Below are 57,671 nucleotides of genomic sequence, written 5' to 3'. Positions count from 1 at the left end.
CTGCTTCCGCGACCAGCTCCTTCTGCTCAGAGAGCCGATCCTCCTTCTCCACGAAGGACGGCTCTCTGCTGTCCTGCAGCTCCAGGGCCACTGCCCCGCCATGTGTTCGCCGCAGCAGCTTCTCTCCCTCCAGATCGCGAAGATCACGGCGCACGGTGGACTCGGACACTTGGAAATGAGCGGCCAGCTCCGGGACAGAGGCCCGGCTGCGAGTCTGTACATATTCGGCAATTTTACGCTTGCGTTCTTCTTCAAATAGCATTTGCAGTGCCCCTTTCATTCACTCATGAAGCATTAAATCTACAAGGGAGTGGGGAGGCTTCCCCTATTCAAGAAAGTGCATGCTCATTTGCGACTATTAATGATCATTTATTATTGATTATGATTATATACGATCATAATTTCTTTGTAAAGCGATTCCATATTTATAAATGAGCATAAATGATCATGCATTATGGCTCATAATGAACTCGAGAAAGGGACGGGCACAATCTATAGTGAAGGATAGGGCATTTCAGGAATGATCATGATGCGGTATCTTAGGCGAGGAAGGGGAATCGTCACTGTGACGATGTGCGGTGTGGGTGAGTCCTGAGACGGTTTAGATTGCACCAGGCAGTGTATATTTATGCATGGACATGCTCGTTAACCCGCAGGGAGCTGATGGTCTGAAAGATTTTCGTCAGAGGGTGTGGCGATCCCTGGCGGGGAGACCAGCGATTCCCGTAAAACAACAGTCATAGCAGTGTACGTGAGTGACTACTGTAAATAGGAAAAGAACTCCCGTATGCGTCAGAAGCACGCTTGCGGGAGTTCAGTATGAGGACATGCTTGATACCGATTATTACACCCAGCCCAGCGCCCTTGCGGTCTGCGCTACGGCGAAGGTAACGAATATAGCAATGGAAGTCGGCAGAAGGAAGGCAACCAGCGTCCAGCGGTGGCTGCGCGTTTCCTTGAAGATGTTGATCAGGGTCGTGCCGCAAGGGTAGTGCAGCAGCGAGAATAGCATCATGTTCAGGGCAGTCAGCCACGTCCAGCCGTGATCCAGAAAGATGCTCTTCAGATTGGTCATGCCGTCGACATCGACCAGCGCCCCTGACGAGAGGTAGCCCATCAGCAGGATCGGCAGCACGATCTCATTGGCCGGAAGTCCGAGGATGAAGGCCATCAGAATGTAGCCATCCAGTCCGAGCAGCCTGGCGAACGGGTCGAACCAGGCGGCCGTGTGCTGCAGCACGCTGGCATCCCCGACATAGATATTGCCGAGCACCCAGGTCAGCACCCCTGCCGGGGCGGCGACCACGATCGCCCGTTTGAGTACGGACCAGGATTTGTCCCGCGAGGCGATGAGAACCGTCTTCACGAACTCCGGCTTGCGGTACGGAGGCAGCTCCAGCGTGTAATGACTGGGAACGCCGCGCAGCGCGGTGCGGGACAGTGCCCAGGATACGGTCAAGGTGACGACGATGCCCAGCAGGACGAATCCCATCAGCACCAGTGCCGTCGCTGCTGTATGCAGCCCGCCTGCAACCCCTGCAGTCATGAACAGGGACGAGAGCAGAATCAGCGTCGGCCACCGGCCATTGCAGGGGACGAAATTATTGGTTATGATCGCCAATATGCGCTCCCGCGGCGACTCGATGATGCGCGTCGACAGGATGGCCGCTGCGTTGCAGCCGAAGCCCATCGACATCGTCAGCGCCTGCTTGCCATGGCCGCCGCTGCGCTTGAACAGGCGATCCATATTGAACGCGACCCGCGGTAGATACCCGAAGTTCTCCAGCAGTGCGAATACCGGGAAGAAGATCGCCATCGGCGGAAGCATAACGCTTATGACCCATGCGGTGCCCCGGAACAGTCCGAGCACGAGCAGGCCATGCAGCCAGTCCGGCGCGTGGACGGCCTGGAAGAATGAGGTCAGGTACCCCTCGATCCAGCCGAAGAAGCTTGCCAGCATCGCAGAGGGGACATTGGCGCCGGCGATGGTCAGCCAGAATACGATGCCCAGCAGCGCCAGCATGATCGGATACCCCCATAGCTTGGAGGTCAGGATACGGTCCAGCTCGTAGGAGCGCCGCAGACGATCCCGATTCTGATAGGTAATGGCATCCGCGCAGATGTCCTGGGCGTTCACATAGAGATCAGTCACGAGCTGGTCGCGTATCGTCTCCCCGCCTAGCGCTGTCTGTGCCTGCTGTTTGAGCAGCGCGATCGCATCATGATAGGCCAAGTGCTGTCGGCTCATGGGCGCTCTCCTCCTTCTGCGCTGGTGTCTGCTGTACTCTGGTCTCCATGTGCTGCCAGATGCTGTCATCTCCATCGAGCAGACGCAGCGCGATCCACCGTGCAGGATAGTCGCCCCCGAGCAGCTTCACAACCTGCGGCTCCAGCTTGGCAATCTGCTGCTCGATGTCAGCGCTGTATTGGATGCGTCTGGGCGTGGGGCGCACACGGCCAGCAGCCACATCACGTATCGCGGCCTGCAGCTCCCCGATCCCCTCCTTCTTCCGAGCCGAGATCGGGATCACAGGTACGCCTAGCTTGCCAGCTAGCTTATGAGTATCGACTGTGATCCCGAGCTTGCGTGCTTCGTCGATCAGATTGATGCATACGACAACCTGATCGGTCATCTCCATCACCTGCAGCGCCAGATTCATATTGCGCTCCAGCGCGGTCGCATCGAGCACGACGACCGTCACATCCGGTCGTTCGAACAGGATATAATCCCGTGCAACTTCTTCATCGACGGAATTGGTAAATAGCGAATACGTACCGGGCAGGTCAATCATCTGATAGACGCCCCCACCGTATTCATAGATTCCCTCCGCGCGGGCCACCGTCTTGCCCGCCCAGTTGCCGGTATGCTGGCGCATACCCGTCAAGGCATTGAACAGTGTGCTCTTGCCTGTGTTCGGGTTGCCGGCGAGAGCGATGCGATAAGCGGTCATGGCTCCTCCTCTCCCTTCACGCAGCCGAATATCCGGCTAGCTTCCTCATGTCGTAATGCAATCGTTGTATGATGAACCTGATAGGCGACGGGATCGCCTAACGGACTCTTCTGCAGTACTTCGATAACCGCGCCGGGCACAAAGCCGAGGTCAAGCAGCCTGCGGCGCAGCACGCCTTGAACATCCGACCGCTTCATGATGAACTGTTGGCCGGTGTGGCATGCGGATAACGGAATCATCGGTAAAGAATTCATGGCTATTGCCTCCCGAATGTTTGTCTAAGGCCATTAAGTTGCACAAGGTCAACATCTGGCGAAAAAACAAATGAGCCTCACTAGCTCATAGTATGATTATACGTCTTCTATTTTGCATATACAACAAAAACTTTCTCTAAGGCAAAACTTATGGCTTCACGCCGCTTTCTGTGGAGTGAGCTCACCGCAGCTCACTGAATTTACCTGCTTTTAAATCGTATACAACTATCATATAATAGTAGATATATGAATCTGCTAGGTTTAGACACACGTTGTTTGTTGCTATCATTGCTAGTATGGGTCCTATAGAAGGTGTATGACGACATTCGTGCCCTGGCTTGTTGCGGTGCCTAGGCAGGAGCCTGCACCTTTTTGGCAAATTCAAGGGTTAAGGACGGTTAAAATGGGTAATCGAGAAAACACAACAGACGTAATACTGATTGGCGCAGGCATCATGAGCGCGACACTGGGAGCATTATTGAAGGAGCTTGCCCCAAGCTGGGAGATCAAGGTATTCGAGAAGCTGGCAAGCGCAGGAGAAGAGAGCTCGAATGAATGGAATAACGCCGGAACCGGCCACGCCTCGTTATGCGAGCTGAACTACACGGTGCAGAAGCCGGACGGCTCGGTGGACATCAGCAAGGCAATCAAGGTCAACGAGGAGTTTCAGGTGTCTCGCCAGTTCTGGTCGTATCTGGTCGACAGCAAGCTGATTCGCAATCCGCGTGATTTTATCGTCTCTGTGCCGCATATGAGCTTTGTGCTCGGCGACCAGGATGTGCAGTTCCTGAAGAAACGGCATGAGGCGATGTCAGCCAACCCGCTGTTCGAGGGGATGGAGTTCTCCAGTGATCCAGCCAAGCTGAAGGAATGGATTCCGCTTATGATGAAGGATCGGGATGCGAGCAAGCCGATTGCAGCGACCCGGATTGAATCTGGGACGGATGTCAACTTCGGCGCTTTGACACGCATGATGTTCTCTCACCTGCAGAAGAAGAAGGTAGAGATTAACTATAAACGCCAGATCGATGATATTACACGCACGAGTGACGGCATGTGGGAGCTGAAGGTGCGTAACGTGGACAGCGGGGCTGTCGAGCGCCACAGAGCCAAATTCGTCTTCATCGGCGGAGGTGGAGGAAGTCTGCATTTGCTGCAGAAGTCCGGCATTCCTGAGGGAAAAGGAATTGGCGGGTTTCCGGTGAGCGGGCTATTTATGGTGTGCCGCAATCCGGAGATCGCCGCCCAGCATCACGCCAAGGTGTATGGCAAGGCGGCTGTTGGTGCCCCGCCGATGTCGGTGCCGCATCTGGATACGCGGCTGATCGACAACAAGGAATCGCTGCTGTTCGGGCCGTTCGCAGGCTTCTCGCCGAAGTTCCTCAAGACCGGCTCGATGCTGGATCTGGTCACCTCCGTCAAGCCGCATAACCTGACGACGATGCTGGCCGCAGGCGCGAAGAACATGGCGCTGACGACGTATCTGATCAAGCAGGTGATGCTGTCTAAGGAACAGCGGATGGAGGAGCTGCGTCAGTTCATCCCGAACGCCAAGAGCGAGGACTGGGATCTGCTGGTCGCGGGTCAGCGTGTGCAGATTATTAAGGATACTGCTGCTGGTAAGGGCACGCTGCAGTTCGGCACAGAGGTCATCAGCGCCGCTGACGGGTCGATTGCTGCTCTGCTCGGCGCTTCCCCTGGCGCATCCACTGCGGTATCGGTCATGCTGGAGGTTATCCAGCGCTGCTTCCCGCAGCATCTGAAGTCCTGGGAGCCGAAGATTCGGGAGATGATCCCGTCCTACGGCGCCTCACTCGTAAGTAATCCGCAGCTTGTTCGCGAGCTGCACCACGCAACGTCGCGCTCTTTGGGCCTAACGACCCTGGAGCCGCAGCCGGTAGTGTAGGTATAGTGCGGCCATTGTCCTTGTTCTCAAGGAGAGTGGCCGTTTTTTTTTGATATTTTAGGTAGGTCTTCTATATCTATGCGGAGTGAAGCTGAGCCGTCAAGGACGGCGGCGGCCGTTTATGCTTGTGACCATTTCTTCATTTATTTAGGTGGATGAGATTAGGCCGTTTGATCGTAGCGAATAGGGTGTAAAAGATTGATAATAGAGAACATCATGATGAAGGAGGACAATTCATTGAACAAAAAAGGATGGTTCATCAGCGCTTCAATTTTAGGCATGGTTGTGGCAGGCTCCACAGGGGTATATGCAGGCAGCAATCTTCCAGCGATCAAGGCGTTCCTCAATAACAAGATTGGTATCGCTGTCAATCAGGTCGACTTCCAGCCTGTGGATGACAAGGGCAAGGAGCTCTATCCGATCACATACAACAATACCACCTATTTGCCTGTGCGGGCGGTATCCGATGCGCTCAATGTGCCGATTCGCTATGACCAGGCCAATAACAAGATCTGGATTGGCTCAGCCGGCAGCGGCGAGCCCTCCACCTCGACTCCGGCCTTCCAGCGGCCGAAGCATCTGCCAAGCGATTTCCCATTGCCTGCAGACACCAAGAAGATCGAGCTGGTCGAGTCTGCTTCGGGCAACACCAAGAGTGTCTATTTCACACTGCAGACCAAGGAGAGCTTGAAGCATTGGATTGAGACCTATACAGCCTATCTGCAGCAGCGGGGATATGATGCCATTGCAGATAGCTCCAGCGACACCGTTATTGAACTGGTCAGTTCGTCCGATACCGAGTCGGTGCTGATCGAAGGCAAGATTATAGATCAGAAGAATAACATTCTCCAGTACAGCATTACATGGTCGACAAGATAGATTTCTCCCCCCTTCATAGAGCGGGCTCTCTTGCGGTATAAGCTTATCGCCGGGGGTCTGCTCTATGTGTATGTTGTATGTGCCTGTCGATGATTGAAGTCTTATACAGAGGGTAGCGGGGTAGCCTGCTGCTGTTGCTTGATTTGTGCGAGAGCATCAAGTATGATAAATACATAACTTAATGGTTTAAATGTTTAAACATTTAACCATAATGCAAGGAGAGTACGTCATGGGTAAACAAGCGTTGGAGATATTTCGTGACTGCCTGCCGCTATTGCAGACATTGAGCGATCCACATCGTCAGGATATATTACTGCTCTTGTCCGACAATGGCAGGATGACGGTCAATCAATTGACTGAGCGACTGCCGCTGTCACGGCCTGCGGTGTCCCATCATCTGAAGCTGTTAAGACAGGCAGATGTAGTTACAGTCGAGCAGGTGGGAACACAGCGCTATTATGAGCTATCGATGCATCATTCGATCGGGCTGCTGCGCAGGCTGCTGGAGGCGTTGGAGCGGGACTGCTTGTAGCCTTATATGACTTATATTAGACGGCGACAGCCGTTACACTTCCAATGAAATGAAGGAGGCAGGACATGAAGCCATGGACAACCGAGCAGGTGCAGCAACTGCTGCAGGAGCACCGCGACCAATTCGATACGGGGTATACACGCAGCATCGACTTCAGGGCCACGCAGCTCGACAAGCTGGCAGAGGGTATAAGGCGGCATGAGCAAAAGATAATGGAGGCGTTGTACAAGGATCTGCGCAAGAGTGAGTTTGAAGCGTATGCGACAGAGATCGGCTACACGCTGCAGAGCATCCGCTACATGCGCAAGCATCTGGGCAAGTGGGCGCGGCCGAAGAAGGTTGCGACGCCGTTCTATCATTTGTTCACCAGAAGCTATCTCTATAAGGAACCCTACGGCACCGTGCTTATCATTGGGCCGTTCAATTATCCGTTTCAGTTGCTCATTGAACCGATGATCGGAGCAATAGCTGCTGGCAATAGTGTTGTCCTCAAGCCGTCGGAGCATACGCCCCATGTTGCCGCCGTGGTTCGCGAGCTGATCGAGGGGATCTTCGACCCTGCGTATATCCGCGTCATTGAGGGAGAGCGCGAGACGACCTCGGCGCTGATTCACGCGCCGTTCGACTATATCTTCTTCACGGGGAGTGTCCCTGTCGGCCGAATCGTTATGGAAGCCGCGGCGAAAAATCTGGTGCCCGTCACGCTGGAGCTGGGTGGCAAAAGTCCGGTGATTGTAGACAAGACGGCTAACCTGGAGGTTGCCGCCAGACGGATCATCTGGGGCAAGCTGATCAATACCGGGCAGACCTGCATTGCCCCGGACTACGTGCTGGCTCATCAGGAGATTCGGGAAGAACTGATGGAGGAGCTCAAGGCGGCGATCGTCAGCTTCTACGGTGCGGATGCGAGCAAGAGCGGGGACTATGGGCGTATCGTTAACGAACGGCAATTCGACCGCTTGGCCGCTATATTGGAAGCTGACCGGGGACGTGTTGTCTACGGTGGACGCAGCGATCGGGCAGACCTGTATATGGAGCCGACATTGCTCGCTACTGAATCCTGGTCGGACGCTGCCATGCTAGATGAGATCTTTGGCCCGATTCTACCTGTACTGGCGTATGAACGACTGGATGAAGCGATTCGAATGATCAACAGCCGCCCGAAGCCGCTGGCCTTGTATGTATTTGCCGAGGAGAAGCAGGTTCAGAATGAGGTGCTGGAGCGTGTATCATTCGGCGGCGGCTGCATTAACGATACGATTACGCATGTCGCCAATCATAACCTGCCGTTCGGCGGGGTGGGCAATGCCGGGATTGGCGCCTATCATGGCCAATATAGCTTCGAGCTGTTCTCTCATACCAAGAGCATTGTGGCCAAGAGTACGAAGGTCGATATTAAACTGTTGTTCCCGCCCTACGGAGATAAAGTGAAATGGATTCGAAAAGCGTTGCGCTAATAGGCGCAACGCTTTTCCGCAAACGCTTCTATGCCTTATCTTTATTTCTCTTATCTCTTTCTAAGGCTTCATTAATATAATCCTTGGGTGGGATTTTAGAATTAATATACAAGGACACTGCAAGATTGACCAACAGAAGTACGATAATAATGATTCCCATAACATCAATCCTTGACATTTTATTTACAATAATAACTTAATATTGAAGTTATTCAATGGTCCTTTGGCATCATTCCGAAATACAAAAGTAAGGGGTTCTGAAATTCGATGAGAAGTTGAAGCGATGGAACGATTGCAGCTTTCCTAATATAATGACGAATCCCAGGAAGCCTGTAGGATAGTCATTATTGCCGTGTGAATACAGCGCATGTCAAGGCAGAATACGCCCCGCAGATAGCGTCAGCATCGTTATCAGGCAAGAAGGGGGAGTCCTGTTCAGGAGGACAGGACTGTCTTTCTGTCGGGGTGAGACTCGAGGTCACAGGTGTCAGGTCGTCGACTTAATGAGCAGCTCGACCTCGAGCTCATAATTTTTGCGCTCGATCGGTTCATTGTTGATCTGGCGGATGAGGTAGTCCATCGCTGTCTTGCCAATCGAATAGATCTGCTGGGAGACGGTCGACAGCTCAGGATACACCATGTCCATCCGAATGCCGTCGAAGCCGATCAGCCGTACCCGCCCCGGCACCTCCACGTCCAGCTCATGCAGTGCCTTGAGTGCGCCTGCTGCCATCAGATCGTTGCCTGCGAATACCCCATCCACATCCGGGTGCTGGCGGTATAGCTCGTGCATGGCTCTATAGCCGCCCTCTACATTGAAGTGTCCGAAGGCGGTCAGGCTCGGCGTGTACCACGGCTGCTCCGAGCAGATGTCCTCGTAGGCCAGCGCCCGCTCATGTGCGGCATGAACATGCGTGGGGCCGCAGATATGGGCCACCTTGCGGCAGCCGCTCTTGAGTAGATGCCGCACCGCCAGTTGACCGCCTGTGCGGTTGGCTGCGGTTACCGACAGGATCGGATAACCGGGATAATGCTTGTCGATCGCTACAATCGGGATCGAGCGATTCTGCAAGGCGACAATCTGCTCCGGCGAGATCGTGTAAGAGGAGATGATTATGCCATCGATCTGTTTGTTGATGAGCGCTTCAATATACATTTTTTCCTTGTCGGGATTGTTGTCCGTATTGCATAGCACCAGTGTGTATCCCCGCGCTGCCGCTTCATCCTCTGCCGCCCGAGCAATCTCGGGGAAGAACGGGTTCAGGATGTCTGGCACCATCAGGGCAACAGCGGCTGTCTTCTTGCCTGCCAGACTGCGGGCAATCGTGTTCGGCTTGTAATTGAGCTTCTCCACGGCAGCCATAATGGCAATCTCTGCCTCCTTGCTCACATAGCCGCTCTGGTTCAGCAATCGCGATACCGTAGCCACGGATACGCCAGCCAGCTTGCTGACATCTCGAATTGTTGTCATATCTGGCTCTTTCCTTTCACATTCAAGTCTTCAGGCCGCTTCGCGCGAGCAGCATCATTGCTTCTATATTACGTCCATCTCTCACAAGGCACAAGTAAGAGCTTGGAAGGCTGCTGATCTTCCCCACACGACCTCGGGGTGCAAAAAAGACGGGGCGCTGGACGCCCCGTGATGACCTGGACAGATAGAAACGGTTCGTTTTCGTGCTCATACAGGTGTTCTATCTCTACGTATAAGCGAAATAAAGCTTTGCCCTTCAAGGACGGCGATAGCCGTCTGCGCTTATTTGCTGATCAGCTCCAGCTCGACAGGAATGGAGGCCTCGACGCTCTCGCCTTTGGCGAGCTTAATCGCGGTCTGTACGGCGAGCACACCCATTTGTTCAGGCTTCTGCGCGACCGTGGCACTCATCGTTCCTGCATTCACTTCCTTGACAGCATCGTCCGTAGCATCAAAGCCGACGACGATGATGTCCTTCAGTCCCGCTGCCTCAATCGCCTTCAGCGCGCCGAGTGCCATCTCATCATTGTGGGCGAAGACGGCACGAATATCCTTGTTGCCCTGCAGAATATTCTCCATGACGGTCAGACCCTTGGCCCGGTCGAAATCGGCTGGCTGCTTGGCTACGATCTGAATGCCGGACGACTTGGCGATCTCTTCATTGAAGCCTGCGCCACGTTCGCGGGCAGCCGACGAGCCTGGGATGCCCTCCAGTTCTACAACATTGCCGCTGCCGCCAAGCTGCTCGGCGATGTATTGGGCAGCCAGTGCGCCGCCTGCCTTATTGTCAGAGGCGATGTGGCTGGCGACCGTACCGCCATCCGAAGTACGGTCTACTGTAATGACGGGGATGCCCGCGGCATTCGCGGACTCCACCGCTGGCACGACGGCGGATGAATCGGTCGGGTTGATGATGATGACATCCACCTTCTGTTGGATCAGATCCTCTATCGAGGACGCCTGCTTGGCGGCATCATCCTGTGCGTCGACAGTGATGAGCTCGGCAGTGCCTGCCGCTGCTGCCTGCTGCGCGCCTTCCTTCAAGGTCACAAAGAACGGGTTGCTCTGGGTGGAGATGGCTAATCCAATCTTAATGCCTTCTTTTTGCTGGGCGTTGCCCGCAGCGGGAGCCTCGCTCTTCGGCGTGCTGCCAGGGGCAGTTGTGGAGCAGCCCGCCAACATCATGGCGGCAATAACGCCAACACCTGCAAGCTTCATCATTTTGTTCATGGGAATGACCACCTTTTTCTGTAGAATGGAAGTAATCGTATTGCTTATGATTAGCTGCTTGCTTTCTTGCGATCCAGCAAGACGGCGAGCAGAATAACCAACCCTTTGACTACCTGTTGATAGAACGAGGAGACGCCCATCAGGTTCAGCCCGTTGTTCAGCACGCCGATAATCAAGGCGCCGACCAAGGTGCCGACGATCCAGCCTCGTCCACCGGATAGACTGGTGCCGCCAAGCACAACCGCAGCGATGGCATCCAGCTCATATCCTGTACCTGCATTGGCCTGCGCCGAGTTCAGCCTCGACGTCAGGATGATGCCTGCCAGTGCGGACAGCAGGCCGGTGAGTGTATAGACATAGATTTTGAAGCGTCCGGTCTTAATACCGGAGAGGCGAGAGGCCTCCTCGTTGCCGCCGATAGCGTATACATTGCGCCCAAAGGTTGTCTTGCGCAGGATGAAGTACAGTACAGCGAACAAGACGAGCATGATAATGACGGGCACCGGGACGCCGAAGACATAGCCTCCGCCTATCATAGTGAAGAACTCGCTGCTCAAGCCGGTAATCGGCCGTCCATCGGTGTAGACCAGCGCCAGTCCCCGGTAGATCGTCATCGTCGCCAGAGTGGCGATGAATGGAGCGATGTTCGTCTTCGTAATGAGGAGACCGTTGACCGCGCCCATCACAGCGCCAGCGCCTAATCCGATGATGACAGCCGTCAGCGGGTCGAAGCCTGCGCCCATCATCCCGGCGGTAAGCGCCCCGGAGAGTGCCAGAGTTGCCCCGACAGACAGATCAATGCCACCTGTCAGGATGACGAAGGTCATGCCGAATGCGATCAGCGCGTTGATGGATACTTGGCGAAACACGTTGAGAATATTGGTCAAGGTTAAAAAGTTCGGACTGGCTATAATCAGAATGAGAATAATAATACATAGTCCAATGAGCGGACCAAGCTTCTGCAAAGCCGAAGCGAGCTGTCTGTTCTTAATGGCCATGGCGGCTTCCTCCTGTCGCGGCATGCATAATTGTCTCTTGTGTCATCTGCTCCTTGCCCAGCTCAGCAGAGATGCGTCCCTCATGGACGACAAGGACACGGTCACTAACTCCCAGCACCTCGGGCAGATCCGAGGATACCATAATGATTGCCACGCCCTGCTCGCTCAGCTCATTCATCATGCTGTAGATTTCCTTCTTCGCGCCGACATCGACGCCGCGGGTCGGTTCATCCATGATGAGCACCTTGGGCAGCTTACCGAGCCATTTGCCGATAGCAATTTTCTGCTGGTTGCCGCCGCTCAATGATTTGACGATCTGCTCGGCATCTCGTGTCCGAATATTAAAGCGCTTAATCATCTGGTCAGCCAGCTCGTTCTCCTTGACGGACGAGAGGACGCCAGAGCGCGCAATCTGCTCATAATTGGTAATCGCCAGATTCTCTCTCACCGACATATCCAGTATAAGTCCCTGGTGCTTGCGATCCTCGGTCACCAGTACAATCCCGGCCTGGATCGCGCTTGCGGGATCGCTGATGCGAGCCTCCTGGCCGTCGATGATGACCCGGCCTGACTTCTTCCTGTCTGCGCCAAACAGCAGCCGCATCATTTCTGTACGTCCAGCGCCCATCAGTCCGGCAATCCCCACAATCTCGCCAGCGCGTACCGAGAAGGAGACGTCATTCAGCTTCTTGCCATCGCCCAGCCCTTCCACCCGCAGCCGCTCGCCACCGATGCTGGTGCTGCGTTCCGGGTAGCGGTCACCGATCTCACGTCCAACCATAAGGCGCACGATACGGTCGACATTCGTGTCTGCAATCTGCTCCGTACCGAGGAAGGAGCCATCACGCAGCACGGAGATGCGGTCGCACATGCGGAAGATTTCCTCCATCCGGTGTGAGATGTAGACAATGCCGACCCCCTCGCTGCGCAGCTTGTCCATGATGCCGAACAGCGCTTCAATCTCGCGGTCGGTCAGCGCGGCAGTCGGCTCGTCCATGATGAGCACCTCGGCCTGCTTGGACAGCGCCTTGGCGATCTCCACCATCTGCTGCTGGCCGATTGACAGCGTGTCCGCTGGCGCATCCGGGTCCAGATCAACATGCAGCCGCTGCAAATATTCCTTCGTTCGGCGCTTCATCTCCTTGTCGCGGAGAATGCCGGTTCTGCCATAGGAGAGCTGCCGCCCAAGAAACATGTTCTCGGCTACGGTCAGCTTCGGAATAATGTTCAGCTCCTGATGGATGATAGCAACCCCGCTCTGCTCGGCCTCGGTCGGATTGGCGAAGGCGACCTCGCGCCCCTTGACCTTGACCGTACCGGCATCGGCCTTGTAGACGCCGGTCAATATTTTCATCAGCGTCGACTTGCCAGCGCCATTCTCACCCATGAGGGCATGAATCTCTCCCGGCTTCAGACTGAAGGCGGCATCCTTCAGCACTTGTACTGAGGAGAAGGATTTGTGAATGCCGCTCATTTCAACGATATAGTCCATCTGCGCTCCTCCTTCGTCCCGGTTATCCGAAGATAACGCCTGCCTGCAAGATGATATTGGCATAGGGTGTCGCTTCTCCCGTGCGAATGACCGCCTTGGCCGTGTGCGTCAGTTGCTTGAACTGCTCGTGGCTCGTCTCCTGTATCGGGATGCCCCCTAGCAGCATGTCCGTCTCTTTCCTCAGCTTGGGATTATGCTGCGCCATCTCGCTGGCGATGGTCACGCCTTCAACCACCATGTCAGCGAGCACGGCCTCCAGTGTCTCCATAAATGACGGCAATCCCGGCCTTAGCGCCAGATCGATTCGCCTTACAGAATCCGGTATCGGCAGCCCGCAATCGCTAATGACGATCGTATCGGTATGTCCAAGCTTGGCTAGTGTGGCCGCAATCTGACTGTTTAGTATGCCTGCTTTTTTCATTTCCTTACCCTCTCGCCTAAATATTATTGCTCTCCCTGCAAGAATGCCTCGACCTCGTGGCGCAGTGGCATCCCGCTCTGCGCGCCCAGCTTCGTAACTGACAGTGCGCTGGCTGCGACTGCGAACGCTACTGCTTCAGCCAGCGCAGCGCCTTCGCTAAGTCTGACGGCAAGTGCGCCATTGAAGGTATCTCCCGCGCCTGTGGTGTCAACCGCCTCCACCTTGTGCCCCGGAACATGCCCTGTCCCGGTCTCATCGGATCGGTAATAGGCGCCGTTGCTTCCAGCCGTCATCACGATCGGATGCGGATAAGCGGCAAGCCGCTGCTCCTGTGTCTGCGCCAACTGCTCGGTGCCCGTAACGATCGCCAGCTCATATTCATTCGGTGTAATCAGGTATAGCTGTCTTAGCAGCTCATCATCCAGCCGCATAGCCGGTGCGGGATTGAGGATGACACGCACACCGAGCTTGTTCGCCAGCCGGATGGCTGCTTCTACGGTAGCCGGCGGAATCTCATGCTGCAGCATGACGATGTCGGAGGCTGCAATCACGTCCTCCAGCGCCAGCACATCCTCAGGAAGCAGACAGTAGTTAGCGCCGGGTACGACGATGATGCGGTTATCGCTGTCGCAGACGGTAATGGCCGCAATGCCGGTCGACTGATGAGGAACCGTTTTCACATGACGCATATCGATGCCCTCGCGCCCAAGTGCTTCTCTAAGCTGCATGGCCATGGCGTCCTCGCCAACACATCCGATCATCGTTACCTGTGCGCCAAGGCGTGCGCAGGCTACAGCCTGATTCGCCCCTTTTCCACCTGTAAAGCTTGAGAAACCGCTACCAATTATCGTCTCGCCTTGCTCCGGTACAACGGTTGTTTCCGTGACCATATCTATATTCAGGCTTCCAATTACAGTAATCTTCGCTGTGCTCATTTCCTTCACCTCTGTTATCGGAGTGGCAATGTGTAATCGGTTCCACATTGATGTACCCTATTCTAAAGCGAGCTATAGCAATTGTCAATAGCGAATGTGGGGAGATAAGGTTGTCTCCTCAATTGTAAATTTCTGATGCAAATTTAATATAATTGTTTTCATCAGCAAAAAAGCTTACAATATGTTTCGTCGGCGTGCAGGCCATGCCACAGCTCAGGCAGTTATCTATGAATGCAGCTTAAAGCAGCAGATGGAAAGAGGAGTTCGTATGGAGAACAAGGAGTTAAAAAGAGGGCTTGAGGCGCGGCATATTCAGATGATTGCGCTGGGCGGCACGATTGGCGTCGGATTATTCATGGGATCAGCCAGCACAATTAAGTGGACAGGCCCGTCCGTTATGCTCGCGTATGCGATTGTAGGCATATTTATTTTCTTTATTATGCGAGCCATGGGGGAGATGCTATACGTAGAGCCGAGCACGGGGTCATTTGCCACCTTCGGCTATAAATATATTCATCCTCTGGCGGGATACACCACAGCCTGGAGCAACTGGTTTCAATGGGTCATCGTCGGCATGGCGGAGATTATAGCTGTCGGGGCGTATATGAAATACTGGTTCCCGAACCTGCCAGGGTGGATACCCGGAATCATCGCGATGGTGATCCTGGGTGCGGCGAATCTGTTCTCGGTCAAGTCCTTCGGCGAGTTCGAGTTCTGGTTCGCCATGATCAAGATCGTGACGATCATTCTGATGATTGCTGCAGGACTTGGTCTGGTATTCTTCGGCATCGGCAACGGGGGAGAGGCGATCGGATTATCGAACCTATGGCAGCATGGCGGCTTCTTCGCTGGCGGGTGGTCGGGATTTTTCTTCGCCTTATCGCTGGTCATCGGAGCTTATCAGGGCGTGGAATTGATCGGTATTACAGCAGGCGAGGCCAAAAATCCGCAAAAAACATTACGGAGTGCGATTCAGAACATTATCTGGCGTATTCTGATCTTCTATATTGGCGCGATATTCGTCATCGTGACGGTCTACCCTTGGGACCAGTTGCAATCGATCGGCAGCCCGTTCGTGGCCACATTCGCCAAGGTCGGTATTACGACTGCGGCGGGGCTGATTAATTTTGTCGTCATTACAGCCGCCATGTCCGGCTGCAACAGCGGCATCTATAGCGCAGGCCGGATGCTGTATACACTAGGCGTCAATGGGCAAGCGCCGAAGGCCTTCACCAGACTATCGGGAAATGGTGTGCCGCTGCTGGGTACGATCGGGGTGCTCATCGGGCTGGGCATCGGTGTCATCCTGAGCTACATTGCGCCAGACAACCTGTTCGTCTACGTGTACAGCTCCAGCGTGCTGCCTGGCATGGTGCCATGGTTCGTCATTCTGATCAGTCAGATCCGGTTCCGCAGGATGAAGGGGGCGGAGCTTGAGCATCACCCGTTCAAGATGCCCCTCGCTCCGGTGACGAATTATGTGACAGTAGCTTTCTTGCTTATGGTGCTCGTCGGAATGTGGATTAATGACGAGACACGCATCCCGCTGATGATCGGGATCATCTTCCTGATCCTTGTCGTCATCAGCTACTATGCCCTGGGAGTGAGCAAAGCCTCGCCGCCAGGTGCGGCTGCCAGCAATAGACGGAAGTAACCCGACTCGCAATCTGCCATCATACCTATAGCATCCCTCTTCACTCTTGCCGTGGAGAGGGATGTTTGTGTTGCAGGGCTATGGGATAGAAGTCTCCATGAGGATTTGCTCACACCCTCTAGCGTATATCCATATGCTGCAGACGGAAGGACTGGGCGGTGACGCCGACAGACTGCTTGAACACTCTGCAAAAATGGCCGACATCGCGAAAGCCGGACTTCGTGGCAATCTCCTTGACCGATAGCGGTGTCGAGACGAGTAATATCTTCGCCTCCTTCAATCGCCGCGCCTGAATGTACTGGTACGGGCTCTGTCCAGTATGCTGCTTGAACACAGTATGAAGATGAGGCAGGCTGATGCCGGATAGCTCCGCCAGCAGCTCCAGGCGGATCGGCTCCATGAAATGCTGCTCAATCCAGTCCATCAGAAGCTGGATTTCCCGTATCCGCTTGTTCTGCTGCTGCAGGCTCCCTAGCGGAGACTGGCAGTTCCAATATAGTTGACCGTAGATGTAGCAGGCGAGCTTGTGAAGATCGGGGCTCTGGCTATAATACTCGGTCAAAATCTGATCGATAAATCCCTGATAAGAGGCCCGATCCAGCCATTGGCTGGCACGGGGGACAGGAGGCGCTCCATCATCCCGGAACGCCACGACAATGCAAGCATAAGGCTGCTCGACATCGGTCTTGTAGATCGTGGTGTCTCCGGATTGATGCCAGAGCACACTACCTTCTGTAACCTCCAGAACCTGCTGCTCCAGCTCGAAGAAGCCTCTCCCTTTGATGAACAATTCGACATCCTGCCGTCCTTCGGTTATCGTGCGCGGCATGTGACTGCGCGATGGCGGCGCCTGATAATGCCAGATATGCAGAAGCTCGGGAACAACAATCATACGATCACCCAATCAATCATAGTTTACGACAATTCTCAATTCAATTTGCCTAGTATATTATTAGGATAATCATATTTTTATACAAGTCAACGAGGAGATGGACACAGATGAGTGAACCTGTATACGGCGTACCATTGGAAGGATTCGCAGCATTTAGCAGAACAGTCGCTGCAGAGGGAGCGGTGCTGCTCCGCAATGAAGCAGCGGTGCTGCCGCTGCGCGAGCATGAGAAGGTGGCCGTATTTGGCAGAGTGCAGATCAACTACTACCGCAGCGGGACAGGCTCGGGCGGCAGTGTTAATGTAGAATATACCACCAACCTGCTGGACGGCCTGCGGAGCAAGCAGCAGATCGCAGTGGATGACGAGCTGGCGGCTATCTATGAGCAATGGATTGCCCAGAACCCGTTCGATAATGGCGGCGGCGGATGGGCAGCGGAGCCGTGGCATCAGAAGGAGATGCCGCTGAGCGATGAACTGGTAGCAGCCGCTCGCAGCCGCTCCAGCAAGGCCGTTGTCGTAATCGGTCGCACCGCAGGCGAGGATCAGGATAATGCGATTAAGCCAGGTAGCTACCTGCTGACGGAGGATGAACTGGACATGCTGCGGAAGGTCACGGCTCACTTCGAGCAGACAGTCGTTGTCCTCAATGTATCCAATATTATCGATATGAGCTGGGTCGACGATCCAGCGCACGTACACCGGATTTCGAGCATCATCTATGCCTGGCAGGGCGGGATGGAGGGCGGCAACGCGATTGCCGACGTATTGGTCGGCGAGGTGACACCAAGCGGCAAGCTGACCGACACGGTCGCCTACAAGATCGAGGATTACCCTTCTACCGCGAACTATGGACATGAGTTCAAAAATTTATATCAAGAAGATATCTATGTGGGCTACCGTTATTTTGAGACGTTCTGTCCGGAGAAGGTACAGTACCCGTTCGGCTATGGCTTGTCGTATACCGAGTTCAAGCTGGAGCCAGAGGAGCTGCAGCAGGCTCAGCGGGGCGAACACGGCGAGCCTCATCTAACGCTTGGCGTCCAGGTGACGAACACAGGTACCGAGTATGCGGGCAAAGAGGTGGTGCAGCTCTATTGTGAAGCGCCGCAGGGGGCGCTGGGGAAGCCGGCAAGAGCGCTCGTTGCCTTCGCGAAGACGGGACTGCTGTCGCCGGGGCAATCGCAGCGGCTTGAATTAAGCTTCCCTGTCGCTTCATTGGCCTCCTACGATGATGCGGGTGTTACTGGGCAGGCGTCGGCCTATGTGCTGGAAGCGGGTACGTATCGTTTCTACGCGGGCAACAGCGTGAGGCAGCTCGCTGCCCTGCGTGTGGACGGGCAGGATGGCTATACGATAGACACGCTGCAAGTCGTGGAGCAGTTGGAGGAGGCGCTGGCGCCAACCGAGCGGTTTACCCGCATGAAGCCGGGCGCTCGTCGCGCGGACGGCACGTATGAGCTGATCTATGAGAACACGCCACAGCGCACCGTATCGCTGGCGGAGCGCATCGAGCGCAATCTGCCCGCTGATCTGGAGCAGACCGGAGATCGCGGCTATCGGCTGCGGGACGTTCATGAGGGTCGCGTTAGCATGGAGCAATTCGTGGCGCAGCTCTCCGATGAGGAATTAACGACGCTGGTACGCGGCGAGGGGATGGTCAGCCCGCTCGTTACGCCGGGCACAGCCTCGGCCTTCGGCGGCGTCAGCGCAGGGCTGCAGCGCTATGGCATCCCGGTAGCGGCCACGGCGGACGGCCCATCCGGCATTCGGATGGATAGCGGACATAAGGCGACCCAAGTAGCGATCGGTACGCTGCTGGCAGCGACCTGGAATGTGGAGCTTGTCGAAGAGCTGTATGTCCTCGAAGGGCGCGAGCTGCTGAGCAACCAGATCGACACGCTGCTTGGGCCGGGTATGAATATCCGCCGTAGTCCGCTGAATGGACGCAACTTTGAATATTTCTCCGAGGACCCGCTGGTGACCGGCCTGATGGCGGTCGCCTGCACGCTCGGCATCCAACGCGGCGGCTCCAATGCGACGCTGAAGCATTTTGCCTGCAACAATCAGGAGAAATACCGTACTCAGGTGGACGCGGTCGTCTCCGAGCGGGCGCTGCGCGAGATTTATCTCAAGGGCTTCGAGCTGGCTGTGAAGCAAGGAAATGCAACATCGATCATGACGGCGTACAATCCGGTCAATGGACATTGGGCGGCATCCAACTATGATCTGAATACAACGGTGCTGCGCAAGGAATGGGGCTTCACCGGCATTGTGATGACGGACTGGTGGGCGAAGATGAATGATTCGGCTCACGGTGGCCCAGCCGATATTCGCTTCGTGAACTGGATGGTGCGTGCCCAGAATGACCTGTACATGGTGGTCAGCAACTATGGCGCGGAGATTAACGCCTCCGAGGACAATCAGATGGCGGCGCTAGCCGAGGGGACGCTAACTCGCGGTGAGCTGCAGCGTAGTGCTGCTAATATCTGCCGCTTCATCATGAACGCGCCGGTATTCGCCAGACAGGACGGGCCGGCAGCAGAGGTGATCCCGTCGTTCAAGGCGAACGCTGCTCTGCAATCGGCAGTACAGCAGGCGCATGATCTATCTGCCGATGTGCAGGTGAAGCCTACTGCTGATGAGGCAACGCTGATTCAGGTCGGAGAAACGGGCACCTACTGGATTACGGTACAGATGATGTCGCCGGATGATTATCTGGCGCAGAGTGCCTGCAACGTGACTCTAAATGGCGAGGCACTGACGACGGTGCAGACGAACGGCACGGATGGCAACCGGATTCGCCGCAGATTGGGCAAGGCTGAGCTGGAAGCAGGGCTGTACGAGATGCGTCTGGACTTCATCAAGCCAGGCCTGCAGATCGACTGGATTGCATTTGATCGTGCATAAGTGAAGGAAGCTTTAGCGTAAGACAGACAAGGCGCATGCCCCGAGAGTATATCGGGTCACGCGCCTTGTTGGTGTGAGATGGAGGATAGGCATTGCCGAATGAATGCTTACATGCCGTCGCTCTTCATTGCATTGACGATGCGTACATGGCGGATGTAATCGGCGTCTGTCTGCACCTCACTGTCAAAATTCAGCCCGTAAGGCCAGAAGTGGAAGCCGTCTCCGTTAATGAAGGCGCTGCTGTCCCCGTTGATGGCTCGCAGCTCGGTGTTGCCGAAGTCTCCGTTCCAGGAGCCGCCGGACATCCGCCAACTGTATTCGCCGCCCGTACCTGCGCCTAGCGTATGAGCAATCTCATGCATGGCAGTACGTTGGTTCATGAAGGAGCGGTTAGCGCCGAAGCTCAGTGTTCCATTGCTGCTGGCCTCGGCGGTAGGCACGCCCGTATTGTAATACACATTAATGTGCTTGGTGGCCGTGCTGAACTGGTTATAGTATCGCAGGGCGGCATCCATCGCACTCGTAATCCGTGTGTAGGCGTCGAGCTGGTCCGCCGTCGGATTGGAGGCCTTCCAGAGCGTATAGGTCATGCTGCCTTGAATTCGGGGTGCAATATACCATTGCTGGTTGGCGGTGCCGACATCGTTCCAGGCAATAATCTTGTTGCCATCAGCGGTGCTGTTCTGGTACACATCCAGCACTTTGCCGCTGCTTCGATTCACGAGCTTGAAGTAATCCCCGGTGCTTATGCGCTCCAGCCGCCAGTGCTGCGAGGTGCTGCCCGTATCGCTAGCAAGCACAGCATCGCCGTTCGCCGCAACATCGATCAGCTTGCCGCTGCTGTTATTCACCAGCTTGTAGTAGCCGCCTGCCACCGCCACCAGCCGCCAGAGCTGGACACTGCTCCCTTGCAGTCCACGTTGGACGAGCGCAGAGCCGGATGACTCCTCCAGCAGCTTGCCGCCAGTGCGGCTGACAATGGTATAGGTCAGAGCGGAGGAGGAGCTTCCGCTGGCAGTCGGCTTGAAGGTAGCGTCCTGCTTCTCCTGTGTGCTGGAGATCGGGTCAATCCGCATTTCATTGCCATAGTGGCGAATATAGCGGCTAGGGAAGTTATACGATTGCAGTGAGATCGCGCTGGCATCCGCCAGCCCGCTCACCCTCCTGAAGGTGGCATCTTCACGGAACAGAGAGCTGCCGTCATATTTCTTCAGCACGATCTTATAGGCATAATGCTTGAGATAGTAGCCGGGATAGTTGACGGATTCATACGAGACCTCATTCGGATCGGCGAGTCCTGGGCGTTCGATGAAGCGGCTGTCGTCCAGAACCGAGATATTGGCCTCCACCCGTGCTACATAATCATAATGGCGAATGTATTGCCCCGGCAGGTTATAGGCTTCGAACCGCGTGATGTCGCCAGGTGCCGCCTTAGCGACGGGGACGTCTCCGACTGCACTCGACATCGAGCTTAACAGCAGCAATGCTGCAAGCAGGGGCAGCCACTTCTTCAATCGAGGTAATGTAAATAACATGATATTCCTCCCTTGTTTGAATATACCTTAATTATAAAGCGCTTTCATTAGAGGATACATGTTTATTTTTGTGCAAATCGTTAATTATTTGGTTCGCTCGCCAGGGGAGCACAGCACGTAATTCCCCTGTTACCACACTCCAGTAGGAATCGGGTGAAGAGAGGGTCATCCGAACAAATCTCGCTGCGATTCATCTAGGGGCTGCACAAGTACATCGCAATATTATATTCTTAATATGGATGAAGATGGATGTAATACATGATGATTGATATATTGGGTGAATATTAACAAGGTCACACTTTAGCGGGGGTAATACGTATGGGAAAATGGACAATAGCAACAACACTCATTGCAGTCCTCTTTTTGGTATCTTGCACATCAAACACGCCTATGGAGAGAGCGGATCCAACGACTCCGCTAGGCTCTAAAGCCCCGGCTAGTCCTATGCAGGATATTCTGTTCAACTTAGATGGGCACGTACTATTCTATAATCATCGTGAGGATAAGGTATCTATCGTTGGAGAAGGAAGGGTTAGTCATGAACCTGCCGTACTTTCACCCGATAATACCAAGGCTGCTGTGTTGTACTCATCCCTATCACCCAATGTACCTGCTCCGTTGACTATACTGGATGTTACGACAGGTGCAGCCTTAAGCATAGATATGACAACGGTGGAGACACAACAATTTTGGGGCGTTGCAGATGTGCGCTGGCTCAGCAACCAGCGTCTTCTGATCGGCATCAATTACAATTTATATGTGCGCGGCTATTATATCTATGATGTGGAGCAAGAAGCATTTACTTCCACGGAGCCAGTGTTGACGAAGGCTGGAGATGGGGTCATCGAGAGCCTGGATGCTACGGGAAGCCGCTTCATGTATCAATATCCGAATGAGCGAAGCTTCGGCATACAGGAGAAGCCTGCAATCTATATAGATCATGAGATCGTCTATGAAGCGGACCAGGCCCAGTCCGTGATTGGCCGAATTACAGTCGACACCACGCATCACCTATTTGGCTTCACCGTGATGAACGAAGATGCGGCAAGTCTTCTGCTCGGTGCCTACAACGAACAGACAGGCGCGGTTACGGGGCGTAAACGATACCCGCTCAACCTTCAGCAACAGGATCGTCTGCTGGATGTAGCTGTGGATCTGAAGACGGGGCGGGGTTATGCGCTAGTTACCCATGAAGCCGATAGCACAAGAAGCTTGTACTCGCTCGATGCAGAGCGCACCCCTGTGCTGGAGAGCGAGGGAATTATTCCGGATTCCCTCTCTGTCAGATCGGTGCGCCTGGAGGATAGCAAGCTTATCATCATCAACAATGAGCACGAGCGGTTTCAATGGAATGCTGCTACGCATTCCTACGAGGCTATCGTTGTCGATCAGGAGGTAATCAACTATCTGCTGGAACGAATCCAGGAAGACCTCCCACAACTGGCGTCCACCTCATCCGGTCATTTGAAGAATGTACAATTGCTCAAGGAAATGTCTTCATCCTCCGAAGACATCTAATCGCTCTGAACCCCCGCTTCTTGCAAGGGTACAGAGGCGATGAAAGATGCCCTTCAGCGGGTAGCATGACAGCCCCTATGGCTTGTCTTTATTTCTCTTATCTCTTTCCAGAGCTTCCTTAATATAATCCTTGGGAGGAAGCTTGGAATTTATGCTCAAGGCGACGCCGAGTATGATCAACAGCAGCACGATGATGATTATATCCATCCTATCTACCTACTCCAACCCTGCCTGAGCCTTGTTCAGCAGCTTGCCGCCAGAGAAGGTGAGCACGGCATTGGCTCCGGTACTGCTTCCCTTGCCCATGTAAGAGTAGACCACCATGTCGTCCGACTCGCTGATCGCCATGCCTTCACCACCCAGGATGTCTGTCGCTTCCTTATACGTCATGCCCACCTGGAGCTGGTCGTACTGGTCAAAGGTAATTAGCACACCATCTCCTTTATTTGCAGAACCGTTATCGCCAGGGGCCGCTGAGCGGTTCGGATCGCCTTGGCCTTGACTCATTGCGGCGGTATTCGAACTGATCGCCTGAACCTGCTTCACCTGCTCCTCCAGCTTCTGGCTCTGCTCGCTGAGCTGTTGCTCTAGCACAGTAACACGCTCCTGCAGACGGTTATAGTCTGCTGCGTCCACACCCCCGGAGCTGCAAGCTGTAGTCATCATGGAACATACCAGCAGCACCACTGCACTGCCTGTTCGTATCCTTGTCCTTGTCATCGTTGCATTACCCTCCAATCCATGAGATACGTCGATCCCATACTATTACAACAGTGTAGCATAGCTGGAAGGAGTGATGCCTGAGCCGCTAGCTCTGGGCCTATCCGCATGGGAGGCAGGAGGTAGGGAGGGGCGGCCTCAGGCTCAGGTATCCCATCATCCCCATTGTCAGGGCGGCACGTGTATTCATCACCGTGGAACCATATCTCGACTGAGTCTCGTACTTCCATTTCCACTCCGAAGCGGTCTACCTGCTTGATCGGGGATGATGAAGGAGACGGTCGTCCCTTTGCCCGGTATGCTGTGAATTGTCAAGCCCTGTCCATAGAGATGAATGAGGCGGCGGTTTGTATTGACGATGCCTACTCCGCCCTGTCCTCCCAGTGAGGGAACCAGCAATTGGTCAATGGCTTGCTGATCCATTCCTTTGCCGTTGTCCCGAATCTCGACGAGGGACGAAGAACTGTCCAGCCGGTCAATTCGTATATGGAGGGTGCCGCCTTGGGGCCGCCCCAGCAGACCGTGCCGCAGAGCATTCTCGACGATTGGCTGAATCGAGAACGGAGGTATCCGCACCGCACTGCCGGGTTTCACCTCCCACACGACAGCCAGTCGGTTGGCGAAGCGTTCCTGTTCAATTTGCAAGTAAGCTTCGACAAGCTCCAGCTCATGGTCAAGCTCAACCAATTCCCCTGTATTTAGAAAATCAAAGCTGATACGCAAATAGGACGCAAAGGCATCGATCAAAGTCCTCATCCGATGGACGTCCAGCCTACTGAGCGCCATGATGGAATTCATCGTATTGAACAGAAAATGCGGTTTAATCTGCGCCTGCAGATAGGCAGCCTCCATGCGCTGATGCTCCTGCACCGATTGCTTCAGCTTGACCAGTGCCCACATCCGGTATTTAAGCTCCAGTGCATCTACATGCTTGGTCACATAATCATTGGCTCCCGCCAGAAACCCGGCATAAATATCCTCGCGCTGACTGCGGGCAGTCAGCAACAGAACGGGAAGCTCGGACAGTGAATAGCGCTCCCTGATCTTTCGGGTCAGCTCATAACCGGATATGCCTGGCATCATAACATCGACGACCAGCAGGTCCCACAGCTTAGTCCCCAGCAGCTCCAGAGCCTCCGCTGCTGAGCTTGCCGTAGTGAGCGTATAAGGCTCTGTAGACAAAATCCCGGTCAGTACACTCAGATTGATGGGGTCGTCATCCACCGCCAGAATATTCATTGACCGGTCACTGAGCAAAGGCGGAGCCAACTCGCTTACCTCTGTATTCGCGAAGAGGACAGCTTCCTGAAGCAGAGGCTCCACCTGTAGCTGCTCTTGTATCGGCTTCTGTACCTGCTCTTGAGTGTGTACCGACGGTTCCGCTGCTTGCGGAGCATACGGCTTCCCATCTGCGCCGCTCTTCGCGATAGGCAACCCGAAGCTGAATACCGAGCCTTGGCCTGGTGTGGATTGAACGGACAGCGAGGAGCCATGCTGCTCGACCAATTGCGAGCAGATGCTCAGTCCCAGCCCTAGCCCGCGTCCATCGTTCATGCCGTGCATTCCTTGCTCATAAGGCTGGAACACGCAAGCCTGAGTCTGCTCGTCCATGCCTAGTCCGGTATCCGAGACATGGATGATGACCTGATCGCTGCGTGTTTCGCTGGTGACAGCGATAATCCCCTCGGGGGTGTATTTGAGTGCATTGTGCAGCAGGTTGTACAAAATTTGGATCACCCGCTTCTCGTCCGCCATGACGAGCGGGGTCGAGTCGCTGATCTCCATCTTGAACTCTATCCGCTTGCCCTCCATCATATATGCAAGCATCCCCATGACACCGGGAACAATCGATTGGATGCGCAGCGGCTCTCGCTGGAGTACGATACGCTGCTCACGCAAGCGGGCGATATCCAGCAGATCGCCGAGCAGATGCGACATATGGCGGCTGATGCGAATAAGCATCCCCATATCCTTTAGGCTGCTCTCATGCAGGCGGCCTTGCTCCTTGACGGCAACAGCCTGGGCAATATTTATAATGCCATGAAGCGGTGTCCGCAGCTCGCAACTGCTCATTCAGCTTGTTATTTTCACTGGCTTTGCGAAAATATTGCTTAAACCAGTACGCCAGAAAGCCGATAAGCGCTGCTGTAATATCCAGTGGATAATACACGATTGTAATATCGTTGGAGGAATTGCGCAGACTCCATAGCAGATTGGATATAATGCCGGCTGCCGACAGAAGAATGAAGACAATATCCTGCTTGTCCTGCCGCTTGAAGAGCAGCACTCCCACGGTATAGATGAACCAGGCAAAGGGAAACAGATAGAAGAAATCCGACATGCCCAGCTCGACGGTTTGATAAATGAGCGATACAGGCGCCACAATCAAAAAGATGGAATACCCGCAATGGAGTCCAATATAGCCTCGCAATAGTTTGTTTGGGGCACCCGTCGCTGTGAATTTCCTGAAGATGAGCAAAATAAATAGCGTCTGCCACATGAGCAGCAAAATTTTCAGCTTGAGCGCCCAAGCATGGTTAAGTGGCAACCACAGCAGCAGCATATTATCATGGCGCACAAGCACGGCGAATCCCGCCGTAATAATGAACAGCCCACCAAGCAGTAGCGTCCGCTCCTGTGGGTTGAAGGCGAACGCTACGAAGGCGTACATCCCGTGAAGTACCAAAATGATAAAGATCGCCAGTTGAAAAGTAATGGAATACCAGCGAACGGATTCGATCTCCTCTTGTACCGAATCGGTCGCAGGATGCCGCCCTGATTCGGATCGTCGAAATTTGCTACATGCACTAATAGCTCCAGCTCCGTCACATCTTTGACATAGTAGGAGGCGGTATACGATATATTTCTTGCTTTGTAGTCCTCAGAGATCGAAGCAGGTATCCCTGCATAGGCCACGTCCATGCCGTTAATCTCTACGGACGAGGCGGACTGGATGCTTCTCATCCAGAAGGACACCGGCTGCTGGAGCGGATCGACCAGAATTCGCATCCGGTAGGTGCCGTAGCCGAATGCAGCCTCTGTCTTGGAGCTTGATAACGCGCCTGTCCAACTTCCCGGTACCTGCACATAGCTTGGTTTGCTCGTCATAGGGGAGCCGGGCTGCCCCATGACGAAGTGCTCTGGATAGAACTCCCACTCCCCATTTAACTTCATCGGCTTCATTTGCTTCAAATCCATATCGCGCAGGTCGAGCACCCCGCTTGTAATCTTGTATTCCTTGAAGCTGCCGAATTGGTGAAGCCATATCAGCCGGCAGCCGAAGAGCAGGGCGATGAACAGGAGAATAACAGCACTATTTTTCATTGCTTTCATATGTTTGAATGGCATCATAACAGAAAAATTCGGTGTGGGTACCGGATTCCCCTTTTTACGTCAGCATGTTCCCTGCTTCGGAGGGCGCGGGATGCGAGAGCCGTATGCGATGGTAAAGTTGTCCTTGCCCTTGCCCGGTAAGGATGGCGTGGATACTGTGCGTCCGTTCTGCACCATGATACCGCGATCTGTCCGTCTCAGTCCGGGTGGTCTCCCGTTGACGCGGCATCGTCGGAAAGTAATTGTTCCATAATTCGCCAGGATTGCTATGCTGCCTCCGTTGGTTGGCGCCTCCATAATCCACTCTGCCGATTGGCCTGGACCCGTGTATCTTTGAATCGTTTTAAATACCCAGCCCTTTGTTTTGTTGGCCAGTACAATCATCCATTTTCGCTTGGAGAGTCGGGTAATTTTTGCATACATGTTGTCCAGAGGGGACACGGGGTAAGGAATTCTCGTCTCCGTATTAGGGAGAATCTCCCACCAGGGGTAATAGACTGTTTTTCCATTCTCAACCTCTTGCTCGGTGCCAGTCTGAATCAGAGCGGAGTTCGTATAGCCGTCGATGCCAATCCAGGAGGAAGCGTAGCGATTGGTCTTGCCCGGCTTAATACGAGGAACTGTCCAACAGCCTGAGATGCTATAGAATGAGCCGCGCTTCCTTCGCTGGATCGCATAGCCAGACCAGTTGTTCGATGTCCAGCCCGGCTGAATGGTTCGGTTCAACCATGCGCTGGAGGGGGCCGATCGCCGAATGGCGCCGGCGTGCCTGCGATGCTGTGCCATGTCGTTCACCACCTAATCCTAAGTTAAGTTAATCTATGCCTTCGCCAGGTGAGCTGATCTGGGCAGGTGCCACGGCTTCGATTCATTTTAGGGGGGAGAAGGCTTCGGTACACACTTAACTGGACGCTGGTGCATGGAGGTGTGAAGCGAATCAGCTCAGCACTTGCGAAGAGAAATAGAGGAGCGAAGAGAGGGGGGGGAGTTGCTGTTATGCAGGAAGGGCGCATCGCAGGATGGATCGATGTGTAAATGCAAGCACGCAAAAAAGCTGGACGGGATGAAAGCCTCGCTTCTCCGTCCAGCCTTGAAATAGCAGGTTAATACGATCCTCTAGGAGACATCTGGCAGCCCGATCAAGAGCTGTTTACGGCAGTACATTGCCCGCGGCGCGGAAGATGTCATACCATTCCTCGCGGGTAAGGCGAATGTCGCTGGCGCGGAAGCAATCCTGCAGACGCTCCAGATTCATCGTGCCGGTGACCGGCTGCATGTTGGCCGGGTGGCGAAGCAGCCAGGCCATAGCAATGGTGGTGTTGCTCACTTCGTAGGTAGCGGCAATCTCGTTAATGACGCGATTCAGCTCCGGGAACTGATCATTATCAAGGAAGACACCCTTGAAGAAGCCATACTGGAAGGGCGACCATGGCTGCACAGTAATATCATGCAGTCGACAGTAGTCGAGCACATAGCCGTCGCGGTTGACCGCAGCTTCATTCTCCATGTTGACATTGAAGCCGCTGGAGATCATCGTAGCGTTCGTGATGCTGAGCTGCAACTGATTGGCGACAATCGGTTGCTTCACATATTTCTTTAATAGCTGCATCTGCAGCGGGTTCTGGTTGGACACGCCGAAGTGGCGGACTTTGCCGGATTGCTCCAGTTGGTCGAATGCCTCTGCGACTTCCTCCGGCTCGAACAGAGCATCCGGGCGATGCAGCAGGAGAATGTCCAGGTAGTCTGTTCTCAGTCGCTGGAGTATTCCGTCTACAGAGGATAGTATATGTTCTTTGGAGAAGTCGAATCTGCCTTGACGGATGCCACATTTGGACTGGAGAATCATGCTCTCGCGCACGGAGGCGTTCATGCCGATAGCCTCGGCGAACTGCACCTCGCAGTTCCCTCCTCCATAGATGTCTGCATGGTCGAAGAAGTTCGCTCCCGCTTCCAGCGAGGTGCGAATCAGACGCTCAGCCTCGGGCTTGTCCAGTTGGGTCAGCCGCATGCAGCCAACGGCAACGACAGGCACCTGCAGGGAGCTTGTTCCTAACGGTATTGTTCTCATCGAAGACGTCCTCCTTGTCATTCATCGTAATCCAGATGATCTGTACTGATTGTATCGTTTTTTGCGTCGGAGCGTAAGAAGTGTAAATATAATTAGTTAGTATAGTTTAGTTTACTAACTAACCTTGATTCAATAGGAGAGCGGAGGGAAGAGCATGAGAATCGTCATTGCGCCGGATTCCTTCAAGGGCAGCTTGTCTGCCCGTGAAGCGGGACGCGCTATCGAGCGTGGCGTACAACGGGGTCTGCCGGGGTGTGAGGTAATCGTCCTGCCGATGGCCGACGGCGGGGAAGGCACGATGGAGGCGCTGGTAGAGGCGACACAGGGGAGTTACATCGAGTCGGTGGTGATGGACCCGCTAGGCCGTGAGATTCAGGCGTCCTTCGGCATATTGGGGGACAGGAAGACGGCTGTCATCGAGCTGGCGGAGTCGTCGGGTCTATATCGCATCACGGAGAAGGAGCGCAATCCGCTGCGCACGACAACCTACGGCTTCGGTCAACTGATTCTGGCGGCACTGGACCGCGGCTGCAGGCAGTTCATTCTCGGTCTGGGCGGCAGTGCGACCAATGATGGCGGAGCCGGAATGCTGCAGGCGCTAGGTGTCGAGCTGCTGGATGGCACCGGGCAGCCAATCGGCAGCGGAGGCGGGGAATTAAGCCGACTGGCCGATATTCGCGTAGCGGGGCTGGATAGGCGCATTAGGGAGAGCCGCTTCCTGGTTGCTTGCGATGTGGATCACCCGCTGGTTGGCCGAGCCGGAGCCTCGGCTGTGTTCGGCCCGCAGAAGGGCGCGACGCCTGCAATGGTGGAGCAGTTGGATGGCAACCTGCGTCACTATGCGGATCTGATCGAACGCACACAGGGCATCGCGATCCATCAGGTGGCAGGCGCGGGTGCTGCCGGTGGCTTATGCGGCGGCATCCTGGCATTCCTGCCTGCACAGGTGGAGGCGGGGGTGGAGCTGGTAAGTCGCCACCTCGGGCTTGAGGAGGCGATCCGTGGCGCCGATCTGGTAATCACTGGCGAAGGGAGGGTCGACGCTCAGACCAGGCACGGCAAGGTGCCATGCGGTGTAGCCAGGCTTGCCCGCAGGCATGGCGTTCCGGCCATCGCGCTGGCGGGCACTGTAGGCGATGGAGCAGAGACGCTCTATGCGGAAGGGATAGATGCCATCTTCAGCATCGTGAACCGCCCGATGACGCTGCAGGAGGCTATGGCCTGCGCCATCCCGCTGCTGGAGCAGGCGGCTGAGCAGGCGATCCGTCTGTTCGAGACGGGGAGGCATGCGGGCGGCCGGTATGGATGAGCCCTCATCGTTAATCTGCGGATAACATAGCTGATGTACGCTCCTTGGGAAGGGGCTTCGTGCCAGTCCATGGGCCAGAGGCGCCATGGCGGGCATGAATGCAGCGGTCGTCGGTCTGCTGCTGGCGGCCTTGTATGATCCGCTGTGGACAACCACGATAGGGAGCGCGCGCGACGCGGGGGCGGCACTCGGGCTATTCGGCCTGCTGTCTATATGGAAGCTCCCGCCGTGGGTTGTGGTGCTCGTCGGTGCCCTTGTCGGAGAGCTAATCTGATACAGCGAATGGAGATGGTATGACCTTCCTTTTTGTTGAGAAATTGTTAAGTGAAGGGGTGTATAGTGAAGAAAGTAGCTGTAGAAGTGTGTCGAAAATATTCGAAGCATGTCGTCCAGCAGACCAATTCTACTCTAAAAAAATTAAACGCTTACAAACTGAATGGAGGGGTGAAAAGGATGATTAATACGTTCAAAGTTCCAGCCGCGGTGCTCAGCTTCCTGCTGATGCTCAGCGTCGTGCTTCCGGCTCTGCCTGCAAGGGCAGGTGCGGAGCCATTAGAAACCGTCGTGACGGCTAATAATTCCGCGGAGCTGGCTGCCTATCTGAGCATGAACACAGTCGAAACCATCAATCTGGTGTCTGGCGTCGTCTATGACTATGAGGGAGGCACCATCTCACGCGCACTGACGATCAACGGTAATGGCGCCATCATTCAAGCTGGCGCAGGGGTTGCGGATACTATTGTTCGCAGTGATGACATTACAGTCTCCTCATCTGCGCTGGGCAACTACGCCAGCCAGCAGGTTTTTCTGCGGGTGCAGGGCCAGAACAGTCTGCTGACGCTGAATGATGTTACCTTGAAGCAAGGGGCGTATCCATTATTCACAGTCATCAATGTCAAGTACGGCGGCGCGCTTGTGGCGGATCATCTAACCTTGGAGGGCTTCCATAATAATCCTACGCCAGGCGGCAATATCAACTTCGGGATTCATGCGGAGCCGGGTGCTGTGTCCACTGTAATCCGAAGCAGCATCTTCGGCAAGAGCAATGCCTTCCGCAATGCGATCGCGATCCGCAGCGGCCAGTTGGAGATTGCTGACAATACGTTCGAAGGAACGGAATATCCACAGCGGCTGCGCCAGTCCGACGGATATGAATATGCGATCTATCTCTATGGCGGCAACGGCTCGGTAACGGGCAACAGTATCCGAGGGTTCGATAGCACAACACAGGCGGGCTATGCGAGCGCAGGCATTGCGGTGATCGGATTCTACAGCACCAATGTAACCCTGCAGCATAATGTGCTGGAGAACAACTCCAACGGCATTGACGTTACACTCTCCTGGTCGCCATATTCCTCCAATCAGACGATGGTTGTTAATGGCCTGGCGCTGACCGATAGCGATTCGGCGTATGCCCTGGGCGAGGCGGTCAAGGCAGCGAACACGCAAAATACGGTCGCTGTGTCGCTGAATCAGAATGATGAAGTGTTATTAGCTAATAGTGCGAACAATAACCAGTTGTACTTCGGGGTGCTTGGCGGCTACCGTTGGCCGTATCTGAGCGTCTCGGACATTACGTATAATTCAGCCGTTCTTCATTTTCCTGGCGGATCAGGAAACACGGATATTTTGACGGCTGCCACAGCGATTGAACTGCAACAACAGAAGGATGGCGAGACGGTCTGGTCAACGCTGCCGACCTCTTGGTCGGGCATTCCGACGGCAGTGCCGCTTCAGCTTGATCCTGGGCATACGTATCGCTTCCGCTCTAAGCTGACGCATGGGAGCTATGTCGAGCCCAGTGATCCGACTCCGCGCACACTTGTCACGTATAGTGGCCCGCTGACTGTTACGCCGCTTACGTATACGATCGAGCCGATCGGCAATAAGACTGCGACTCCGCTCACGGTCGGTTACACAGCCGGCTCCTCGCAGGCGGTTCAGGCTGCACTGGTCAACACGGGCACCGGAGAGCTGCAGCAGTTGCAGGCAAGCCTGAGCGGGCCGTCTGCCACCCATTTCATCCTGACTTCGCCTTCATCGTCTGTGGGCGCGGGGCAGTCGGCTAGCCTCGCTGTCAAGGCGAAGGATGGGCTGGCAGCAGGCGCCTACACCGTAACCGTAACGATAAGTGCCGAGCATTTGGAGCCGGTAACGTTCACAGTGACCCAGGAGGTTCTGTTGCCTGTACCTCCGACTACACCGCAGAATGTGACCGCGCAGTTCGGAGACGGCAAGGCTACTGTCAATTGGTCAGCGGCTGATAGAGCCGATTCCTACAAGGTATACGTATCGACGACACCGGGACAGTTCCCGGCTGAGCCGCAGACCGTGGTGACCACCACGCAAGCCCAGTTAGCCGGACTGGCAAATGGCACAGCCTACTATATCAAGGTGGTAGCTGTTAATCTTGGGGGATCGAGCAGTGATTCGACGACGGTCAGCGTGACACCGAAGACGGTTCCTTCCGCTCCAACTGGGGTGAAGGCTGTTGCAGGCAATGCGTCTGCCACGGTCAGCTTCACTGTCCCGCAGAGCAATGGCGGTGCAGACATTAGCGGGTATGAGGTAACGGTATCCCCTGGCGGTCAAGTGGTGAGCGGGACGGCCAGTCCGATTAAGGTAAGCAATCTGGCGAATGGGACCGAATACACCTTCACTGTCCGGGCGATCAATGCAGCGGGCACCGGGGCCGCCTCGGAGCCGAGCTTCGCAGTGAAGCCTGCGGCACCTTATTATCCGTCCGCTCCGGTGACCTCCGGGCCCGTCCAGCCGGATACAACGACACCTGCAACGCCAACCTCCCCAGGCTCTGGCAGCTCTGGCTCGGGGACAACAAGCAGCGTCGAGGTGCTGGTGAACGGCAAGGTGCAGAATGCAGGCACGGCAACGACGAGTGAATCGAGCGGCCATAAGGTGACGACGATTGCGGTTGATGAAGAGAAGCTGCAGCAGCGGCTGGATGCGGAAGGAAAGGGAGCGGTGCTCACTATTCCATGGATCAACTCCGATAGCGCTATTGTTGTCGGCGTGGTCAATGGCAAGCTGCTGCACAATATGGAACGCCAGCAGGCAACGTTGGAGCTGCGAACCAGCGAAGGCTCGTATCTCCTCCCGTCGGAGCAGCTCCAACTGACCGAGATCGCTGGACAATTTGGAACGAATGTGGGAGTAGAGCAGCTTCAGGTGAGGCTGGAGATTGCCAAGCTGACTACAACTGCCGAGAAGCAGGCACATAAGGTACTGGCGGACAACGAATTGGCTTTAGTCGCCGAGCCTGTAGAGTTCAAGGTGCTAGTCGGGGATGGCAGCCGTGACATTGAACTGACAGACTACTCCCGGTATGTGGAGCGCCGAATTGCGCTACCGGATGGAACAGACCCGAGCCGTATTACAACAGGGATAGTTATCGAACAGGATGGTACGGTACGCCATGTGCCTACTGAGGTTAGGCAGGACGCTGGCACCTACTATGCCAAGATCAACAGCTTGACCAATAGTACGTATGCCGTGATCTGGAATCCACTTGAGTTCACCGATGCCGCCGGGCACTGGGCGCAGGAGGCGATGAATGATATGGGCTCTCGTCTGGTCGTCAATGGTACGGGCGACGGTCAGTTCAGCCCGGATCGCAGCATGACCCGCGCCGAATTCGCTGCGATTCTGGTGCGTGGTCTCGGGCTGCGACTGGAGCCTGCCCAAGGCAACTTCACCGATGTCAGCAGCACAGCCTGGTATGCCCGTGCGGTCCAGACCGCATACAAGCATGAGCTGGTGACCGGGTTTGAGGACGGAACCTTCCGTCCGAATGCTACGATTACCCGCGAGCAGGCTGCGGTTATGATCTCGCGCGCGATGGAGATTACTGGTCTGGCTGGGCTGCAGGATGGCCAGCAGGCTGCTCAAGTGCTGCAGAGCTACGGCGATGCCGCGGAGGTATCCACCTGGGCTGCAGAGCGGCTGGCAGATAATATTGAGGCGGGTCTAATGCAAGGCAAGAGCAGCACACTGCTTGCCCCGCAAGCCACCATCACCCGAGCAGAGGTGGCGACCATGATTCAACGTCTGTTGAAGCAATCCAAGCTCATATAGATTTGATTACAGCACGCCCTGAGACCACATGGACTCAGGGCGTGTGTTGTTATCAAGAGCTGTGGGGCTTCGTCTCTGCAGCACCCATCGCTGCATACACCCCGAGCCAGAAAGCTATCCTTGATGATGTCCGTCAGCATCGAGCGGAGTTTGTCGATCCGGGTGGCGCCATACTATTTAGTATGGCAGCTCGCCATATTCATCAGCAAAGTGCACAAGCTTGTGTTCACTACCCACATCTGATTGAATGGCACGAATTGGCGAGAATGTCCCTTAAAATTGAAGTTTCATTATCCCGTTCATCGAAAAAGGCCATGCAGTAGCTGCTTGCGCGGCACTAGCTGCATGGCGTGCTGAGTTACGTCAAATGCATATAAAACGTCGTCGACTCTCCGACCGTACTGGCGGCATACAGCTTGCCCTTGTGCTGATCGACAATCGACTTGGCAATCGCCAGGCCGAGGCCGTGACCGCCCTGCTTGCGCGCCCGGGATGAATCAGCCCGATAGAAGCGGTCGAAGATGCGCGTCAGATGCTCGGGGGCGATGCCTTCTCCAGTGTTGCGTATGGCCAGCACCGTCTCATGGTGCTGCTTCTTAAGCATCACCTCTACCGTCCCCTTGGGAGCGGTATATTTCACGGCATTGTCCAGCAAGATCATGATGACCTGCTTGATCTGCTCGCTGCTGCCGTTCACCATCAGGCTTGCTTCGATGTTATAGTCCAGCCGAATCTGCTTCTCGAAGATGACCGCCTCCATCGTCAGGATGCTGTTCTCCACCGCTTCGCTCAGATTGAACTTTGCATGTACCATGCGGGTGCGGGAATCGTCCATCTCGGTGAGGTAGAGCAGATCGTTCGTGAGCTTGGTCATGCGCGAGGTTTCCGACTTGATATAATGCAGCCATTTGGCTTGCTGGGCGATCGTATCCTCCTTGTTGCCAAGCAGTACATCCGCATTCGTATGAATGATCGTAAGCGGCGTCTTCAGCTCATGCGAGGCATCGGCAATGAACTGCTTCTGCTTCTCGAAGGCTTCTTGCACGGGACGGATCGAACGGTTGGCAAAGTAGCGGCTGGTGAAGAACAAGAGGACGAGCATCACCAGGCCGACAACAGCGAATGTATAGATAAGTGTTGATAGAATGCTCTGCTGTGCGGTTGTATCCAGAAATATAACTCGCGTTCCTTCGCTGTCTCGCTGGACTGCAAAGCTCCAATGGCTGCCGTTCAGGGAGAAGCTTCCGAGTGCCTTGCCCGAGTCGGCTGCTTTCTCCAGCGCTTGTACATACAGCTCGCGATCCATATCCAACTGCGAATCAGTCTGCAGCAGCTCCCATTGTTCGTTTGTGCTAATCATGAAGGAAATCATGCGCTCAGGCGGCGGCCCTCCCGCTCTATCCATCCCCTCTAATCCCATGCTGTGCCCTGCCTCTGTGGACACTCCGCCCTGTGGGGTGGATGGAAAGCCCATCTGCGGTCGATCGGGCTTGTTATGTGATTTGAGATAGAAATCCCCGGTGCGCTGCAGATCCATCCTCACATCGCTATCCACATTGCGGTACGTGATGGTATAGATGGAGGCGAAGGCAGCCAGCATCAGGATCGAGATCGTCACCAGATTGAGCAGTAAAAAACGGTTTCTCAGCTTCGTGAACATCAGCTCGTCACCTCCAGCACATAGCCGACGCCCCGGATGGTAGCGATACGCACTGACGACCCCAGGAAGGTCAGTTTTTTGCGCAAAAATGAGATATAGACCTCGACATTGTTATACTCGACCTCAGAATCAAAGCCCCACAGCTTCTCAATGATCTGCTCCTTGGAGGTGACGCCCTGCTTGCGCATAATAAGCAGCTCGAGCAGTTCATTCTCCTTCAGGTTCAGCTTCATTTCTTTTCCTTGGCAGGACAACCGCAGATTGGCGGTGTTCAACTCAATATCGCCGAACCTCAGTCCGTCCTCCGGCACCACCTCGCCCTTGCGCCGCAGCGCCGCCCGAATGCGTGCCAGCAGCTCCTCAGTGGAGAAGGGCTTGGCAATGTAGTCATCCGCTCCGTAATCAAGTCCGGCGACCATGTCGGAGGTGTCCCCCTTCGCGGTCAGGAAGATAGCGGGTGTGGCGACGCCTTGCTGGCGCAGTGTTCGCAGCAGTCCGATCCCGTCCAGCCCTGGCATCATAATATCCAATAGCAGCAGATCATAGATGCCGCTCTGTGCGTAATCGAGCCCTGTGACGCCGTCATGTACGGCATCGACCGAGTAATTTTGCTTCTTCAATATTTGCGTCAAGGCCTCCGCCAAGTATTCTTCGTCTTCCACAATTAAGATTCTCATTACGAATCACCCTTTACACTGATGATAGGCTATGCTCACCGCACAGATCGTGCCGTGCGACAGATTTCATTTTTTTGCGCGTGTCTCCTGCGGCCTTCATTATAGCAGGAATACCTTGAATTAACCTTAATTCAATCGTAGGAGGAGAGGGCGTCTTGTCTTAGTCGGACTTGCGAACGAAGAGCTGTAGTAATGTTAACGGAATGTAAAATGATTTAAGATTCATTCAAGGTTGGGGGGCTAAGATACAGACATCACCACAAGGAACACCCGATCAGAAAGGATGGATCGACGATGGCAATCGAAGTATTTAACCGCTACGAGAACAAATACCTGCTGGATGATGCGGCCTATCGCAGCTTCTATGCGGATCTGCTGGAATATATGGAGTTGGATGACTACAACAAGCAGCATGACTTTTACTCCATTACCAACCTCTATTTCGATACCCGGCATGATTCGCTGATCCGTCACAGCCTCGCCAAGCCCAAGTATAAGGAAAAGCTGCGGCTCCGAGGCTACGGAACACCGCAGGCGGGTGGCAAGGTCTACCTGGAAATTAAGAAAAAAGTGTTTGGCCTTGTGAACAAGCGCCGTACCGCACTGAAGCTGGAGGAGGCCTACGAATTTGTCCGCACGGGCATCCCGCCCGAGTACAAGGAGTACATGAACAGACAAGTGCTGCAAGAGATTACATACTTCCTGCGACAATATGATTTGCAGCCGAAGGTGTATCTCGCGTATGAACGCAAGGCACTGTTCAGCAAGGCGAACCGCGATCTGCGCATCACGTTCGACACTAACATCGTCTGTCGGCGGCATGATCTGAAGCTGGAGAGCGGGAGCTATGGCGAGCCGCTGCTGAAGCCGGGTCAATGGCTGATGGAGGTTAAGGCGGAGAATACGATCCCGCTCTGGCTCTCCCAGTTGCTCTCGGAGCACGGTCTGTATCGCACCAGCTTCTCGAAGTACGGCAATGAATACAAGAAAATGCTGAGAACCAAACAAGAAAGGGAGCGTGTTATCTATGCTTGATTCCATCTTTTCCGCAGCCTTGACAACGACTGAGCTCAGCTTCAGCAACGCTGTCACCGCACTGCTTGTCGCTGTTGTACTCGGGGGTCTGATCAGCTTCACCTATATGAAGACCAACCCCGGAGGCTATACACAGAGCTTCACCTTGACGATGATTATGCTGCCTGTTGTAGTTGCTATTATCATCCTGCTGATTGGCAGCAATATTGCCAGAGCGTTCAGCTTGGCGGGTGCCTTCTCCATTATCCGCTTCCGCAGCGCGCCTGGCGACCCTAAGGATATTACCTTTGTATTGTTCACGATGGCTGCAGGGCTGGCCTGCGGTGTTGGAGCATTTGGCTACGCGGTACTGTTCACGCTCATCCTGTGCGTGCTGATGGTTGTCCTTCATCGTGTCCGCTTCGGCTCCAGACGGGCGGAGCAGAAGACGTTGAAGGTGACCATTCCAGAAAATCTTGGCTATGAGGAAGCCTTCGCTGAAGTGTTCGAGCAATTCCAGGTCAAATACGAGCTGGAGAAGATCAAGACCACCGAGCTCGGCAGTCTATACGAGCTTGTCTATAAAGTTACGTTGAACGATGATGTCAATCAAAAATCATTTCTGGATGCGATTCGTTGCCGGAACGGCAATCTGGATCTCTCGTTAACGATGACGCCTGCTGTACGATATGACAATTATTAAGCAGAGGTCAGAGCCCGGTTGATAGGTTCGATTGTAACAAAAGATGATCGATGAGAGGATGATTACGATGAATAAACTTGGGATCGGCAGTAAATTAATGATTGCCCTGATGTGTGCCGCATTGGTCTCCGCGTGCAGCTCGACTCCATCTGGAACGGTTCAGACATCCGCAAGCAGTGGAAGCTCTGCGACCGTACAATATGAGACTGTGGCCTCCTCTGTGAATGGGAGCTCGTCGGCAGCGGCGACGGTCAGCTTCGACCAGGATGACTATGAGGTGGACTGGACCGCGGAGAGTGCGACTTCGATACAGCTTAGCGGACAAGGAGCTACAGTAAGCGGCTCTGGAGCAGTAGCAAGCAATGGTGTGGTGACGATCTCTAAATCCGGCGTCTATGTGCTCAGCGGCACGTTGAGCGATGGGCAGATCGTCGTCGACGCTCAGGATGGCGGTACGGTAAGGCTGGTGCTGAATGGAACGGAGCTTCGTAGCAGCACCAGTGCGCCGATCTACATCAAGGCGGCAGATAAGACGGTCATTACTCTGGCAGCGGGCACAACCAATCTGGTCGAGGATGCGAGCAATTATGTGTATCCCGACGCAGATACCGATGAGCCGTCAGCAGCGATCTTCAGCAAGGATGACCTCACCATCAATGGCACAGGCAAGCTGACGGTGATAGGGAACTACAATGATGGGATTACGAGCAAGGATGATCTTAAAATTGTGAGCGGCACCTTGGATATTCAGGCGGCAGACGATGGTATGGTGGGTAAGGATATGATCGCTATCCTGGATGGCACGTTCACCATCAAGGCTGAGGGCGATGGGCTCAAGTCTTCCAACGATACCGATACGGACAAGGGCTTCATCTCGATCGCCGGCGGTACGTATACCATCGAAGCAGGCAATGATGGCCTGCAAGCGGAGACGACCCTGATGGTGGACGGCGGCACGTTCAATATAATAACCGGAGGCGGCTACCAAAATGCCGAGGTGAAGACGGAGACCTTCGGAGGCGGCCCAGGCCGAGGGCAGGGATGGAGCGGAGACGGCGGAGACATGGGTATGGGAATGGGAAGACCAGACGGCACGGCACCAGATGGCGCAGCCCCAGGGGGGCCGCCGCCAAGCGGGACGACCTCAGGCAATGCTGTATCGAACACAGCGTCTACTGATGGAGCGACAGTCTCCGCAGTTGGAGATACCTCTACTGTCGCGCCGACAGTGAAGACGGCTGCTGTATCCTCCTCCACTGAGGCTGCTACTGCAGCAGCAACGGACGATACGCCGAGCATGAAGGGTCTGAAGGCTTCTGGGGCGATCATGATCCGTGGCGGTGTGTTCACAATCGATTCCGCGGATGATGCCATTCACAGCAATGGTACAGTGACGATACAGGACGGCGAGTTCTCTATCGTTACAGGCGATGATGGTATTCATGCTGATACAGCAGTGACCATCGAAGGCGGCCAAATTGTGATTACGACCAGCTATGAGGGGATCGAAGGAACGGATGTGGTCATTAAGGGCGGAGACATTCAATTGAAGGCCTCGGATGATGGCATCAACGCGGCAGGAAATGATGGACTGAACAATACAATCACCATCACTGGCGGCACTGTTCATGTCGATGCCGATGGCGACGGGTTGGATGCCAATGGGAATATCGTCATGAGCGGCGGCATGGTCATTGTGAATGGTCCGACTAACAATGGCAATGGGCCACTGGATTATGACGGAACCTTCGAGTTAAGCGGAGGCACATTGATTGCTGCAGGCAGCTCGGGTATGATGCAGTCGGCCTCGGACTCGTCCAGCCAGCCGTCAGTTGCAATGGCCTACTCCCAGGCTCAGCAGGCTGGAGAGCTTGTCCATCTGGAGGACAGCGAAGGCAATACGATTCTCACCTTTGCGCCAGCGAAGAATTATCAGTCGATCGTCATCAGCTCGCCTGAGCTGAAGCTGGGAACCACCTACACGCTCTATTCGGGTGGCAGTGACACAGGCACGGCTCAGAATGGTATGTACACTGGTGGCGCCTATAGTGGCGGAACTCAGGTGACGTCCTTCCAGTTGAGCAGCACGGACACCTGGATCAATGAATCGGGCGTGACCACCAGCAGGAGCGGCATGGGTGGCCCCGGCGGCGGTATGGGCGGCCAAGGCATGGGTGAATCCGGCAACGACAGAGGACAGGGCGGCAGAGGTCAGTAGATGGCTTAAGAGAAGCCTTCCATCGTTTCGCGTAGGCGACGCGGGTGGAGGCTTCTTCTTCGTCTGCGGAGCGCTGTCAAGCGCGGAGCTGGAGCCTCCTGCATGGTGAGGCGTAATTGCCGTCCCTGCTGGGTTGGAATGATAACGGTCAGTTGTTCCGCTTGAGCGGCGGCAACAGAGGCAAGGCTCAACTGTGCATCGGGGGGAATAAAAGGGTATACTACTAAGTAGGGGGATAGAACATAAGTAACTTTCAAAATATAAGTCAGTGTAGGAGGCGCAGGATGACAACACAAGAATTGGCCGCAGGCTGGAGCTTCGACAATAGCTATGCCCGGTTGCCAGATGTTTTTTTTAAGAAGCAACTGGCGGTTCCGGTGCGCGCCCCGCAGCTCATTATTCTTAATGAACCGCTGGCATCCAGCCTTGGGCTGAACGCGCAGTCGCTCCGCAGCGCAGGCAATGTAGATGTCATGGCGGGCAATCGGGTGCCGGAGGGGGCGGAGCCATTGGCTCAGGCTTATGCTGGCCATCAGTTCGGGCACTTCAACATGCTGGGTGATGGCCGCGCGCTGCTGCTGGGAGAGCAGATAACACCGCAGGGCGAGCGGATCGACATTCAGCTCAAGGGCTCCGGCTTGACACCCTACTCCCGCGGTGGGGATGGACGAGCGGCGCTGGGACCGATGCTGCGGGAATATATCATTAGCGAGGCGATGCATGCGCTAGGCATTCCGACCACCCGCAGTCTGGCCGTCGTCACGACAGGCGAGAAGATTGTACGGGAATCACTGATCACCGGCGCGATCCTGACACGGGTGGCCGCCAGCCATCTGCGCGTGGGCACCTTTCAATACGCGGCTGCTCTCGGTCAGCCGGAGGCGCTGCGCGCGCTGGCGGATTATGCGCTGCAGCGTCATTATCCGCAGGCGTTGGAGGCAGAGCATCGCTATCTGGCGCTGCTGCAAGAGGTGATTCAATCGCAGGCGAAGCTGATCGCGCAGTGGATGTGTGTCGGCTTCATCCATGGTGTGATGAATACAGACAATATGTCGATCAGTGGAGAAACGATCGATTATGGTCCTTGTGCATTTATGGATACCTACGACCCGGCGACGGTCTTCAGCTCGATCGACAGGGAGGGGCGCTATGCCTACGGCAATCAGCCGTCCATTGGGGCATGGAACCTGGCACGGCTGGCGGAGTCGCTGCTGCCGTTGCTGGGCGAGGATGAGGAGCGGGCTATTGAACAGGCCGAGGAGGCACTCAAGCAGTTCGGAGAGCAATATCATCATGAGTGGCTGAGGGGCATGCGGGCGAAGCTGGGTCTGTTCCATGCAGAGGATGGAGATAAGGAGCTGATCCTGGATTTGCTCGGTCTGATGCAAACCCATCGGGCGGACTATACGAATACGTTCCTTGCGCTGACCTTCGGCCAAGCTGCTCCGGGCGACCTGGCTGCTGCACCGGAGTATGTACGCTGGCAAGAGCGCTGGCGGGAGCGGCAGGAACGCCAGCCTGAGTCCGCCGAGCAAGCTTTGGAGCTGCAGCGCAGCAGTAATCCTGCACTCATTCCACGCAATCACCAGGTCGAGGCTGCACTGTCCGCCGCCGAGGAGGGTGATCTGTCCGTAATGGAGCGTCTGCTGGAAGCGCTGGCTGATCCCTATGCGCATCGGCCGCAGCAATGTGATTATGCTGCTCTGCCAGAGCCGTCGAACCTACCCTACCGTACTTACTGCGGGACGTGATGAGGGCAATTATGTGCGACCTGTCAGAGCGACAGGAGCAACAGGAGCGACGGGTAAGCGCCTTGCCCGGAACGGAGATTCGGCAAGTTTTGCTCCCGTTGGGGTTTGAAGACAGCTAGCTGGAGGAGAAGCCGATCGTACCGCATGGCGGTACGATCGGCTTCTTTTTGGCTTGCTGTATATAGTGTACGGCTCCGCCAATCGTCAAGCCAAGAGGCGACATTATTGTGTCGTCTGTGCCAATAGAGTGAAATCAAGGTATAATTAAATAGATTATAGGTTCTGCTATCGAGAATGGAGGTGAAGCTATGATGGCAGCATGGCTGGCGCAACTGGACGAATGGCATGAGGAGGATGAGTTTGAACGCATCGTGGATGCGGTCGTGGCTATTCCCCAGCCGGAGCGCGGTGCGCAGCTTACCGGACATCTGGCTCGTGCCCTGAATAATCTGGGACGCTATGGGGAGGCGCTGGAGCAGCTCCATACAATCGCAGAAGGGGATAGAGATGCCATATGGCATTATAGGGGAGGCTATGCTTACTATCACCTGCGGCGCTATGAGGAAGCGGTACAGGCGCTGGAGCGGGCGGACGAGCTGTCACCCGGTGATGAGCATCTGCAGCGGTTGCTGGCATGGAGCCGCGATCGTGCGGCCAAGCAGCAGCGCAGTCAGGAGCGTGCAAGGCAGCGGGCGGCGAAGGCGGCTGCATCAGGTTCGGCAACAGGTATATCAGTGGCGCCTCCTTTTGCGGGGATGGATCTAAGCGGCTTCTGGAAGGACAGCGACTACTCTCGCCAGGAGTATGTATGCGAAGCTCCAACAGATGAGCTGATCGCGTCCATTGAAGCAGAGCTTGGCTACAAGCTCCCGGCTTCGTATATCGCGCTGATGAAAACGCAAAATGGCGGCATTCCGGTGAACGACTGCTTTCCGATGGAGGAGCCCACAAGCTGGTCGCCCGATCATATAGCAATCACCGGCATCATGGGAATTGGCCGTGATAAGAGGTACTCGCTCTGCGGAGAGCTGGGGGGACGCTTCATGATTGAGGAGTGGGGCTATCCAGACATTGGAGTTGTTATCTGTGACTGTCCCTCAGCGGGGCATGATGTGGTGATGCTGGATTATACGCATTGCGGCCCAGATGGGGAACCGGAGGTGATTCATGTCGACCAGGAGGATGACTATGAGATCACGTTTGTAGCCGAGAATTTCGAGGCCTTTATTCGCGGGCTGGTGCATAGCGATGTCTATGACACATCGGAGCAGGACAAGCAGGATGCGCTGGAGCGGGTGAGGAACGGGGCGTTCTCGCCGCTGCTTGCTGAGCTATGCGCCAGGACTGGCGAGCCGGATAAGCTGGAGCAGCAGATACGAGCGATCTGCCTTCGGGTGGTGGAGGAGAAGGGATCGTTCTCCTTCCACGCGGATGAGCGATCGTACTTGATGTATGACCTGCAATTCTGGCTCTACACAGGTTGCTATCCAGACACGACCCGCGAGCAGTACCTCGCACGCTACTCGGAGATGATTGCCTTCGGAGGGGAGTTCGGTCAGCGAGGCTACGCACCTGGGTTTGTCTCAGAATGGCTGGATGAACGGCTCCAACAAGGGCGCATCATCGAGACGGTCGGCATATTGTCGATGGAGAGGGATGCGGCAGAGAGGCTGCTGGAGCAGGTAGCCGCGGCGGCTTCGTAATGGGTCATGCGTTGTTGGTCGCCGCAGCATAATGGGGTTATTACATACAATGAGGAGTGAAGGTAACATGGCAAATCTGCCAAATTGTCCGCAATGCGGATCGGTGTATACATATGAAGATGGGAATCTGTTGATCTGCCCGGAGTGCGCGCATGAATGGAACCCTGAGGCTGATGCTGCCCCGCAGGAGGAGCAGAAGGTGTATCGGGATGCGAATGGGAATATATTGCAAGATGGGGATACGGTGACGGTGATCAAGGATTTGAAGGTCAAGGGGAGCTCCTCGGTGGTCAAGATCGGGACTCGTGTCAAAAATATTCGCCTAGTGGACGGCGACCATGATATAGATTGCAAAATCGATGGCTTCGGAGCGATGAAGCTCAAATCCGAATTTGTCCGCAAAGCATAATCAAGTGGGGCTCCCCCTGTAAAATGCTGCATTTTGTAACTGCAGTTACAGATTCTTGATCCTCATTTCTCTATAATAGAGCTTGCAACAGAACTCTATCTGATATTAGGGGCGATGAAGATGAAATGGACGGCAGAGACGGCCAATGCAGCATTTGAACAATTGAAGGAGCGCGCAGCGACAGACAAGGCGTTTTTGGAGCTGGTGCTTGAGGATGCGGGTGCAGCGGTCAAGGAATTGACAGGGCATGAGATTCCAGAGGGAATCGAAATCACGTTTCGGTTAGATGAAGCTGGCCAACTGGTTGGCGAGACAGCGATCTCCGGTGAGCGAGAGCTGGAGGAGTCGGAGCTGGATGCCGTGGTCGGCGGGACCTCCTTTAGTGCCTTTATTCTATACGGGCCTCCGTATCCGGACAAGGTCAAGAAATAACAGTATACTATGGTCATACTTACGCAGACGGCATGGTTGCCCCTCTATGGGGGTGCAATGCCGTCTGCGCTTTTGTGTCTGTGTGTTCGATTGGTCGCCTATGCTGCAGAGCGCCGCGCGCAGCTCTTTAGCCCGCAGCGCGAAATGTCGTTATGTGGCACAAGCCAGGCAGGATCAAGAGATGGAAAGTGCAGTCAGTAGTTGATTTGATATGACAATTCGTTTAACATACTCTCATATGATAGTATAATGTATCATTTGAGGAGAGATAAGGGATGAGCAATAAAACCAGAAGCGCGACCAGGGAAGCGCGAATGAATGCAATTCTTGATGCGGCTACCGAACTGCTTGTGGAAAAGCCGACATCTTCCCTTCATGAGATTGCGGAACACGCCAAGATCGGGATTGCGACACTGCATCGTTATGTGGAGAGCCGCGAGCAGTTGCTGCTGAAGCTGGGCCTGCGCGCGATTGAGGTAGTAGGCGAAACCGTCCGTCAGATTCCAACGGAGGAGGAGGAGCTGAACAACTATATTCCGCGACTCATTGAAGCTCTTATCCCTCTGGGGGATAAAATTCACTTCCTCATTCACCACTCCTCACTGGCATATAATTCGGAGCTGGAAGCAGCCGAGGCCAAGCTGATGGAGCCTCTCAGCCAGATCATCGGACGGCTGCAGGAGAGAGGCTATTTCAGGCAGGATATGACGAAGGAATGGATTCTGAATGTGATGTACTGGATGCTGTTTGTTACATGGCAGGAGGTCCAGTCTGGGCGCCTGGCGCGCAATGCAGCAGCCTCTCTCATGCTGGAGACGGTCTTCAGCGGCGTCGGGATGCAGGGACATTCCCGGACTCTGACTCCCTAGTCTGATCAGCAGACCCTCTCCATCACAGAGTGCGCTGTCAGCCTGACCAGGCGGTCGCAGCCGCTACGACCGCCTCCTGCCTTGCCTTCTCCTTCTGCACCTCCTTACCGCCTCTTCGGGCCCTATTCCCTCGCCCTCACCCTCGACCTCATATTCCCGAAGCTCGTTCTTATTCCCCTCCTGTTTGGATACACGTGCGAGCGTGTTGTCTATCCTATTCCATCCCATGCCACACCATACTATAACTTTACTCTATCCCATTCTGGAAGCTATCCATCCTCTTATTCTTCTCTCTTCTCCCTTCTCCCTCTTCTCTTCTTGCTTCATCATGCTTCATTCCCTGTTACGCCTATCCTTATACGCTCCTTCCCCTCTTTCTCTGATCATTGGCTAGTTCTCCCTATTCTTTCGACATATTTACTGATTTTAAATTGACATTCCAGGAAATATAAAGGTTTATATTCTGCATTTTTTGTGGATGAGTTTTGGGTGACTAAATGGTTAATTACTTATTTTTAAAGATAATTACTTATCAATATGTGTTAAACTTAAAGTTTGATTCGTGAAAAAATAATGTAGTATTATGGTGTCGATTTTTCTGGATTTTGTTCAAATTAAACCTGTAAATGGCGAGTGCTGTAGGAGTATGGCAGGCCAGAAGGAGGTGGGAAGATGAATGCTGCTGATTGGGGAGGAATGGGGGAAGGATAGGGCACGAATGCTGCTCTGCAGGAGCAGGTGGCGTGACCATCCCCAGCATAGGGAGGCATCGTGAAGCGGGCAGGTTGCGTCTTCATTGCAGCATGGAGGCTTAGGTTGAGAGGCGGAAGCCCTGAACAGCAGCGGGCGAGTCATATGGCTCAGGCCGTGCTGCTGTTCATCGCGGCATTGCTTCTCAGGAGACGGGAAGCCCTGCCGGCTGCTGTAGCAGTGGACGTTCCGAAAGATATAATTGCAGATCAGGGTCATGCTCGCCCGCGACTTCCTTGGCGATCAGTCTGGACAGAGCCTGACTGTATACGGTGCCGTTGTCGCCAAAGGCGAATAGAAAATAGCAGTTGGGATACTTCTCATACCGCCCGATGATGGGCATCCCATCTGCTGTTCCCCCATAGAAGCTAGCCAGCGCATACTCAGCGCGCACGTCTTGTCCGAGATCGGGGAAGCGCTTGGTCAATTCCTCCATCAGCTTGTCTGCCTTATGGACGAGCTTGCGGTCGCGAACCTCCGGGTAGTCGGTATTCTCATCCAATCCGCCGATAATGATACGGTTGTCGGCGGTTGTACGCATGTAGATGTAGGGACGGGCGGTCTCCCAGATCAGGGTGCGATGGTACCAGGAGGACAGGTCTCTGATGGGGCTTGTAGTGACGGTATAGGTGCTCACGAAGGATACCTGCTTGTCCTTATGAATCTCTATGCCCTCATATCCCGCGGCAAATATCACCTGCCTTGCCGTAATGGTGAAGCCGTCCTTGGTTGTCATCACGACGAGGCGGTGTCCATCCTCGTAATAGTGACCGTTGACCTCCGTATGCTCATAGATGCGGACGCCATGTTCTGCGGCATAATCGAGCAGTGCATGTGTGAATTTGAACGGATTCAGCTCCGCGTCCTTCCGGGAGTAGATGGCGGCCTCTCTGCTGAAAGGGTAATGAGCTTCGATCTGTTCCTGGGACCAGAACTCCAGGTCGCAGCCAAGACGTCTAAGCAGCTCGTATTCCTCATGGAGCGGCGCGACATCCTCGGTACAGCTAGCGCAATACAAGGTATCTCTTCTGCAAAATTCAAAATCCAGCCGGGTGCGCGAGGCGGCGGCTTCGATCTCGTCGATGGCGCGATGCAGCAGGTCCAGATGTCGGCGTGTATAGTCTTCTCCAAACGAATGGATCAGATTGGTGAACATCTTTTCTCCGGAATATTGAATCAATGCGGTATTCGTGCTTGTGCTGCCACTGCCTATTTTTCCTTTCTCAACAACGACAACCTTCAGCGGTTGATCTGCCAGGTAATAAGCGCATTGTGCTCCTGAACTGCCACCACCTACAATCAGCACATCGCATGCGATATTTTCATGCAAGGCTGGGTAAGCAGGCGGATCAGGGAACGTATCAGGCCAATAATAGGTGCCGGATTGTATGTTCATGTGGGTATCCTCCTTGTCGGGCTAGTATTTGTAAAATAACCAGATTCCAGTCATTTATACGGGATCGGAAGAACCCTCTGTCCCATAGCGTCTCATCTCGGCCCAAGTCAAGCACTGATTTCTGGTTTGAGCCTTTATACGGCATACTAAAAATTGCTGCTCGCTTCTGCCATCAGCGGGTATACTAGAGCTGGAACTATTAATACGGATAGATGACGTTCGGTGGATAGAAGCGGTCGGCTATACGTTCAGGAGGGATAACATGGACTGGATGTCTTCGATCATTGAGGAAAAGATACAAGAAGCGATACGCAAGGGGGAATTCGACAATCTGCCCGGTGCAGGCCGGCCACTGCAACTGGAGGATGCTTCAGGAGTGCCCGAGGAGCTGAGAGCAAGCTACAAGCTGCTCAAAAATGCCGGCATGATCCCTGAGGAAATGCAAATCCGCAAGGAGATGGTCACGCTGGAGCAACTGATTGCCTGTTGCCGAAATGATCAGGAGCGTGCCCGGCTTAACCAGCAGCTCTCGCTTAAGAAGATGCGTTATCAGTCATTAATGGAGGCCAGGGGCTGGAGTCATTCGGCGACATTTGCCCGGTACGAGGACAAGATGAGGGAAAAGCTGCTGTCAGGTGAGGATGGCGGCGGGGAGCGTGAATAGCAGAAACTGCAAAGAGAGAAGCGCCGCCGCCCCCAGCATGGAACGAACCTTCAGACCATAGAGGGCAGGCAAGGCTGATGCCAGGTGCATACTCGCAGGGACAGCGGTGCCCGGCTTTGAAGACTCTGCGATTCTTATTTGGTCAGTATAAGCTCTAACTGGACACGTACATCATTCTCAGTGCTAAGGACCACAGAATGCGGGTTCTCCATGCCGAAATCCTCGAAGGTGACCACCGTTGTGCCGGACAGCTTCAGTTGGCCACCTTCATAGACGGTTTTGCCGGTAAAGGTGACCTCCTTATCCGCTCCGCGCAGACTCAATACGCCGTGCATCGTAAGGTCATAGGCTGTGCCTTCAGTCCACTCTCCAGGGATGCCGTCGAAGCTTGTGGCGGTGAAGGTGGCGTTGGGGTATTGCTCAACATTGAAGAAATCGGAGCCTTGGATATGCCCATCTCGCTGACTGTTGCCCGAATTGGTCTGACTCAGGTCGATGCTGCCTTCCCCTGTCATGCTGCTGGCCTCCGAAGCATTTACGTTCCATTGGCCTGTTACGGCTGCATTCTCGAAGTTGACGGTTTCCTTGGAGGTGGTGACAGAGAAGTAAACCTTCGAGCCATCAGCTATGCTCCATAGTCCGTTCAACTGATCGGTTCCGATGAGAACTGCTGTCCCGGGATCGGAACCACTATTCGTGCTGCTGGTTGCGGAGGCTGCAGCCGACGATTCACTAGAAATCACTTGGGTAATCTCTACATTATTGCCCAGGTAATTGTTCATGACGGCATAGCCCGCGCCTCCAATAATCAGTACAGCGGCACCTGCAATCAACCATTTTTTTGTTTTATTACTCATTATAAACTCCTCCCATTTTCTATCGGTTTATTTTCGATGTGCTGCGCCTCATGTCTCCCCCTAAATCATTATTCTCTTGTGCTTGCAGCATGTTCTCTATATGGACAACCTTGATTATTAATATAGCAAAGGAATGTGTCGGGATGATGTCGATGACATCTCCTTCCAATTACCCTTAATTTGGATGCGTGAAAGGTTGCGAGGGCCGCACAGATATGATAAATCATAAATAAAGAAAGTCGGAGGGAGTGTGCCCTGTGAAGCCGATATTGATCGTTGAGGATGAGGCAGCCATCTCACGTGTGCTGGCTGCCTATATCAAGCGAGCTGGCTACCGGCCGATACGGGCCGCAGACGGCGAAGAAGCGCTCCGGCAGTTCGATCTGGAGGAGCCGGTGCTCGTCTTGCTCGATATTATGCTGCCGGATGTCGATGGGCTGGAGCTGTTATCGATGATTCGCAGCAAGAGCACCTGCCCGGTTATTATGCTGACGGCTCGTGATGGCATCGAGGATCGGCTGACCGGTCTGGATGGCGGAGCGGATGATTATATGAGCAAGCCCTTTGTGCCGGAGGAAGTGGTGGCGAGGGTGAATGCGGTCCTGCGGCGTCGGCCCATCTGGATGGATGGCAGCAGCCGCAGGATGTTCGGCAATCTGCAGATCGATTTTGCCGCCAAGCAGGTGCTCGTGAACGGCGCAGAGGTGGCGCTCAGTCCCCGTGAGCTGTCCTTGCTGCTCTTTCTTGCCGAGCGGCCTAACCGTGCCTTTACACGAGAGCAGCTCATTGAACAGGTGTGGGGCATGGATTATGACGGGAGCGATCGGGCGGTAGACTTGTCCATTAAGCGGCTGCGCCAGTCGCTGTCGCATTGGTGCCAGGATGTGGGGGAGATTCGCACGCTGCGGGGAATGGGGTATCAATTTTGCCTAAAAGAGTGAGGAAGAAGCAGACATCGATTTTGTCGTACTGGACATTTCGCTACTTTATCATCCTGTGTACCAGCCTGGCGATTATCGCACTATGTGCCGTCTACTGGATAATGGATACGGCCAAAAGCAGTCGCCTCAATACGGCGGCGCTGCTAGGACAGGAGATTGCGGAGCGTGTCGTTACGGAGAATGGGGAATTGCGAATTCCACCGAATTTTGACAGGCTGCTCGATAGCAGGACATCGTTTTTTGAGATTGATAGTAAGGACATGTGCTTGCTCGTGCTGGATGAGCAGGGTAATCTGCTGTTTTCCAGACCCAGATTGACGGACAGCGAGGTGAAGAAGAAGCTGACCGATGATCTGGGCGACTCCAGGGACAGACGGTTCATGGCGATCACTACCCCGATCGAGAACGGCGGGGAGCTTAAGGGGCAGGTGACGCTGCTGCAATCCAAGCGTTCATTGATGTATAGTCCCAATGAAATGATTCTGGTGACGGTGCTGCTGCTCACGCTCATCCTGTGCGGATGGTTCACGGTGTATCTGCTGTCCCGCAAGCTGTCCCGCCCGATTCGCAAGGTAGCTGTCAGCGCCAGACATATTGCCAATGGCAATTATGATGTTGACCTGAATGTCGAAACCCACGAGCAGGAAATGACGGAGCTGGTCGCTTCCTTCCAGGATATGGCGCTGAAGCTGAAGCAGTTGGAGGAATGGAGAGCTCTGTCGCTGGCCGGGGTCACGCATGAGCTGAAGACGCCGGTCACCTCAATTAAAGGGCTGCTGCTGGCGATACGTGAAGGGGTAGTCACACATGAGGAGGCCAACGAGTTTCTCGACATTGCACTTCAAGAATCGGTTCGGCTGGAGAGGATGGTGGCCGATCTGCTCCATTACAATGCTTTCTCCTCAGGCAGTCTGGAGGTGCGTAAGGATGCGGTGGAGCTGTCAGCCTTGGTGAGAGAGATCGCCTATCAATGGCAACTGGCACAGAACGAGGTGCCGGTGGAGGTCGTAGTGGAGTCGTCTGCTGCTGACGGGATCATTGGCGGAGATGCGCTCAGAATCCAGCAGATCGTCGTCAATCTATTAAATAATGCTCAGCAGGCAGCGGTACCGGAACGGAAGCTCTGCATCGAGATACGATTGCGTGCTGGGGAGGACCATATCGCGGTGGAGGTATCGGATAACGGCAGCGGCATAACCGAGGAGGAGCAGCCCCACATCTTCGAGCGCTTCTTTCGCGGGATGCGTAAGAAACGGCAGACACGCGGTCTTGGGCTGGGCTTAACCTACAGTCGACTGCTCGCGCAAGCACAGAGCGGCCAATTATGGTTGGGCTCTAGCTCGCCTGCTGGCAGTACCTTCATTCTTGAGCTGCGCCGGTTGCGGCCGTTGCCTCAGGAGTCGGAGAATGATGCCAAGCAGATGGTGAACCCCAGGGCGGTCTTGGATTCAGGGCTGCAATCTCAGGGAAGGTAATCGTATGGGCCGCACAGGAGTAAGTAAGGTCCATTACCCTGTCGGGGTCTGGAAAGTGATATGATGGAGCTAGTAAGCAGAATATAGTAAGCAGAATATAGTAAGCAGAATATAGGATGGAGCAGAAGGGGGAGGAAGTGAAATGAACTATTCACCGGAGAATGCAACCGTAGGCTTCATCGGTACAGGTGTGATGGGCGCCAGCATGGCCGGGCATATCCTGAAGGCAGGCTACCCGCTTCATGTGTACACCCGCACTCCCACGAAAGCAGAGGAATTGGTCAGGCAGGGCGCTATCTGGCAGGAGACACCCGCTGAGCTGGCGGCAGCTTGCGATGTCATCATTACGATGATCGGCTATCCTCAGGATGTGGAGGCGGTCTATCTAGGGGAGGAAGGGCTGATCGCTAATGCCCGGCAGGGAAGCTGTCTGATCGACATGACGACCTCCAGTCCGCTGCTGGCGCAGCGTATCGCAGAGGCCTGCGCGGCCAGAGGGCTGCATGCGCTTGATGCCCCGGTATCGGGCGGCGATGTCGGCGCCCGGGAGGCGCGGCTATCAATTATGATAGGCGGAGAAGAGCAGACCGTAACCGCTGTGCGGCCGCTGCTAGAGCTGTTGGGGAGCAATATCGTGCATCAAGGGGCAGCCGGGGCAGGACAGCATGCGAAGATGTGCAATCAGATTGCGATTGCCTCCAATATGATGGGGGTATGTGAGGCGATCGCGTATGCGCAGAGCGCCGGGTTGAATCCGCAGACCGTGCTGCAGGCTATCGCTGGCGGTGCAGCGGGCAGTTGGTCGCTTGCTAACCTGGGGCCGCGCATGCTGGCAGGCGATTATGAGCCGGGCTTTTATATCAAGCATTTTATTAAGGACATGGGGATTGCGCTGGATGCCGCCCGGGAGATGGGGCTGTCGCTGCCCGGACTGTCGCTAGCCGAGTCGCTATATAGGCAACTGGCGGAGCAAGGACTGGAGAACAAGGGGACACAGGCGCTTATTCAATATTACCTGAGCTCGCAGTAAGCGTAGCTAGAGAGAAGCCGCTACAACATTTTCGGCTACCCGCTGTAGCTGCCCGTCTCTAGTGGCGCTTGCTGCGTGGTGACTAGGGTGTGCCTTCAAACTCCAACGGGAGCAGATTTCGAGCGTGGCAGGTTATTCATGCAACAACATGAATGATGAAGAGCAGGTGGCTCTCATTAGGGAAGGGAGCCCCAGTTTTGGACGATAATATGAAAAGCACGCCCCATCTACAAGCTTGGGGCGTGCTTTCATTTGAGGATGACCGCTTATTCAGTACTGTATCTAGGGATGGATGGTTAGATTGACCCTGTTACTCCGTTACCTTTGATCGCTAATGGTTGCGACGCTGTTGTTGTTTGTCAAGTCTGTTAATGGATCATATGGGGCACCAGTTGGCGTGCCAGCCAGAAGTGCAATATCGACAGCATTAACAGGGCTTCCCCAGGAATTTCCTGAGAATTGGAAGATTGCAGAATCGACAACAAAGCCCCTTGTGTTATAGGTGACATTATCCACAATGAATCCCGTCGTATTCGGGTTCAGATAAGCAGGCTGACGCAAGGAATAGAAAATATTGTTGCGGACAAGCAGATTGGTCATATTACCGATCTGAGTGACGAAGCCGCGGTTGACCACCCAGCCTGTTGAAGGACCGGCTTGCGGCGGGCCGAAGATGGTATTGTTAATCAAGCGATGGTTAACGCCACCTAGCTGAACAAATTCTACTGCATAAGCGTTATCGCTTGTAATCGTCAACCCATCAATTGTTACATTACTGCCTGTAACAATGAAGGGAATTACTGCTGCGGTCAGCGTAATGATCGTCCCGGCGTAGCCGCGCAGGGTAACGCCTGCTTTATTCACTGAAATTGTCGCACTGACGGTGTAGGAGCCGGGTAAAATATTCACAGTTCCTGTAGGTGAAACTGCACTTACACCTTGCTGTATGGTGCCAAACGGGCTGGCTTGAGTACCATTTCCTCCTGTAGCTCCTGCAAGCACATAGACGTCGAACGGGTTAGGCTGAACTGTACCGGTAGCACCCGTCGAACCAGTCGCTCCTGTTGACCCTGTAGGTCCAGTATTGCCCGTGGCACCCCCTGGAGGTCCAGTCTCACCTGTTGCGCCTGTCGCGCCAGTGTCTCCCGTAGCCCCAGTCGGCCCCGTCGGCCCCGTTGGTCCTGTCGGCCCAGTGAATCCTGTGGCACCTCCCGGAGGTCCTGTCGGTCCGGTGTTGCCCGTCGGTCCTGTCGGGCCAGTGTTGCCCGTCGGTCCTGTCGGTCCAGTGTTGCCCGTCGGTCCTGTCGGTCCGGTATTGCCCGTCGGTCCTGTCGGTCCGGTGTTGCCCGTCGGTCCCGTTGGTCCGGTGCTACCTGTAGCCCCTGTTGGCCCCGTCGGCCCCGTGGCACCACCTTCATTGAATAATAACGCGACATCATCAACCAGAATATTGGCGCTGCCCGCCTGCGGAACCGTATTAATTAACAAAAATGCTTGTGTGGCTCCCGCAGGAACCGGCCCCACCGCTCGGGAGACCAGCAGCCATCCCGTTTGTGTGACGTCAGGTATATTGGTTCCGGGAACATTAATCAGAAACTCTTGTCCAACCTGGTTAAATGCATTGTCATAATAGAACAACTGAAGCGTAACCGTAGAAGCAGGATTTGGGCCAATTCTAGACAGGTAGACCTGAAACTCTAGAATTTGGCCGCTCATTACAGGAATGAATTGGCTAATATAAGCTGTGGTTGCTCCTCCTAACAATTCGGCAGAGAAGGAGCCGGTATGGGCATAGGCACTTGTAACGATAGCATTAGAAGCATTCCAAGGCGGGAAAGACCCTGTCTCGAAGCCACCGTTCACAACCAAATTCACAATAGCCATGAAGTTATTCCTCCTTTGCGTTACAGCCAACAACTGGAAGCCTGATTCGGTGCTCGCACCGACCTGTTCTAGCTGCATGATCCTTCCCTTGCTTGTCCCAGTACAGTGGTGGACGATAGGGAGCGCGGTCTACTGAAGTGAAAGGCTGGAACCTTTCGGAAGTCATAGGAACAATCGCATGCTCTGCTCGGCGCACAAGAGCGGCATAGGTTGTCCTTAACCTCACCCTTCAATTAAGCTCAAAGTAGTATATGCATTCTATTAAATAACCGTTCTGGGTATATGGCTCATTCTATAGAATAAGAGGCTTCTGCAACCTATACTACCGACCTCAAGCGTCTTGTTTTATGCGTCATTCCTTGCATATCCCATGCTGATCACAGCGGATGGCAGGCGAATAAGAGGAGTAGGATGGGAGGGCGGGAGACAGACAGCAGACTGTAATTTCCCTCTTGTTTTAATAAAAAAACTCTGGGACAATAATAATGTTGAGCCATGAAAAACTATGTCGGAGCAGCGGCTCTGAAGTTGCTATAGAACAGTTAATAAGGTTATGAATCATAAGCGATTGAAAAGAGGGTAAGCATGAATAAGCCATCCATTTATGGATTGACTCGTGAGCAGTTGGAAGCTTGGCTGCTCGAGCGGGGACATAAGAAATTTAGGGCGATGCAGGTGTGGGAGTGGTTGTACCGCAGGCGCGTGACATCCTTTGAGGCGATGGACGATGTCAGGCCGGAATGCCTGGAACTGCTGGCGGCGCACTTCGCGATCGATACCTTGACCGAGCATGTGAAGCAGGAGGCAACGGATGGAACCGTGAAGTTCCTATTCCGGCTGAGCGATGGCAATCTGATCGAGACCGTGCTGATGCGCCATAAGTTCGGCTTGTCCGTATGCGTAACGACGCAGGTTGGCTGTAATATTGGCTGCAGCTTTTGTGCCAGTGGCCTATTAGCGAAGAGCCGGGATCTGAGCAGCGGAGAAATTGTGGGACAGATTATGAAGGTGCAGCTCTATCTAGATCAGGCCGGCCGTCAGGAGCGGGTCAGTCATGTCGTTGTGATGGGTATTGGCGAGCCGTTCGACAATTATCAGAATATGAGCGACTTTATACAAGTGATCAAGGATCATAAGGGACTGGCGATTGGGCCGCGGCACATTACCGTGTCTACGAGTGGACTTGCCAACAAGATAGAGGAGTTCGCGGACAGCAGCCTTGGCGTCAATCTGGCGGTCTCGCTGCATGCGCCAAACAATGAGCTGCGTACACGCATTATGAAGATTAACCGAGCCATTCCGATTGAGCGCTTGATGGAATCTATTCAGTATTATCTGACTAAAACGCGTCGTCGAATCACGATAGAGTACATCCTACTCAAGGATGTGAACGACCAGCCGGAGCATGCGGTGGAGCTTGCGGAGCTGGTGAGCAGCATCCGATCCTTGGCTAATGTGAATCTGATACCATATAATCCGGTGGACGAGCATAGCCAGTATCAGCGCACGGATCGTGAGGTTGTACGACAATTTTATGACACGCTCAAAAAGCAAGGAATTAGCTGCAGCGTCCGGTTGGAGCATGGCGTGGACATTGATGCCGCGTGTGGTCAGCTCCGCAGCAAGCAGATCAAGCGGGCTGGAGCTGTTTAGGTGTAGTGAGTGTGGATGAACCGTTTCTTCTTCGTAGGATGGGAGCCTTGGGTGTCCTGTGTGCGGAAGAAACGGTTTATTTTGTGTGGAGCGAATACGATAAAGATCGGAACATGCCCGGCTTCTTAATGTTAATTGGACATACGAGCTGTAACATCTAAGAAGGTGAAGATTGCGGCCTTTACCTCTTCAAGCCCGCGTACACGAAAGCAAAGGGGAGTCGGCATCTTCACTTTCCAGCAGGAACAAAAAAGTTGGACGGGAAACATTGCGTTTCTCCGCCCAACTTTTTTATTTATGGCTTTTTCGGACAGCCGTTCCAGTATTGAATTAACGCTATTATTGATTTTTGATTCTGAGAAGAAAAATATTAAGTTGTTGTATAATCCGTTGTATTCAAATACCGGTTAATAGCTGATGCAGAAGTTAAGTTCGTAGCGGCTGTTGTAATAACACGTACTTCATAGGTGCTTGCAGCAGTGGCTGGGGCTGTATCGACAAAGGTATTGGAGATAGGGAAGTCCGTAGTTTCAGCTTGAGCACCACTTTGAATAAGTGTTCTTGTAGCAATTAAGGTGTCATCTCTATACAATCTAAATTCAGCAGTAACGCTCCAAGCTGCACTAAATACACCCTCATATCCTAAAGCATAGTCAACTTTAATATTATCTCCTGCTGTAACATTTGAGGTCACAGATGCAACGGTAACTTCAGTATTTAATGGCGGAGCAACATCTATAGTTCCAGCAGTATTTGAGAATGCTAGCGTAGCTCCTGGTCCAGTCGGTCCTGTAGCTCCAGTAGCACCAGTAGCGCCCGTGTCGCCAGTAGCGCCAGTAGCGCCAGTAGCGCCCGTGTCGCCAGTAGCACCAGTAGCACCAGTAGCACCTGTGTCTCCTGTAGCACCAGTAGCGCCAGTGTCGCCCGTGGCACCTGTAGCTCCAGTAGCCCCCGTGTCGCCTGTGGCACCAGTAGCGCCAGTGTCGCCAGTAGCACCAGTAGCACCCGTGTCGCCAGTAGCACCAGTAG

The 57,671-nt window shown here is 54.4% G+C and carries 46 protein-coding genes and 2 pseudogenes (1 of these 48 running past the window's edge); 23 read left to right on the top strand and 25 right to left on the bottom strand.

Going from position 1 to position 57,671, the window contains the following annotated elements:
- The 4 genes from ACY1JZ_RS24955 to ACY1JZ_RS24940 all read right to left on the bottom strand — a co-directional run.
- Positions 1–262, bottom strand: partial view of a DeoR/GlpR family DNA-binding transcription regulator gene (locus ACY1JZ_RS24955; protein ID WP_462631459.1) — the 5' portion only. It extends 521 nt beyond the left edge of the window; the window shows 262 of its 783 coding nt (coding positions 1–262); its start codon is at positions 260–262; its stop codon lies beyond the left edge, outside the window.
- A 582-nt stretch (positions 263–844) separates the two neighbouring features.
- The gene (locus ACY1JZ_RS24950; RefSeq protein ID WP_270166841.1) at positions 845–2,248 is read right to left on the bottom strand and encodes a nucleoside recognition domain-containing protein; all 1,404 of its coding nucleotides are present in this window, start codon (positions 2,246–2,248) and stop codon (positions 845–847) included.
- Positions 2,220–2,951, bottom strand: a complete 732-nt coding sequence (locus ACY1JZ_RS24945) for a FeoB small GTPase domain-containing protein (protein ID WP_462631457.1) — start codon at positions 2,949–2,951, stop codon at positions 2,220–2,222. The genes ACY1JZ_RS24950 and ACY1JZ_RS24945 overlap by 29 nt, the downstream gene beginning before the upstream one ends.
- Positions 2,948–3,205, bottom strand: coding sequence for a FeoA family protein (locus ACY1JZ_RS24940; protein ID WP_270166839.1), 258 nt, complete (start codon positions 3,203–3,205; stop codon positions 2,948–2,950). The genes ACY1JZ_RS24945 and ACY1JZ_RS24940 overlap by 4 nt, the downstream gene beginning before the upstream one ends.
- Positions 3,206–3,608: 403 nt before the next feature.
- On the opposite strand from ACY1JZ_RS24940, the gene ACY1JZ_RS24935 reads away from it, so the two are divergent.
- The 4 genes from ACY1JZ_RS24935 to ACY1JZ_RS24920 all read left to right on the top strand — a co-directional run bounded on the left by ACY1JZ_RS24935 (position 3,609) and on the right by ACY1JZ_RS24920 (position 7,979).
- A complete protein-coding gene (locus tag ACY1JZ_RS24935) occupies positions 3,609–5,111 on the top strand; it encodes a malate:quinone oxidoreductase (RefSeq protein WP_270166837.1) in 1,503 nt (500 codons plus the stop codon).
- A gap of 237 nt (positions 5,112–5,348) precedes the next feature.
- Entirely contained in the window at positions 5,349–5,990 is a 642-nt protein-coding gene (locus ACY1JZ_RS24930) for a stalk domain-containing protein (RefSeq protein ID WP_462631455.1), read from the top strand.
- Positions 5,991–6,219: 229 nt separating this feature from the next.
- Entirely contained in the window at positions 6,220–6,522 is a 303-nt protein-coding gene (locus tag ACY1JZ_RS24925) for an ArsR/SmtB family transcription factor (RefSeq protein WP_462631453.1), read from the top strand.
- Between the two features lie 65 nt (positions 6,523–6,587).
- The gene (locus ACY1JZ_RS24920; RefSeq protein ID WP_462631451.1) at positions 6,588–7,979 is read left to right on the top strand and encodes an aldehyde dehydrogenase; all 1,392 of its coding nucleotides are present in this window, start codon (positions 6,588–6,590) and stop codon (positions 7,977–7,979) included.
- Positions 7,980–8,466: 487 nt separating this feature from the next.
- Here ACY1JZ_RS24920 and ACY1JZ_RS24915 read toward each other — a convergent pair whose 3' ends face one another.
- The 6 genes from ACY1JZ_RS24915 to rbsK all read right to left on the bottom strand — a co-directional run bounded on the left by ACY1JZ_RS24915 (position 8,467) and on the right by rbsK (position 14,574).
- Entirely contained in the window at positions 8,467–9,450 is a 984-nt protein-coding gene (locus ACY1JZ_RS24915; RefSeq protein ID WP_462631450.1) for a LacI family DNA-binding transcriptional regulator, read from the bottom strand.
- A gap of 282 nt (positions 9,451–9,732) precedes the next feature.
- Positions 9,733–10,680, bottom strand: coding sequence for a ribose ABC transporter substrate-binding protein RbsB (rbsB, locus tag ACY1JZ_RS24910; protein ID WP_462631448.1), 948 nt, complete (start codon positions 10,678–10,680; stop codon positions 9,733–9,735).
- Positions 10,681–10,730: 50 nt separating this feature from the next.
- A complete protein-coding gene (locus tag ACY1JZ_RS24905) occupies positions 10,731–11,678 on the bottom strand; it encodes an ABC transporter permease (protein WP_462631446.1) in 948 nt (315 codons plus the stop codon).
- Positions 11,668–13,170: a sugar ABC transporter ATP-binding protein gene (locus ACY1JZ_RS24900; RefSeq protein WP_462631445.1), complete on the bottom strand. Its 1,503-nt coding sequence runs from the start codon at positions 13,168–13,170 to the stop codon at positions 11,668–11,670. Before ACY1JZ_RS24900 ends, ACY1JZ_RS24905 begins: the two co-directional genes overlap by 11 nt.
- Positions 13,171–13,192: 22 nt before the next feature.
- The gene (gene rbsD / locus ACY1JZ_RS24895) at positions 13,193–13,591 is read right to left on the bottom strand and encodes a D-ribose pyranase (protein WP_462631444.1); all 399 of its coding nucleotides are present in this window, start codon (positions 13,589–13,591) and stop codon (positions 13,193–13,195) included.
- Between the two features lie 23 nt (positions 13,592–13,614).
- A complete protein-coding gene (gene rbsK, locus ACY1JZ_RS24890) occupies positions 13,615–14,574 on the bottom strand; it encodes a ribokinase (protein ID WP_462631443.1) in 960 nt (319 codons plus the stop codon).
- Between the two features lie 220 nt (positions 14,575–14,794).
- Between rbsK and ACY1JZ_RS24885 the strand changes: the two genes are divergently transcribed.
- Positions 14,795–16,180, top strand: a complete 1,386-nt coding sequence (locus ACY1JZ_RS24885) for an amino acid permease (protein ID WP_462631441.1) — start codon at positions 14,795–14,797, stop codon at positions 16,178–16,180.
- 118 nt (positions 16,181–16,298) lie between these two features.
- On the opposite strand, the gene ACY1JZ_RS24880 is transcribed toward ACY1JZ_RS24885, so the two are convergent.
- Entirely contained in the window at positions 16,299–17,072 is a 774-nt protein-coding gene (locus tag ACY1JZ_RS24880) for an AraC family transcriptional regulator (protein ID WP_462631440.1), read from the bottom strand.
- Positions 17,073–17,179: 107 nt separating this feature from the next.
- On the opposite strand from ACY1JZ_RS24880, the gene ACY1JZ_RS24875 reads away from it, so the two are divergent.
- Positions 17,180–19,981 carry a glycoside hydrolase family 3 protein gene (locus ACY1JZ_RS24875; protein ID WP_462631438.1) on the top strand — a complete coding sequence of 934 codons (2,802 nt, stop codon included), beginning with the start codon at positions 17,180–17,182 and terminating at the stop codon, positions 19,979–19,981.
- A 107-nt stretch (positions 19,982–20,088) separates the two neighbouring features.
- Here the strand turns inward: ACY1JZ_RS24875 and ACY1JZ_RS24870 are convergent, their stop codons facing one another.
- Positions 20,089–21,516, bottom strand: a complete 1,428-nt coding sequence (locus tag ACY1JZ_RS24870; RefSeq protein ID WP_462631436.1) for an AbfB domain-containing protein — start codon at positions 21,514–21,516, stop codon at positions 20,089–20,091.
- Positions 21,517–22,188: 672 nt separating this feature from the next.
- Here ACY1JZ_RS24870 and ACY1JZ_RS24865 point away from each other — a divergent pair.
- Positions 22,189–23,034, top strand: coding sequence for a hypothetical protein (locus ACY1JZ_RS24865; RefSeq protein ID WP_462631435.1), 846 nt, complete (start codon positions 22,189–22,191; stop codon positions 23,032–23,034).
- 216 nt (positions 23,035–23,250) lie between these two features.
- Here the strand turns inward: ACY1JZ_RS24865 and ACY1JZ_RS24860 are convergent, their stop codons facing one another.
- The 6 genes from ACY1JZ_RS24860 to ACY1JZ_RS24835 form a co-directional block, all read right to left on the bottom strand.
- A complete protein-coding gene (locus ACY1JZ_RS24860; protein ID WP_462631433.1) occupies positions 23,251–23,754 on the bottom strand; it encodes a hypothetical protein in 504 nt (167 codons plus the stop codon).
- Between the two features lie 189 nt (positions 23,755–23,943).
- Entirely contained in the window at positions 23,944–25,827 is a 1,884-nt protein-coding gene (locus ACY1JZ_RS24855) for an ATP-binding response regulator (protein WP_462631431.1), read from the bottom strand.
- Positions 25,739–26,425, bottom strand: a complete 687-nt coding sequence (locus ACY1JZ_RS24850) for a 7TM diverse intracellular signaling domain-containing protein (RefSeq protein WP_462631430.1) — start codon at positions 26,423–26,425, stop codon at positions 25,739–25,741. Before ACY1JZ_RS24850 ends, ACY1JZ_RS24855 begins: the two co-directional genes overlap by 89 nt.
- Entirely contained in the window at positions 26,410–27,087 is a 678-nt protein-coding gene (locus tag ACY1JZ_RS24845; RefSeq protein WP_462631429.1) for a hypothetical protein, read from the bottom strand. Before ACY1JZ_RS24845 ends, ACY1JZ_RS24850 begins: the two co-directional genes overlap by 16 nt.
- Before the next feature lie 60 nt (positions 27,088–27,147).
- Positions 27,148–27,873, bottom strand: coding sequence for a G1 family glutamic endopeptidase (locus tag ACY1JZ_RS24840; protein ID WP_462631427.1), 726 nt, complete (start codon positions 27,871–27,873; stop codon positions 27,148–27,150).
- Positions 27,874–28,237: 364 nt separating this feature from the next.
- A complete protein-coding gene (locus ACY1JZ_RS24835) occupies positions 28,238–29,155 on the bottom strand; it encodes an aldo/keto reductase (RefSeq protein ID WP_270166811.1) in 918 nt (305 codons plus the stop codon).
- 154 nt (positions 29,156–29,309) lie between these two features.
- On the opposite strand from ACY1JZ_RS24835, the gene ACY1JZ_RS24830 reads away from it, so the two are divergent.
- From ACY1JZ_RS24830 to ACY1JZ_RS24820, 3 genes and pseudogenes are all read left to right on the top strand, one after another.
- Positions 29,310–30,464: a glycerate kinase gene (locus ACY1JZ_RS24830; protein ID WP_462631425.1), complete on the top strand. Its 1,155-nt coding sequence runs from the start codon at positions 29,310–29,312 to the stop codon at positions 30,462–30,464.
- Positions 30,465–30,528: 64 nt separating this feature from the next.
- Positions 30,529–30,738 (top strand): annotated as a pseudogene (locus tag ACY1JZ_RS24825) (chromate transporter); the annotation flags it as partial.
- A gap of 179 nt (positions 30,739–30,917) precedes the next feature.
- Positions 30,918–34,556 carry an S-layer homology domain-containing protein gene (locus ACY1JZ_RS24820; protein WP_462631424.1) on the top strand — a complete coding sequence of 1,213 codons (3,639 nt, stop codon included), beginning with the start codon at positions 30,918–30,920 and terminating at the stop codon, positions 34,554–34,556.
- Between the two features lie 358 nt (positions 34,557–34,914).
- Here ACY1JZ_RS24820 and ACY1JZ_RS24815 read toward each other — a convergent pair whose 3' ends face one another.
- Together ACY1JZ_RS24815 and ACY1JZ_RS24810 are read right to left on the bottom strand one after the other, a co-directional pair.
- On the bottom strand, positions 34,915–36,216 hold the full coding sequence (locus tag ACY1JZ_RS24815; RefSeq protein ID WP_462631423.1) for a sensor histidine kinase: 1,302 nt from the start codon (positions 36,214–36,216) through the stop codon (positions 34,915–34,917).
- Positions 36,216–36,893 carry a response regulator transcription factor gene (locus ACY1JZ_RS24810; RefSeq protein WP_462631422.1) on the bottom strand — a complete coding sequence of 226 codons (678 nt, stop codon included), beginning with the start codon at positions 36,891–36,893 and terminating at the stop codon, positions 36,216–36,218. Before ACY1JZ_RS24810 ends, ACY1JZ_RS24815 begins: the two co-directional genes overlap by 1 nt.
- A gap of 294 nt (positions 36,894–37,187) precedes the next feature.
- Here ACY1JZ_RS24810 and ACY1JZ_RS24805 point away from each other — a divergent pair, with 294 nt between their 5' ends.
- The 8 genes from ACY1JZ_RS24805 to ACY1JZ_RS24770 all read left to right on the top strand — a co-directional run bounded on the left by ACY1JZ_RS24805 (position 37,188) and on the right by ACY1JZ_RS24770 (position 45,992).
- Positions 37,188–37,928 carry a polyphosphate polymerase domain-containing protein gene (locus ACY1JZ_RS24805; protein WP_270166798.1) on the top strand — a complete coding sequence of 247 codons (741 nt, stop codon included), beginning with the start codon at positions 37,188–37,190 and terminating at the stop codon, positions 37,926–37,928.
- A complete protein-coding gene (locus ACY1JZ_RS24800; protein WP_462631420.1) occupies positions 37,921–38,610 on the top strand; it encodes a DUF4956 domain-containing protein in 690 nt (229 codons plus the stop codon). Before ACY1JZ_RS24805 ends, ACY1JZ_RS24800 begins: the two co-directional genes overlap by 8 nt.
- Positions 38,611–38,677: 67 nt before the next feature.
- Positions 38,678–40,828 carry a carbohydrate-binding domain-containing protein gene (locus ACY1JZ_RS24795; protein WP_462631418.1) on the top strand — a complete coding sequence of 717 codons (2,151 nt, stop codon included), beginning with the start codon at positions 38,678–38,680 and terminating at the stop codon, positions 40,826–40,828.
- A 284-nt stretch (positions 40,829–41,112) separates the two neighbouring features.
- Positions 41,113–42,579 carry a protein adenylyltransferase SelO gene (locus tag ACY1JZ_RS24790; protein ID WP_462631416.1) on the top strand — a complete coding sequence of 489 codons (1,467 nt, stop codon included), beginning with the start codon at positions 41,113–41,115 and terminating at the stop codon, positions 42,577–42,579.
- 308 nt (positions 42,580–42,887) lie between these two features.
- The gene (locus ACY1JZ_RS24785) at positions 42,888–44,282 is read left to right on the top strand and encodes an SMI1/KNR4 family protein (RefSeq protein WP_462631415.1); all 1,395 of its coding nucleotides are present in this window, start codon (positions 42,888–42,890) and stop codon (positions 44,280–44,282) included.
- Positions 44,283–44,349: 67 nt separating this feature from the next.
- On the top strand, positions 44,350–44,691 hold the full coding sequence (locus tag ACY1JZ_RS24780) for a zinc ribbon domain-containing protein YjdM (RefSeq protein WP_270166793.1): 342 nt from the start codon (positions 44,350–44,352) through the stop codon (positions 44,689–44,691).
- A 120-nt stretch (positions 44,692–44,811) separates the two neighbouring features.
- Complete coding sequence (locus ACY1JZ_RS24775; protein WP_462631414.1) at positions 44,812–45,123, top strand: hypothetical protein; 312 nt, start codon at positions 44,812–44,814, stop codon at positions 45,121–45,123.
- Between the two features lie 275 nt (positions 45,124–45,398).
- On the top strand, positions 45,399–45,992 hold the full coding sequence (locus ACY1JZ_RS24770) for a TetR/AcrR family transcriptional regulator (RefSeq protein WP_270166791.1): 594 nt from the start codon (positions 45,399–45,401) through the stop codon (positions 45,990–45,992).
- Positions 45,993–46,887: 895 nt separating this feature from the next.
- Here the strand turns inward: ACY1JZ_RS24770 and ACY1JZ_RS24765 are convergent.
- Positions 46,888–48,138 carry an NAD(P)/FAD-dependent oxidoreductase gene (locus tag ACY1JZ_RS24765; RefSeq protein WP_462631413.1) on the bottom strand — a complete coding sequence of 417 codons (1,251 nt, stop codon included), beginning with the start codon at positions 48,136–48,138 and terminating at the stop codon, positions 46,888–46,890.
- A 262-nt stretch (positions 48,139–48,400) separates the two neighbouring features.
- On the opposite strand from ACY1JZ_RS24765, the gene ACY1JZ_RS24760 reads away from it, so the two are divergent.
- The gene (locus tag ACY1JZ_RS24760) at positions 48,401–48,802 is read left to right on the top strand and encodes a DnaJ family domain-containing protein (protein WP_462631412.1); all 402 of its coding nucleotides are present in this window, start codon (positions 48,401–48,403) and stop codon (positions 48,800–48,802) included.
- 134 nt (positions 48,803–48,936) lie between these two features.
- On the opposite strand, the gene ACY1JZ_RS24755 is transcribed toward ACY1JZ_RS24760, so the two are convergent.
- Positions 48,937–49,659 (bottom strand): YceI family protein, encoded by a 723-nt coding sequence (locus tag ACY1JZ_RS24755; RefSeq protein WP_462631410.1) that lies wholly within the window; start codon positions 49,657–49,659, stop codon positions 48,937–48,939.
- Between the two features lie 257 nt (positions 49,660–49,916).
- Here ACY1JZ_RS24755 and ACY1JZ_RS24750 point away from each other — a divergent pair, with 257 nt between their 5' ends.
- The 3 genes from ACY1JZ_RS24750 (at position 49,917) to ACY1JZ_RS24740 (ending at position 53,105) form a co-directional block, all read left to right on the top strand.
- On the top strand, positions 49,917–50,600 hold the full coding sequence (locus ACY1JZ_RS24750; protein WP_270166786.1) for a response regulator transcription factor: 684 nt from the start codon (positions 49,917–49,919) through the stop codon (positions 50,598–50,600).
- Complete coding sequence (locus ACY1JZ_RS24745) at positions 50,585–52,075, top strand: HAMP domain-containing sensor histidine kinase (protein WP_462631409.1); 1,491 nt, start codon at positions 50,585–50,587, stop codon at positions 52,073–52,075. The genes ACY1JZ_RS24750 and ACY1JZ_RS24745 overlap by 16 nt, the downstream gene beginning before the upstream one ends.
- A gap of 142 nt (positions 52,076–52,217) precedes the next feature.
- Complete coding sequence (locus ACY1JZ_RS24740) at positions 52,218–53,105, top strand: NAD(P)-dependent oxidoreductase (RefSeq protein WP_462631408.1); 888 nt, start codon at positions 52,218–52,220, stop codon at positions 53,103–53,105.
- Between the two features lie 318 nt (positions 53,106–53,423).
- On the opposite strand, the gene ACY1JZ_RS24735 is transcribed toward ACY1JZ_RS24740, so the two are convergent.
- Positions 53,424–54,989, bottom strand: coding sequence for an NTTRR-F1 domain (locus ACY1JZ_RS24735; RefSeq protein WP_462631407.1), 1,566 nt, complete (start codon positions 54,987–54,989; stop codon positions 53,424–53,426).
- 585 nt (positions 54,990–55,574) lie between these two features.
- On the opposite strand from ACY1JZ_RS24735, the gene rlmN reads away from it, so the two are divergent.
- Entirely contained in the window at positions 55,575–56,642 is a 1,068-nt protein-coding gene (gene rlmN / locus ACY1JZ_RS24730) for a dual-specificity RNA methyltransferase RlmN (RefSeq protein WP_462631406.1), read from the top strand.
- Between the two features lie 370 nt (positions 56,643–57,012).
- Here rlmN and ACY1JZ_RS24725 read toward each other — a convergent pair whose 3' ends face one another.
- Entirely contained in the window at positions 57,013–57,336 is a 324-nt protein-coding gene (locus ACY1JZ_RS24725) for a hypothetical protein (protein ID WP_462631405.1), read from the bottom strand.
- Between the two features lie 68 nt (positions 57,337–57,404).
- Positions 57,405–57,671, bottom strand: a pseudogene (locus tag ACY1JZ_RS24720) (hypothetical protein); the annotation flags it as partial.

It is taken from the genome of Paenibacillus sp. J5 (assembly GCF_054955055.1).
The sequence above is the reverse complement of the archived record's forward strand: the minus strand, read 5'-3'. Positions and strand labels throughout refer to the sequence as shown.

Excerpts from the sequence above, each read along its gene's own strand:
- ACY1JZ_RS24945 (WP_462631457.1), bottom strand. The coding sequence starts at position 2,951 with ATGACCGCTTATCGCATCGCTCTCGCCGGCAACCCGAACACAGGCAAG.
- ACY1JZ_RS24735 (WP_462631407.1), bottom strand. The coding sequence starts at position 54,989 with ATGGCTATTGTGAATTTGGTTGTGAACGGTGGCTTCGAGACAGGGTCT.
- ACY1JZ_RS24820 (WP_462631424.1), top strand. The coding sequence starts at position 30,918 with ATGATTAATACGTTCAAAGTTCCAGCCGCGGTGCTCAGCTTCCTGCTG.
- ACY1JZ_RS24870 (WP_462631436.1), bottom strand. The coding sequence starts at position 21,516 with ATGTTATTTACATTACCTCGATTGAAGAAGTGGCTGCCCCTGCTTGCA.
- ACY1JZ_RS24840 (WP_462631427.1), bottom strand. The coding sequence starts at position 27,873 with ATGGCACAGCATCGCAGGCACGCCGGCGCCATTCGGCGATCGGCCCCC.
- ACY1JZ_RS24790 (WP_462631416.1), top strand. The coding sequence starts at position 41,113 with ATGACAACACAAGAATTGGCCGCAGGCTGGAGCTTCGACAATAGCTAT.
- ACY1JZ_RS24760 (WP_462631412.1), top strand. The coding sequence starts at position 48,401 with ATGGACTGGATGTCTTCGATCATTGAGGAAAAGATACAAGAAGCGATA.
- ACY1JZ_RS24855 (WP_462631431.1), bottom strand. The coding sequence starts at position 25,827 with ATGAGCAGTTGCGAGCTGCGGACACCGCTTCATGGCATTATAAATATT.
- ACY1JZ_RS24770 (WP_270166791.1), top strand. The coding sequence starts at position 45,399 with ATGAGCAATAAAACCAGAAGCGCGACCAGGGAAGCGCGAATGAATGCA.
- ACY1JZ_RS24740 (WP_462631408.1), top strand. The coding sequence starts at position 52,218 with ATGAACTATTCACCGGAGAATGCAACCGTAGGCTTCATCGGTACAGGT.
- ACY1JZ_RS24785 (WP_462631415.1), top strand. The coding sequence starts at position 42,888 with ATGATGGCAGCATGGCTGGCGCAACTGGACGAATGGCATGAGGAGGAT.
- ACY1JZ_RS24925 (WP_462631453.1), top strand. The coding sequence starts at position 6,220 with ATGGGTAAACAAGCGTTGGAGATATTTCGTGACTGCCTGCCGCTATTG.
- ACY1JZ_RS24885 (WP_462631441.1), top strand. The coding sequence starts at position 14,795 with ATGGAGAACAAGGAGTTAAAAAGAGGGCTTGAGGCGCGGCATATTCAG.
- rlmN (WP_462631406.1), top strand. The coding sequence starts at position 55,575 with ATGAATAAGCCATCCATTTATGGATTGACTCGTGAGCAGTTGGAAGCT.
- ACY1JZ_RS24765 (WP_462631413.1), bottom strand. The coding sequence starts at position 48,138 with ATGAACATACAATCCGGCACCTATTATTGGCCTGATACGTTCCCTGAT.
- ACY1JZ_RS24835 (WP_270166811.1), bottom strand. The coding sequence starts at position 29,155 with ATGAGAACAATACCGTTAGGAACAAGCTCCCTGCAGGTGCCTGTCGTT.
- ACY1JZ_RS24795 (WP_462631418.1), top strand. The coding sequence starts at position 38,678 with ATGAATAAACTTGGGATCGGCAGTAAATTAATGATTGCCCTGATGTGT.
- ACY1JZ_RS24935 (WP_270166837.1), top strand. The coding sequence starts at position 3,609 with ATGGGTAATCGAGAAAACACAACAGACGTAATACTGATTGGCGCAGGC.
- ACY1JZ_RS24900 (WP_462631445.1), bottom strand. The coding sequence starts at position 13,170 with ATGGACTATATCGTTGAAATGAGCGGCATTCACAAATCCTTCTCCTCA.
- ACY1JZ_RS24845 (WP_462631429.1), bottom strand. The coding sequence starts at position 27,087 with ATGAAAGCAATGAAAAATAGTGCTGTTATTCTCCTGTTCATCGCCCTG.
- ACY1JZ_RS24920 (WP_462631451.1), top strand. The coding sequence starts at position 6,588 with ATGAAGCCATGGACAACCGAGCAGGTGCAGCAACTGCTGCAGGAGCAC.
- ACY1JZ_RS24810 (WP_462631422.1), bottom strand. The coding sequence starts at position 36,893 with ATGAGAATCTTAATTGTGGAAGACGAAGAATACTTGGCGGAGGCCTTG.
- ACY1JZ_RS24905 (WP_462631446.1), bottom strand. The coding sequence starts at position 11,678 with ATGGCCATTAAGAACAGACAGCTCGCTTCGGCTTTGCAGAAGCTTGGT.
- ACY1JZ_RS24915 (WP_462631450.1), bottom strand. The coding sequence starts at position 9,450 with ATGACAACAATTCGAGATGTCAGCAAGCTGGCTGGCGTATCCGTGGCT.
- ACY1JZ_RS24805 (WP_270166798.1), top strand. The coding sequence starts at position 37,188 with ATGGCAATCGAAGTATTTAACCGCTACGAGAACAAATACCTGCTGGAT.
- ACY1JZ_RS24850 (WP_462631430.1), bottom strand. The coding sequence starts at position 26,425 with ATGTACGCCTTCGTAGCGTTCGCCTTCAACCCACAGGAGCGGACGCTA.
- ACY1JZ_RS24775 (WP_462631414.1), top strand. The coding sequence starts at position 44,812 with ATGAAATGGACGGCAGAGACGGCCAATGCAGCATTTGAACAATTGAAG.
- ACY1JZ_RS24860 (WP_462631433.1), bottom strand. The coding sequence starts at position 23,754 with ATGACAAGGACAAGGATACGAACAGGCAGTGCAGTGGTGCTGCTGGTA.
- rbsB (WP_462631448.1), bottom strand. The coding sequence starts at position 10,680 with ATGAACAAAATGATGAAGCTTGCAGGTGTTGGCGTTATTGCCGCCATG.
- rbsK (WP_462631443.1), bottom strand. The coding sequence starts at position 14,574 with ATGTGGAACCGATTACACATTGCCACTCCGATAACAGAGGTGAAGGAA.
- ACY1JZ_RS24830 (WP_462631425.1), top strand. The coding sequence starts at position 29,310 with ATGAGAATCGTCATTGCGCCGGATTCCTTCAAGGGCAGCTTGTCTGCC.
- ACY1JZ_RS24880 (WP_462631440.1), bottom strand. The coding sequence starts at position 17,072 with ATGATTGTTGTTCCCGAGCTTCTGCATATCTGGCATTATCAGGCGCCG.
- ACY1JZ_RS24780 (WP_270166793.1), top strand. The coding sequence starts at position 44,350 with ATGGCAAATCTGCCAAATTGTCCGCAATGCGGATCGGTGTATACATAT.
- ACY1JZ_RS24815 (WP_462631423.1), bottom strand. The coding sequence starts at position 36,216 with ATGTTCACGAAGCTGAGAAACCGTTTTTTACTGCTCAATCTGGTGACG.
- rbsD (WP_462631444.1), bottom strand. The coding sequence starts at position 13,591 with ATGAAAAAAGCAGGCATACTAAACAGTCAGATTGCGGCCACACTAGCC.
- ACY1JZ_RS24800 (WP_462631420.1), top strand. The coding sequence starts at position 37,921 with ATGCTTGATTCCATCTTTTCCGCAGCCTTGACAACGACTGAGCTCAGC.
- ACY1JZ_RS24940 (WP_270166839.1), bottom strand. The coding sequence starts at position 3,205 with ATGAATTCTTTACCGATGATTCCGTTATCCGCATGCCACACCGGCCAA.
- ACY1JZ_RS24875 (WP_462631438.1), top strand. The coding sequence starts at position 17,180 with ATGAGTGAACCTGTATACGGCGTACCATTGGAAGGATTCGCAGCATTT.
- ACY1JZ_RS24950 (WP_270166841.1), bottom strand. The coding sequence starts at position 2,248 with ATGAGCCGACAGCACTTGGCCTATCATGATGCGATCGCGCTGCTCAAA.
- ACY1JZ_RS24755 (WP_462631410.1), bottom strand. The coding sequence starts at position 49,659 with ATGAGTAATAAAACAAAAAAATGGTTGATTGCAGGTGCCGCTGTACTG.